Source organism: Rhizobium sp. 01T417, from assembly GCF_056398905.1.
This window is the reverse complement of record NZ_JBFTQH010000039.1, coordinates 1-56,702: the sequence shown is the minus strand read 5'-3', so window position 1 is coordinate 56,702 and position 56,702 is coordinate 1. Positions and strand designations below refer to the sequence as shown.

53 protein-coding genes and 4 pseudogenes are annotated in these 56,702 nt (G+C 58.2%); 26 read left to right on the top strand and 31 right to left on the bottom strand.

All coding sequences use genetic code 11. The features are described 5' to 3' along the window. Positions 1 to 503: 503 nt before the first annotated feature. Positions 504 to 935: a hypothetical protein gene (locus AC1DPR_RS26135; protein ID WP_477817450.1), complete on the top strand. Its 432-nt coding sequence runs from the start codon at positions 504 to 506 to the stop codon at positions 933 to 935. 631 nt (positions 936 to 1,566) lie between these two features. Here the strand turns inward: AC1DPR_RS26135 and AC1DPR_RS26130 are convergent. The 3 genes from AC1DPR_RS26130 to AC1DPR_RS26120 form a co-directional block, all read right to left on the bottom strand. Continuing rightward, a complete protein-coding gene (locus AC1DPR_RS26130; RefSeq protein WP_018859058.1) occupies positions 1,567 to 1,719 on the bottom strand; it encodes a hypothetical protein in 153 nt (50 codons plus the stop codon). Positions 1,720 to 1,773: 54 nt separating this feature from the next. Continuing rightward, positions 1,774 to 2,502, bottom strand: a complete 729-nt coding sequence (locus AC1DPR_RS26125) for a DUF1236 domain-containing protein (RefSeq protein WP_477817449.1) — start codon at positions 2,500 to 2,502, stop codon at positions 1,774 to 1,776. A 116-nt stretch (positions 2,503 to 2,618) separates the two neighbouring features. Continuing rightward, positions 2,619 to 2,906, bottom strand: a complete 288-nt coding sequence (locus AC1DPR_RS26120) for a DUF1236 domain-containing protein (RefSeq protein ID WP_477817448.1) — start codon at positions 2,904 to 2,906, stop codon at positions 2,619 to 2,621. A 443-nt stretch (positions 2,907 to 3,349) separates the two neighbouring features. On the opposite strand from AC1DPR_RS26120, the gene AC1DPR_RS26115 reads away from it, so the two are divergent. Continuing rightward, the gene (locus tag AC1DPR_RS26115; protein WP_477817447.1) at positions 3,350 to 4,237 is read left to right on the top strand and encodes a cation diffusion facilitator family transporter; all 888 of its coding nucleotides are present in this window, start codon (positions 3,350 to 3,352) and stop codon (positions 4,235 to 4,237) included. Positions 4,238 to 4,565: 328 nt separating this feature from the next. Here AC1DPR_RS26115 and AC1DPR_RS26110 read toward each other — a convergent pair whose 3' ends face one another. Further along, entirely contained in the window at positions 4,566 to 5,222 is a 657-nt protein-coding gene (locus AC1DPR_RS26110; RefSeq protein ID WP_477817446.1) for an HAD-IA family hydrolase, read from the bottom strand. Positions 5,223 to 5,571: 349 nt separating this feature from the next. On the opposite strand from AC1DPR_RS26110, the gene AC1DPR_RS26105 reads away from it, so the two are divergent. From AC1DPR_RS26105 to arsH, 6 genes are read left to right on the top strand one after another with little or no spacing between them, the layout of a single operon-like run. Then, complete coding sequence (locus AC1DPR_RS26105; RefSeq protein WP_062370190.1) at positions 5,572 to 5,931, top strand: ArsR/SmtB family transcription factor; 360 nt, start codon at positions 5,572 to 5,574, stop codon at positions 5,929 to 5,931. After that, positions 5,919 to 6,362 (top strand): GNAT family N-acetyltransferase, encoded by a 444-nt coding sequence (locus tag AC1DPR_RS26100; protein WP_477817445.1) that lies wholly within the window; start codon positions 5,919 to 5,921, stop codon positions 6,360 to 6,362. Before AC1DPR_RS26105 ends, AC1DPR_RS26100 begins: the two co-directional genes overlap by 13 nt. A gap of 15 nt (positions 6,363 to 6,377) precedes the next feature. Next, positions 6,378 to 6,905 (top strand): arsenate reductase ArsC, encoded by a 528-nt coding sequence (locus AC1DPR_RS26095; protein ID WP_477817444.1) that lies wholly within the window; start codon positions 6,378 to 6,380, stop codon positions 6,903 to 6,905. Between the two features lies 1 nt (position 6,906). Then, positions 6,907 to 7,965, top strand: coding sequence for an ACR3 family arsenite efflux transporter (gene arsB / locus AC1DPR_RS26090; protein WP_477817443.1), 1,059 nt, complete (start codon positions 6,907 to 6,909; stop codon positions 7,963 to 7,965). Beyond that, positions 7,962 to 8,390, top strand: coding sequence for an arsenate reductase (glutaredoxin) (gene arsC, locus AC1DPR_RS26085; RefSeq protein ID WP_477817442.1), 429 nt, complete (start codon positions 7,962 to 7,964; stop codon positions 8,388 to 8,390). The genes arsB and arsC overlap by 4 nt, the downstream gene beginning before the upstream one ends. Continuing rightward, positions 8,383 to 9,093: an arsenical resistance protein ArsH gene (gene arsH, locus AC1DPR_RS26080; RefSeq protein WP_477817441.1), complete on the top strand. Its 711-nt coding sequence runs from the start codon at positions 8,383 to 8,385 to the stop codon at positions 9,091 to 9,093. The genes arsC and arsH overlap by 8 nt, the downstream gene beginning before the upstream one ends. A gap of 3 nt (positions 9,094 to 9,096) precedes the next feature. On the opposite strand, the gene AC1DPR_RS26075 is transcribed toward arsH, so the two are convergent. The 4 genes from AC1DPR_RS26075 to AC1DPR_RS26060 all read right to left on the bottom strand — a co-directional run bounded on the left by AC1DPR_RS26075 (position 9,097) and on the right by AC1DPR_RS26060 (position 12,461). Continuing rightward, on the bottom strand, positions 9,097 to 9,903 hold the full coding sequence (locus tag AC1DPR_RS26075; protein WP_477817440.1) for a sulfite exporter TauE/SafE family protein: 807 nt from the start codon (positions 9,901 to 9,903) through the stop codon (positions 9,097 to 9,099). 302 nt (positions 9,904 to 10,205) lie between these two features. Next, on the bottom strand, positions 10,206 to 10,682 hold the full coding sequence (locus AC1DPR_RS26070) for a DUF995 domain-containing protein (RefSeq protein ID WP_477817439.1): 477 nt from the start codon (positions 10,680 to 10,682) through the stop codon (positions 10,206 to 10,208). Positions 10,683 to 10,925: 243 nt separating this feature from the next. Next, positions 10,926 to 12,014 (bottom strand): helix-turn-helix transcriptional regulator, encoded by a 1,089-nt coding sequence (locus tag AC1DPR_RS26065; protein WP_477817438.1) that lies wholly within the window; start codon positions 12,012 to 12,014, stop codon positions 10,926 to 10,928. A 123-nt stretch (positions 12,015 to 12,137) separates the two neighbouring features. Further along, a complete protein-coding gene (locus AC1DPR_RS26060; protein WP_477817437.1) occupies positions 12,138 to 12,461 on the bottom strand; it encodes a hypothetical protein in 324 nt (107 codons plus the stop codon). Between AC1DPR_RS26060 and AC1DPR_RS26055 the strand changes: the two genes are divergently transcribed. Continuing rightward, on the top strand, positions 12,461 to 13,402 hold the full coding sequence (locus AC1DPR_RS26055) for an aldo/keto reductase (protein WP_477817436.1): 942 nt from the start codon (positions 12,461 to 12,463) through the stop codon (positions 13,400 to 13,402). The two genes, AC1DPR_RS26060 and AC1DPR_RS26055, sit on opposite strands and share 1 nt — an antisense overlap. Positions 13,403 to 14,322: 920 nt before the next feature. On the opposite strand, the gene AC1DPR_RS26050 is transcribed toward AC1DPR_RS26055, so the two are convergent. From AC1DPR_RS26050 to msrB, 4 genes are all read right to left on the bottom strand, one after another. Further along, complete coding sequence (locus AC1DPR_RS26050) at positions 14,323 to 15,318, bottom strand: hypothetical protein (RefSeq protein WP_245267996.1); 996 nt, start codon at positions 15,316 to 15,318, stop codon at positions 14,323 to 14,325. A gap of 331 nt (positions 15,319 to 15,649) precedes the next feature. After that, entirely contained in the window at positions 15,650 to 15,979 is a 330-nt protein-coding gene (locus AC1DPR_RS26045) for an aminotransferase class V-fold PLP-dependent enzyme (RefSeq protein ID WP_477817508.1), read from the bottom strand. Positions 15,980 to 16,043: 64 nt separating this feature from the next. Next, positions 16,044 to 16,769: a peptide-methionine (S)-S-oxide reductase MsrA gene (msrA, locus tag AC1DPR_RS26040; protein WP_477817435.1), complete on the bottom strand. Its 726-nt coding sequence runs from the start codon at positions 16,767 to 16,769 to the stop codon at positions 16,044 to 16,046. Positions 16,770 to 16,895: 126 nt separating this feature from the next. Further along, entirely contained in the window at positions 16,896 to 17,384 is a 489-nt protein-coding gene (msrB, locus tag AC1DPR_RS26035; RefSeq protein WP_477817434.1) for a peptide-methionine (R)-S-oxide reductase MsrB, read from the bottom strand. Positions 17,385 to 18,013: 629 nt separating this feature from the next. On the opposite strand from msrB, the pseudogene AC1DPR_RS26030 reads away from it, so the two are divergent. From AC1DPR_RS26030 to AC1DPR_RS26020, 3 genes and pseudogenes are all read left to right on the top strand, one after another. Next, positions 18,014 to 18,423: pseudogene (locus AC1DPR_RS26030) on the top strand (VOC family protein). Next, entirely contained in the window at positions 18,420 to 19,181 is a 762-nt protein-coding gene (locus tag AC1DPR_RS26025; protein ID WP_477817433.1) for an alpha/beta hydrolase family protein, read from the top strand. The pseudogene AC1DPR_RS26030 and the gene AC1DPR_RS26025 overlap by 4 nt, the downstream one beginning before the upstream one ends. A gap of 205 nt (positions 19,182 to 19,386) precedes the next feature. Continuing rightward, entirely contained in the window at positions 19,387 to 19,956 is a 570-nt protein-coding gene (locus AC1DPR_RS26020; protein ID WP_477817432.1) for a P-loop NTPase family protein, read from the top strand. Between the two features lie 166 nt (positions 19,957 to 20,122). Here AC1DPR_RS26020 and AC1DPR_RS26015 read toward each other — a convergent pair whose 3' ends face one another. Beyond that, entirely contained in the window at positions 20,123 to 21,031 is a 909-nt protein-coding gene (locus AC1DPR_RS26015; protein ID WP_113582992.1) for a LysR family transcriptional regulator, read from the bottom strand. Between the two features lie 231 nt (positions 21,032 to 21,262). Between AC1DPR_RS26015 and AC1DPR_RS26010 the strand changes: the two genes are divergently transcribed. Continuing rightward, complete coding sequence (locus AC1DPR_RS26010) at positions 21,263 to 21,997, top strand: SDR family NAD(P)-dependent oxidoreductase (protein ID WP_477817431.1); 735 nt, start codon at positions 21,263 to 21,265, stop codon at positions 21,995 to 21,997. A 69-nt stretch (positions 21,998 to 22,066) separates the two neighbouring features. Further along, positions 22,067 to 22,666 (top strand): NADPH-dependent F420 reductase, encoded by a 600-nt coding sequence (locus AC1DPR_RS26005; RefSeq protein ID WP_477817430.1) that lies wholly within the window; start codon positions 22,067 to 22,069, stop codon positions 22,664 to 22,666. A 370-nt stretch (positions 22,667 to 23,036) separates the two neighbouring features. Here AC1DPR_RS26005 and AC1DPR_RS26000 read toward each other — a convergent pair whose 3' ends face one another. Continuing rightward, positions 23,037 to 23,222, bottom strand: coding sequence for a hypothetical protein (locus tag AC1DPR_RS26000; protein ID WP_477817429.1), 186 nt, complete (start codon positions 23,220 to 23,222; stop codon positions 23,037 to 23,039). 504 nt (positions 23,223 to 23,726) lie between these two features. Here AC1DPR_RS26000 and AC1DPR_RS25995 point away from each other — a divergent pair. The 4 genes and pseudogenes from AC1DPR_RS25995 to AC1DPR_RS25980 all read left to right on the top strand — a co-directional run bounded on the left by AC1DPR_RS25995 (position 23,727) and on the right by AC1DPR_RS25980 (position 27,481). After that, positions 23,727 to 25,664, top strand: a complete 1,938-nt coding sequence (locus tag AC1DPR_RS25995; protein ID WP_477817428.1) for a GTP-binding protein — start codon at positions 23,727 to 23,729, stop codon at positions 25,662 to 25,664. 205 nt (positions 25,665 to 25,869) lie between these two features. Further along, positions 25,870 to 26,288, top strand: a pseudogene (locus tag AC1DPR_RS25990) (DUF1269 domain-containing protein). Positions 26,289 to 26,627: 339 nt separating this feature from the next. After that, entirely contained in the window at positions 26,628 to 26,885 is a 258-nt protein-coding gene (locus AC1DPR_RS25985) for a glycine zipper domain-containing protein (protein WP_113471511.1), read from the top strand. A 35-nt stretch (positions 26,886 to 26,920) separates the two neighbouring features. After that, complete coding sequence (locus tag AC1DPR_RS25980) at positions 26,921 to 27,481, top strand: YqhA family protein (RefSeq protein ID WP_113471512.1); 561 nt, start codon at positions 26,921 to 26,923, stop codon at positions 27,479 to 27,481. A 120-nt stretch (positions 27,482 to 27,601) separates the two neighbouring features. On the opposite strand, the gene AC1DPR_RS25975 is transcribed toward AC1DPR_RS25980, so the two are convergent. The 14 genes and pseudogenes from AC1DPR_RS25975 to AC1DPR_RS25910 form a co-directional block, all read right to left on the bottom strand. Next, positions 27,602 to 29,116 (bottom strand): peptide MFS transporter, encoded by a 1,515-nt coding sequence (locus tag AC1DPR_RS25975; protein WP_477817427.1) that lies wholly within the window; start codon positions 29,114 to 29,116, stop codon positions 27,602 to 27,604. Between the two features lie 1,516 nt (positions 29,117 to 30,632). Then, positions 30,633 to 32,468: a peptidase domain-containing ABC transporter gene (locus tag AC1DPR_RS25970; RefSeq protein ID WP_477817507.1), complete on the bottom strand. Its 1,836-nt coding sequence runs from the start codon at positions 32,466 to 32,468 to the stop codon at positions 30,633 to 30,635. Between the two features lie 43 nt (positions 32,469 to 32,511). Beyond that, a pseudogene (locus AC1DPR_RS25965) lies at positions 32,512 to 32,616 on the bottom strand (hypothetical protein); the annotation flags it as partial. Between the two features lie 198 nt (positions 32,617 to 32,814). Then, positions 32,815 to 33,885, bottom strand: a complete 1,071-nt coding sequence (locus AC1DPR_RS25960; RefSeq protein WP_477817426.1) for an HlyD family secretion protein — start codon at positions 33,883 to 33,885, stop codon at positions 32,815 to 32,817. 296 nt (positions 33,886 to 34,181) lie between these two features. Then, positions 34,182 to 34,850, bottom strand: a complete 669-nt coding sequence (locus AC1DPR_RS25955) for a DsbA family protein (RefSeq protein WP_156828732.1) — start codon at positions 34,848 to 34,850, stop codon at positions 34,182 to 34,184. Between the two features lie 408 nt (positions 34,851 to 35,258). Beyond that, positions 35,259 to 35,414: a hypothetical protein gene (locus tag AC1DPR_RS25950; protein ID WP_156828731.1), complete on the bottom strand. Its 156-nt coding sequence runs from the start codon at positions 35,412 to 35,414 to the stop codon at positions 35,259 to 35,261. A gap of 485 nt (positions 35,415 to 35,899) precedes the next feature. After that, positions 35,900 to 36,736: an alpha/beta fold hydrolase gene (locus AC1DPR_RS25945; protein WP_198011806.1), complete on the bottom strand. Its 837-nt coding sequence runs from the start codon at positions 36,734 to 36,736 to the stop codon at positions 35,900 to 35,902. A 305-nt stretch (positions 36,737 to 37,041) separates the two neighbouring features. Further along, positions 37,042 to 38,640 carry an MFS transporter gene (locus tag AC1DPR_RS25940; RefSeq protein WP_477817425.1) on the bottom strand — a complete coding sequence of 533 codons (1,599 nt, stop codon included), beginning with the start codon at positions 38,638 to 38,640 and terminating at the stop codon, positions 37,042 to 37,044. Beyond that, positions 38,637 to 39,077, bottom strand: coding sequence for a DoxX family protein (locus tag AC1DPR_RS25935; protein WP_018856259.1), 441 nt, complete (start codon positions 39,075 to 39,077; stop codon positions 38,637 to 38,639). The genes AC1DPR_RS25940 and AC1DPR_RS25935 overlap by 4 nt, the downstream gene beginning before the upstream one ends. A gap of 198 nt (positions 39,078 to 39,275) precedes the next feature. After that, entirely contained in the window at positions 39,276 to 41,153 is a 1,878-nt protein-coding gene (locus AC1DPR_RS25930; RefSeq protein WP_113161790.1) for an amidohydrolase, read from the bottom strand. A 101-nt stretch (positions 41,154 to 41,254) separates the two neighbouring features. Then, positions 41,255 to 41,542: a XapX domain-containing protein gene (locus tag AC1DPR_RS25925; RefSeq protein WP_113161807.1), complete on the bottom strand. Its 288-nt coding sequence runs from the start codon at positions 41,540 to 41,542 to the stop codon at positions 41,255 to 41,257. Positions 41,543 to 41,628: 86 nt separating this feature from the next. Further along, complete coding sequence (locus AC1DPR_RS25920; RefSeq protein WP_113161789.1) at positions 41,629 to 42,321, bottom strand: hydrolase; 693 nt, start codon at positions 42,319 to 42,321, stop codon at positions 41,629 to 41,631. Positions 42,322 to 42,736: 415 nt separating this feature from the next. After that, positions 42,737 to 43,648: a helix-turn-helix transcriptional regulator gene (locus tag AC1DPR_RS25915; protein ID WP_018856255.1), complete on the bottom strand. Its 912-nt coding sequence runs from the start codon at positions 43,646 to 43,648 to the stop codon at positions 42,737 to 42,739. 210 nt (positions 43,649 to 43,858) lie between these two features. Then, positions 43,859 to 44,791 carry a VOC family protein gene (locus AC1DPR_RS25910; protein WP_113161788.1) on the bottom strand — a complete coding sequence of 311 codons (933 nt, stop codon included), beginning with the start codon at positions 44,789 to 44,791 and terminating at the stop codon, positions 43,859 to 43,861. 114 nt (positions 44,792 to 44,905) lie between these two features. On the opposite strand from AC1DPR_RS25910, the gene AC1DPR_RS25905 reads away from it, so the two are divergent. Next, on the top strand, positions 44,906 to 45,805 hold the full coding sequence (locus tag AC1DPR_RS25905; RefSeq protein WP_018856253.1) for a LysR family transcriptional regulator: 900 nt from the start codon (positions 44,906 to 44,908) through the stop codon (positions 45,803 to 45,805). Positions 45,806 to 45,851: 46 nt separating this feature from the next. On the opposite strand, the pseudogene AC1DPR_RS25900 reads toward AC1DPR_RS25905, so the two are convergent. Next, positions 45,852 to 47,828: pseudogene (locus AC1DPR_RS25900) on the bottom strand (ABC transporter ATP-binding protein/permease). Between the two features lie 279 nt (positions 47,829 to 48,107). Between AC1DPR_RS25900 and AC1DPR_RS25895 the strand changes: the two are divergent. Together AC1DPR_RS25895 and AC1DPR_RS25890 are read left to right on the top strand one after the other, a co-directional pair. After that, entirely contained in the window at positions 48,108 to 49,097 is a 990-nt protein-coding gene (locus AC1DPR_RS25895) for an AraC family transcriptional regulator (protein ID WP_026371665.1), read from the top strand. A gap of 59 nt (positions 49,098 to 49,156) precedes the next feature. After that, positions 49,157 to 50,365 (top strand): MFS transporter, encoded by a 1,209-nt coding sequence (locus AC1DPR_RS25890; RefSeq protein ID WP_018856250.1) that lies wholly within the window; start codon positions 49,157 to 49,159, stop codon positions 50,363 to 50,365. A gap of 206 nt (positions 50,366 to 50,571) precedes the next feature. Here the strand turns inward: AC1DPR_RS25890 and AC1DPR_RS25885 are convergent, their stop codons facing one another. Then, the gene (locus AC1DPR_RS25885; RefSeq protein ID WP_018856249.1) at positions 50,572 to 51,207 is read right to left on the bottom strand and encodes a GntR family transcriptional regulator; all 636 of its coding nucleotides are present in this window, start codon (positions 51,205 to 51,207) and stop codon (positions 50,572 to 50,574) included. A 174-nt stretch (positions 51,208 to 51,381) separates the two neighbouring features. Here AC1DPR_RS25885 and AC1DPR_RS25880 point away from each other — a divergent pair, with 174 nt between their 5' ends. The 5 genes from AC1DPR_RS25880 to AC1DPR_RS25860 are packed head-to-tail and all read left to right on the top strand — an operon-like array spanning position 51,382 to position 55,935. Beyond that, entirely contained in the window at positions 51,382 to 52,806 is a 1,425-nt protein-coding gene (locus tag AC1DPR_RS25880; protein WP_026371664.1) for a M20 family metallopeptidase, read from the top strand. Beyond that, positions 52,803 to 53,522 carry an ABC transporter permease gene (locus AC1DPR_RS25875; protein ID WP_018856247.1) on the top strand — a complete coding sequence of 240 codons (720 nt, stop codon included), beginning with the start codon at positions 52,803 to 52,805 and terminating at the stop codon, positions 53,520 to 53,522. Before AC1DPR_RS25880 ends, AC1DPR_RS25875 begins: the two co-directional genes overlap by 4 nt. Then, the gene (locus tag AC1DPR_RS25870) at positions 53,522 to 54,262 is read left to right on the top strand and encodes an ABC transporter permease (RefSeq protein WP_477817424.1); all 741 of its coding nucleotides are present in this window, start codon (positions 53,522 to 53,524) and stop codon (positions 54,260 to 54,262) included. The genes AC1DPR_RS25875 and AC1DPR_RS25870 overlap by 1 nt, the downstream gene beginning before the upstream one ends. Beyond that, positions 54,259 to 55,041 (top strand): ABC transporter ATP-binding protein, encoded by a 783-nt coding sequence (locus tag AC1DPR_RS25865; protein WP_018856245.1) that lies wholly within the window; start codon positions 54,259 to 54,261, stop codon positions 55,039 to 55,041. Before AC1DPR_RS25870 ends, AC1DPR_RS25865 begins: the two co-directional genes overlap by 4 nt. Positions 55,042 to 55,077: 36 nt before the next feature. Continuing rightward, positions 55,078 to 55,935: a transporter substrate-binding domain-containing protein gene (locus AC1DPR_RS25860; RefSeq protein WP_113471522.1), complete on the top strand. Its 858-nt coding sequence runs from the start codon at positions 55,078 to 55,080 to the stop codon at positions 55,933 to 55,935. Positions 55,936 to 56,081: 146 nt separating this feature from the next. Here the strand turns inward: AC1DPR_RS25860 and AC1DPR_RS25855 are convergent. After that, positions 56,082 to 56,702 (bottom strand): LysR family substrate-binding domain-containing protein (locus AC1DPR_RS25855; protein ID WP_477817423.1); only part of this gene is annotated, 621 nt, incomplete at its 5' end.

The window sequence follows — 56,702 nt, the reverse complement described above, 5'->3', positions numbered from 1 at the left end:
GAGTGGAGGTGGGAGCGCCCCTACGGCCACGTCTGGGGTAGAGGCAGCCTCGACCAGCAGGAACCTGGAACAGCAGCGGAAACCACCAGCCACGACCAGTTAGGACTTGCGCCTGCGCGTTGACGTAGATCTGCATGGCCTCGGTCTTGATCCGCGTGCGCGCTCAGGCGCCTGCCGTGATGCCGGCTACCTGCGCCTGACTGAACGACGGGCAGAAAACGCCAGACGTGCGAGGGCGCAGCGCGGCGAAGAACTTCGCGCGATCCATTGACTTCTCCGACTTTCAATCAGCGATGGCAGCACGTACCGCTATTGGCGTACGTGTCATCTATGGCCGGTTGTGCTCTTATGAGCACGGCCCAAATGCGGCCGACGAGAGCATTGTGCCGACTATAGCCAGGTCGCTGCAACGCGACTGCCTCGGCTCTCTCGAAATGGCTTGGCCGTGAGCAGATACCGGCCCGCAATCAACTCGAGCAACATCAAACTGGAGGGTTATTTGTATGCGTACGTACGAACCATCTGAGTTTATTTCGCAGTTGGCTGCCAACGAGCTCGTTGAGCCATTTGACTTAACGCTTTATGGGCTCGTCAAAGTCGATGAAAAGGACAGCTCTGTTTTGTATTTTTCACCTGCGCGCTCGTGCGAGCAATGGATATCAATTCCCGTTTCCTTGATCTCGTCCGTATCACATATCCGCAATGTGAAATGCAAAGATCACCAGCATCCACTTGCAAAGATTACGCTCGCTGAACCCGACAAAGATAATGCCCAGGCGGTTCTTTTCATGCAGCTATTCGCTCAGGCCAAAGCGTCCGCGCCCACAAGACGAATGGCAAAGTCGAGTGCAATGACTCGCCAGGGGTGCGAAATCCTCGAATTCGACGACGTGCCGTATCTTTGCTGTGACGGAGAATGTTGGATCCTGCTGTAGAACGAGTTGACTGGGGCGCCTCGCGAGGCACGACCATAGATTACATCGGCTAATGGCCTCCGGCGATGCCGGCCTGACACCCCCGGCAACTCGAGCAGGAAATCGGCCACGTTCGGCTGTTCGCGCACGCCTGGACCTTCGCCAACTCAGAATACGCGTACGGCCAAACTCCGTCCCGCCAACGAAGGCTCGCGCCTGCGCTACCCACGCCGAGACCGTTGAGGTGGCGTATGATGCCAATGTTACGTCGACGTTTCGGGACATGGCGCCTTTGAAAGACTGAACAGCAGCGAGGCAATTGGTGACGTAAAAATCGGGTTGGGCGGCAACGGACTGACTGCAAAGGTCGATGCTGTTCTTGACAGGCTAAAGGTCGTCGCCGCGCCGTGAGCCCTCTCACGCCCGCGCCTGTTGCTATGACGGCGGCCCCGCACTCCAACAATTCATTCGCCAACATGCCGTTTGTCATTTTCGTCCGTCAGCAAGAGGATGCGAAACCCCAGATCACTATGATCGAGCCGCAGCCCGTCCTCCGGGCACGGTGCGTGAAGGGCCTCTCGACGCAATAAGAGACCCTGAGCCTAATTTGCGCAGCTGATCTTCAAGCATGACATGAGATTTTCACCGGGCGTCACGATCCTGCTGCGGCTGGCGGCACGAACACTCGCGCCGACATTGTGTGCTGCTCCGTCATCACGAGACCTCCGACGATTGCGGCCATCGCGATGAGTATGATGATCAAGGGAAATGCAATTCCGGAAGGTTTGTCTTCGTTGTAAATCATTCATAATCCTCCAGTGGCCCGACGACGCGAAAAAACGCCGCCGGGAACTGCCTGCTAGACCTCGATGACGTAGACGATCGTGAGCGCGTCTGGATCGACGATGACGATCCGGCCATCCGCAAGGATGAAGAAGCGATAGCCTTGGTACGCCGGTACGATCTTCACAATTCGCGGCGGCAGCCGTTGGAGATGGACCTTCCTGGGAATTCTGGTTCCGACCGACACCATGAAGTCGACCTCCGTCACCGGCGCGACATGAACTTCCTTGATCACCTGGCGGATCTCGGTCTTCTGCTCGACCGTGACGTTCACGTTGGTCTTGGTGCTGGTCGTGTCGCTGTTCGTCGTCGTATTGTTGTTGACGTTGGTCTCGGTCGATTTCTTGTTGGTCGTCGGTCTGTTCTGATCGGTGGACTGCTTGGCGGCATCGCCACTCGTGCCGGACGTCTTGGAATTCTGCGTTGCGTTCCCAGTGCCTGCCGCAGCGTCGCTGCTACCAGGCTTGGCCTTTTCGCCGCTCTTTTGCTGCGAAGACTGGCCCTTACCTTGTGGACATGGGCCCGAAGCATCGGGGATGCAGTCGCCGGTGGCACTGGTGCCGGACTGCGACTGGTCGACCTGGGCGCCTGATTTGGTGTCGGTCGAGCTGGTGCCCGTCTGTGTCTCGGATTGCGATCCCCCTTGGGTTTTAGTGCTGTTCTGGGCCGCCGCAGGTATGGTAGCAAGCGGCGAGACACTGAGGGAAAGGGCCGCCAGGAGCACGGCAAGATGATTGTGTTTCATGGTGTTTTCCACCTCTTGGGCACTACATGGCATCCCGCGTCTTCGACGCGGCGCATGTGTGCCCTTTGTTTGAGGAATGACGACGGTCGCCGTCTGCTGTTCAGACGATGAGGCCGTTACTGAATGAGCTGGATGACTTTTCGCGACGAAGGTTCAACGATCACGCGCTCGTCGTTGACAATCGCATAGGCGTAATCCGGGTCGTCCGGAATCGGCGTTACCACGACGGTTTCCGGAAGGGGTTGGCCAACCACGATCTCTTCTTTGACGACGACCCGCGTTGTCGGCGCCGGAGCCTTCTCTACGAAGGTGATCACCTTCCCCGGTGCCACTGCCGACTGCGCAAAAGCTCCGCTCGAGGCCATGACCACAGCGGATGCAATTCCTACCATTTTGCGATTCATGAGGTTTTCCTCCTTTGACAGCGGACAATCACGCTGGGGGGATCAACCGCCAACAAAGGCCCCTGTTCCAGCTCCCGGACTTCAGTCCTAGACACCGCAGGACCAAGGTCCGAGATGCGGCAAATCCCGATTACTGAGATGAAAAACGGCTCAGCATCAGATCGTGCCAGCAGCCTGGAGCAGATTTCCGCAACGCGCCGAACCCACGTTGCGACTGATTTCCATTTGCAATGGAGTATTTGCAAGTCATTCTTATTACTACATAAAATCAATCTCCAGCTGATTGACATTACGCCGGCCCCTTTCTAAATCCGTCCAATGGACGTCAGTCACCGCCTCGTTCGCGGCCTGGCGTCGGCGCATTTCAAATGCATGACTTGATATGAAGCTTCTGTGGCTTGGATCATTGCATGGTGCGCCGAAATCCAAACAGGGAAAAAACCATGGATCGCTCGCTCAAAATCGCGTTGGGAAGTCTCGCTGTCAGCCTGTCTGTGCTTGCGATCAAATATGCTGCGTATTGGATGACGGGCAGCGTTGCGCTGTTTTCGGACGCACTTGAAAGTATAATCAACGTGGTGACGGCGCTGGCCGTCATCGTTGCCGTAAAGATCGCATCGCGGCCCCCGGATGAGCAGCATCCCTACGGCCACCACAAGGCGGAGTACCTTTCAGCGGTTGTTGTCGGCGCGATGATCGTCGGCGCGGCAGTCGCGATACTTCATGAAGCCTACAACGGGTTCCTCGTACCCAAAGTTATCGAAGCGCCGATGACCGGTATTGCCGTGAGCGGCGTCGCGACGCTAATGAACATCGGTTGGAGCTATGTTCTTATTCGTCAAGGCAGGCTCTATCGGTCAGCATCGCTGGTTGCCGACGGCAAGCATCTCCTTGCCGATGTCGTGACCTCCGTCGGCGTCCTGGTCGGAGTCGTCCTCGTGGTTTTCACGGGTATTGTCGTGTTGGACGCTGGGATCGCCGCCTTGGTTGCCCTGCATGTGTTGTGGAGCGGCTGGGGCGTAATCCGGGAGAGCGCGAGTGGACTGCTCGATGAGGCCGCCCCGGCCGAAGAAATCGCTCTGATAAAATCGACCATCTCTCAAAACGCGACGGATGCCATTGAGGCGCACGCTCTCAGAACGCGGCATGCTGGCGTGGCAACGTTCATCGATTTCCATTTGGTTGTCTCCGCTGAGATGACGGTCGGCATCGCCCACGGCATCTGCGACCGCGTTGAGGCGGCACTCAAGAAAGCAATCGAAGGCGCGATCGTAAACATACATGTCGAGCCGGAGAACAAGGCGAAGCACACGGGTATCGTAGTCATCTGACACTCGACGGGAGGGGCTGTTTCGTAGCGGCACCCTGCCCGGTTGCTTGCGGACACCCTGTCAGGGCCATGGCGGAGGCGCTGGACACGCACCGAACGCCAATTGTCTCACAGCATATGCTGCCGTTCGAAATCTTCACCGCAGCCAATATCTGATCGCTAAACAATCTGCGATCAATACGTTTGGGAGTCCACCGGGCCCGAAGATCGATCACCCGAGGAACGACACACCTTAAGATCGACCCAGATCCCGGGCCAACCTCTGTCTAAGTGATCGCCGGCCGATTTCGGTAACAGCCCATGGTCCGAGCTCCCCGCCGTCATTGCACTCAGCGGTGGGTCCGCTCAACTGCCAGTGACGCTCCCACCACCAGGGCACGCAGACCCAAGTAGTCAGGCACGGCCGGCCGGTTCTGGAGGGTCGCACTGTTGGTGTGGGTAATAACAACAACAGAGGCACCAGCAGCCTCCGCGGCATGTATCCCCGCGTCAGCATCCTCGAAGACCAGGCATCGCGTGGGAGAAACGGAAAGAAGTTCGGCGCCGGCAAGAAACGGGTCGGGCTTCGGTTTTCCTCGACTTACATTCTCAGCGGCAATGATGGCCTTCGGTTGCGGCAAGCCGGCGGCTGCAATACGCCTCAATGCGAGCTCCTTCGGAGCAGAGGTCACCACCGCCCATTTCCCACCTGGAAGCGATGTCAGGAACTCGAGCGCTCCGGGGATTGGAACAACGCCGTCGAGATCCGCGAGCTCGCGTTCTGTGATTTCAGCGGCGGCCCTTTCCGGATCAATTCCCAAAGCCCTCAGGTCAGCCATCGTGTCTTCCACCCGCCGACCATGATAGGGCGGCGTCGGAATTCCGTTGTCCCTTGCCCAGCCTCCCCAGACGCGCTCCGACGCAGCGCTGGAATCGAGGATCGTTCCGTCCATGTCGAACAGGAACGCGTCAAAGGATTGGGTTTCGAGCGGATTATACGATAACATTCTTTCCTCTTCTGCCTGATGAACGAGTAATTGAAAGGAATGTGCCGTTGAGGCGCGGTTCCCATTGACGTGCGCGGACTGGAGTGTTGGGCGTTGCCGTTGCCGTTGCCGTTGCCGTTGCCGGCGCCGCGCTATTCACCGGACGGTGACGCCTGGACCGCATAGTGCTGATCGTCCAAACCGTCAATGACCAAGGCGCTTTAAAGGCCCTAAAACTCAGCGGCAGAACTCGGCAGATCACGCTTGGCGAGACACTTGTTGCGACGCCATTTCGACGATGAACGTATCGGTACGGCGCATATCCGCAGGTAACAGTTGACACTGAATTTACATCCGTTATTCTGGATATATGGAATCAAAAGTGGCAATTGCGGCGCTTGCCGCCCTGGCGCAGACGACAAGGCTAGAAACCTTCCGCTTGCTTGTGAAGTCCGAGCCGGATGGCATTCCGGCCGGGGAACTGGCGCGAATGGTGGATGTCCCCCAGAACACCATGTCCGCCCATCTTGCGACCCTTTCGAGGGCAGGCATCGTCAAGAGCGAGCGACGCAGCAGGTCCATCATCTACCGGGCGGATCTGGAAGGTTTCCGCGAACTCACGCTCTTTCTGCTCAAGGACTGCTGCGGCGGAAACGCCGAGCTGTGCGCTCCGCTGATCGCCGATCTCACACCCTGCTGTTCGCCGGAGACCGGGCCGTGCGTGAACTGAAACTCGATCCGATCAGTGTTTCTGACGAGCTGACGACCGGTCTTGCGGCAGCTGGGCTACCGATCGACGACATCGGCGAACCGGGGCGATCATACTTCCGGCTCGCTGACACCGAGAACCAGATCATTGGCTACTCCGGGATCGAAGCGGCCTCGCACGATGCTGTTCTCCTGCGGTCTATGGTGATCCTACCGGCATTCAGGTCACAGGGATATGGCCGCCGCCTCACGGTAATGACGATCGCGCGAACGCCAAACGGTTCCGCCGTCTATCTCGCGACCACCAACGCTGCACGGTTTTTCGAGCACCTCGGCTTCGCGCCTGTTGGCCGCGATCAACTTCCCCACGCGATCCTTTCCACCCGCCAGCTCTCGGGGCTCTGTCCAGCTTCGGCGACGATCATGAAACTGACCAGGCGGCCTGCGACCTAACCACGGAACACGACCATGACCGACAAGACTTACAACGTGCTCTTCCTGTGCACGGGCAATTCCGCACGCTCAATCCTCGCTGAGTCCATCCTCAACAAGGAAGGCGCTGGACGCTTCAGGGCATTCTCCGCCGGCAGCCAACCCAAGGGAGAGGTGAACCCGCACGCGCTCAAGGAACTGCACGCCCTCGGCTATCCGTCGACGGGCTTTTCGTCAAAAAGCTGGGATGTCTTCGCTAAACCCAGAGCGCCCGAAATGGACTTCATCTTCACCGTCTGCGACAGCGCCGCTGGTGAAGCCTGCCCGGTCTGGATCGGCCACCCGATGACGGCGCACTGGGGCGTCGAAGACCCTGCCGCTGTGGGGGGAAGTGAGGTCGACATCCAGCGCGCCTTCGCGCAGGCTGCGCGCTTCCTCAAGAACCGCATTACCGCCTTCATCAACCTGCCTTTGGCTTCCATCGACCGCATGGCGCTCGAACAGCATGTCCGGCAGATTGGCTCGCTTGAGGGCGCGTCCGTCAAATCCGCAAAGGCCGAATGATATGTCCAAGTTCGAACGATATCTGACCGTCTGGGTCTTCCTCTGCATCGTGGTTGGAATCGCGCTCGGCCATGTCATGCCTGGCGTGTTCCATGGCATCGGCGCGGCCGAAGTCGCTAAGGTGAACATCCCGGTCGCCGTGCTGATCTGGCTGATGGTCATCCCGATGCTGCTGAAGATCGATTTCGGTTCTCTGGCGAAGGTCGGCAGCCATTGGCGCGGGATCGGCGTCACCCTCTTCGTCAACTGGGCCGTCAAGCCATTCTCGATGGCACTTCTCGGCTGGCTGTTCGTCGGATGGCTTTTCCGCCCACTGCTCCCGGCCGACCAGATTGACTCATACATTGCTGGTCTGATCATTCTGGCGGCCGCGCCGTGCACCGCCATGGTGTTCGTGTGGTCGAACCTCACGAAGGGCGAGCCCCACTTTACCCTGTCACAGGTCGCCCTCAATGACGCCATCATGATCGTCGCTTTCGCACCGATCGTCGGACTGCTATTGGGCCTCTCGGCGATCACGGTCCCCTGGGATACTCTGGCGATATCGGTGGTCCTCTATATCCTCATCCCGGTGGCCATCTCCCAGATCGTTCGTAAGCGCCTGACTGCCGATGGCACGACGCGATCCCTGGACAGTTTGCTGGCATGGCTGCAACCCCTTTCGCTTCTCTCCCTCCTTGCCACCTTGGTCCTGCTCTTCGGGTTACAGGGCGAGCAAATCATCGCGCAGCCCGCCGTCATCGGCTTGCTCGCGGTGCCGATTCTGATCCAGGTCTACTTCAACTCCGGACTGGCCTACCTGCTGAACCGGATATCGGGCGAACAGCATTGCGTCGCCGGTCCGTCTGCGCTCATCGGAGCCAGCAATTTCTTCGAGCTTGCGGTCGCGGCCGCCATCAGCCTGTTCGGCTTCCAGTCCGGAGCCGCGCTCGCGACTGTTGTCGGGGTCCTCATCGAGGTCCCCGTGATGTTGTCGGTGGTCTGGATCGTGAACCGCACCAAGGGCTGGTACGAGGCCGCACCCGCCGTATCCCGAAACACCATCACAGAAAGGACATGACCATGGACGTCACGATCTACCACAACCCCGCATGCGGGACGTCGCGGAACACTCTTGAGATGATCCGCAATGCGGGCATCGAGCCGACTGTAATCGAATACCTCAAGACGCCGCCGTCACGAGCCGAACTGGTGAAAATGATCGCAGACGCGGGCCTCACCGTGCGTCAGGCGATCCGTGAGAAGGGAACGCCCTACGAAGAACTTGGTCTCGACAATCCTTCGTTGACCGACGACCAATTGCTCGACGCCATGCTCAAGGACCCGATCCTGATCAACCGTCCGTTCGTGGTCGCGCCGCTCGGCACGAGGTTGAGCCGGCCGTCCGAATCTGTGCTCGATATCCTGCCGGACACCCACAAAGGTGCCTTCACCAAGGAAGACGGCGAGAAGGTTCTCGACAAGAAGGGAAAGCGCGTTGTCTGAGGAATTCCCCGCTCTCGAGGAGCGGCATCTGCGCCAACCTGACCTCGAAGCGCTTCGCCCGCGGTTCTCGACACACAAGCCGCGCATCCTGATCCTCTATGGCTCGCTTAGGGAGGTTTCCTACAGCAGGTTTCTCGCTCACGAGGCGCGCCGTCTGCTGGAGCGACTGGGATGCGAGGTTCGGGTGTTCGATCCCAAGGGCCTCCCCCTGCCAGATGAAGCTCCCGTCAGCCATCCCAAGGTCCAGGAGCTCAGGGAGCTTTCCGAATGGTCCGAAGGCCAGGTATGGGTCAGCCCCGAGCGCCATGGCGCGATGACTGGCGTCATGAAGTCCCAGATCGACTGGATTCCCCTTGCCGTCGGGTCGGTGCGGCCAACGCAGGGAAAGACACTCGCGGTAATGCAGGTATCGGGCGGCTCGCAGTCATTCAATGCCGTCGGCCAGCTTCGCATCCTCGGCCGCTGGATGCGGATGATCACGATCCCCAATCAGTCTTCTGTCGCCAAGGCATATCAGGAGTTTGAAGCCGACGGACGGATGAAGCCGTCGTCCTACTACGACCGTGTTGTCGACGTCTGCGAGGAACTGGTAAAGTTCACCTTGCTTACCCGCGACGCCTCGTCCTACCTCACGGACCGCTACAGCGAGCGGAAGGAAGACGCGGCCAAGCTCGAACTGAGAGTGCAGTTGAAGTCGATCTGACGGCTACCTGTGCCGCCAGACCTTCACGGCGGAGAGAAGCAGGATCACAGCGAGCGCGGGCAAAAGAACCGCGTTCGGAACGATCCCCAGCAGCAAGCCGCCGATGAACGTGCCGACGATCGATCCCGCCGTCATGACCATCACGAACATTTTGTTGCGTCCAAGTACCGAAAAGCTCTGATCACGGCTGTATCGCGTGAAGCCAACGAGCATTGTCGGCAGGCTGACCGAGAGCGACAGCGATCCGGCCAGCTTGATGTCCGCACCGAACAAAAGCACGAGCGTCGGGATCAGCAGTTCGCCGCCCGCTACTCCGAGAAGGGACGCCACGAGACCAATCACGAAGCCTGCAACGACGCCCGCGACTAGCTGGGCACGACCCGTTAGAAGCGGCTCGCCTGCAGCGGCATTGTGACCGACGATCAGGACCAAAGCGATGGCGACCAGAAGCGCGGCGATGATCTTGTAGAGGGTCTCGGACTTGAGGCGCGTCGCCCATCCGGCCCCGAACCATGCGCCCGCCAAGCTTCCGGCCAGCAGATTTACCACGATTGGCCAGTGGGAGCCGATTTCGCTGAACGGTACCGTCGCCGCGCGGAACGGAAGCGCCGACGCCACGACAACTAGGCTCATCGTCTTGTTGAGGATGACCGCCTCAAGGGCCGCGACGTTGAAAACTCCGATCAGAAGAGGAAGCCTGAACTCCGCCCCTCCGAGTCCAATAAGACCGCCAAGTGCGCCGATTACCGCCCCACCAGTGAAGGCAGCAGGTTTGCTGCGGGATGATGGCACATCGGCAGGAGCGACCATTTTCGTTGTATCTCGAGAACAATTACGATGAAAACTCTTATGCTTACAAGCAAGATACCCGCAAGTGGCGTTCGATGAAGCAGGTACCATTGGCCGAGGGCGCAGGCCTCCGGGTGTGGCTACCATGGTGTGATCCTCCTGTTTCCGTCACAAAGAAGCTCATGAGGATTCAATCAGTTCCGGGAGCTGCGCTACCCATTCATGTCGCGAAATGAGGAGACTTAGGACAGTCGCCAGACTCCCTTGTTTTCGGGAGCCCGGCGCGCGCGCCCGAAAAAGACAGGGAGCGAAGGTCAGGCTTGCTACTGCTTCGCCAGCTTTACCTTCAAGGCCTCAATCTTCGGGGTTATCGTGTCGCCGCTGGACAGCTTCGGCGTGAACTTCGTCCAGCTCCCGCCCTTGCTCGGCTCCGCGCGGTAAAGAACCTTCGGCTTCGCGGAATCGCGCGCCCAGAGTTGACATTCGTCGGAATGGTTCGTTCCCCATGCTCCGGCCCACTGATCGGAGACACAAAGCTTCCCGTCCGCTGTCGACCAAGTGCCTGCGGCATGGGATGGTCCGTTTCCCGTATAACCCAGCATCTTGCCGTCGGCGCCAAGGTACCAGGAGATCGGTTCTTTCTCGCCCTTGTGGCCTTTCTCGGTGAAATTATATGTCTTCCCGGAGAACATTTCCTTGATCTCGGCCGCCGGAATTGGCGCGGCGCCTTTGGGCGCGGCCTGAGCGAGGACCATGGTGGGGACGGCAGCAAGCACTGCCAAGGCAATGATCGGTCTCATGATAACCTCCAGTTGTCAGCAGAATCAAAACCGCGATCGACCTGGACCGACAAACGGCGCCATAGGGCGCGCGCAACGGCCAGAGCTCGAACGGGCCAGCTGGGGCATTCCTGTCCAAATCGGTGGCCGGACACCTTCCGGCGAAATCCCTCGTCAACGCCGCAAGGGCACCCCTCCGGCCACCACAGTGCAGGCTATCAAAAGGTGGGTTGGCGCGCATATATCATTTGATAGACGAACGCTTCAGTCGCCGCACTTGGCGAGACCGAAAATCAGCCGAGCGAGCTCAGCCTGCCGCTTCGAACCCGTCTTGTCGAAGACCGCGTGTAGCTGGGTTCGTATCGTCCCCACGGAGACTTCGCGGGTCTTCGCCACTTCGTCGACGCTCTTGCCGAGGCCGATCTCGCGGGCGACGGACGCTTCCGCAGGGGTGAGGTCGTAGAGGCCAGCAAGAATGCCTTCGTCGACCGTTGCCTCCTTCGACAGGGGCGTGATGGCCAGCAGCAGATCGGCTGCATTGAAGATGTCGTTTGCGGCTCCCGCTATTGGAAGCGCGTGGACGACCATTGCAAGCTGATCCTCCTGTGCGGCGATCGGGAAGGAGCCGCCGTATTTGGTGACGCCCGCTTCGAGCAGCGACTCCCGGCGGAAGTCGGCTGTCTTCTGGTCGATGACCAGCCGATGTCGACAGTCGCGTATGGTATTCGGGATCAGGCGTTGGAAACTCTGATTGGCTACGACCAGCCGACCGTTCTTGAGGGCGCCAGCCCAAATGCCGAGCGCTTCCATTGCGTCGATCGTCGACTTGATCTGCTCGAACTTCAGCCGCGACGCCAGGAGAGCGGCGCGAGCGAGGTGTGGCCTTATCTCCGTCAGCGATGCGGTGACCGTGCTCGGGAGCGGGCCTTCCTCGAAACTGCGATGGATCGAGAGCTTGATGATATCTCCGGAAGGTGAAGTTATGCCCGTTCCGGCATGCCAGAAGCATCCATGCGGTCGCATGAAGCCCTGATAGTACTCGCTCGCCATCATTTCCTCGTAGGTCATGATGTCCGTATCCATCAGGAATCGCGGTTCAGAGAATCTGCGGGTTCGCTCCTTGCTCAGGAGATATGGATTCTTTGAGCCCCAGTTCTCTGCGATGTAGACCTTCATCTTCGGAACGGCGGAGTCGTTCCCGATCCAACGAAAATCACCGTCCGGCGAGACGCCCATCAGAACACCGTCGTGGGCATGGCTGCGACGTGCCAGTTGATCGAGCAGTCCGCCACCCTTCCACAGTTCGGGAATGACTGCTGCTTCGTAGATCGATGCGATGAAATCCTGGTCCATCGGCGCCTCCGGTGCGACATTATCACAACGGTCAGCGCCCGGAAGCAACATGGTCGACGAGCAGCTACCTTCGATGGAGGTAGCCTCCCGGCGTGTGTGGGTTCAACGCGCTTGATACGGCCATCAGCTCGCCGAAAAGCGGTCGTTGTCTGTCGTCATGGCCCTCGACCTACAGGCCATCGCCGCCATGCGTCGCCGGATGCGGCGGACGGCACGTAAAGACACCCCTTTGAACGCATTGTACGATCTCGCCTGGACAAGGACGGTCTTCGCCACTGCATCCACTGTCTGCTTCCAGAAATGAAGTGGACGACGTCCAATACGCCTTTCCGGGTTGATGATCGCCTGTTCCTTGACGGCTACTATTTCGGGCTCTACACCCGCTTCAACATTCCAAAGTCTGGGACCAAGGTGGTCAACCAGCGCTATCCTCGAATCAATCGTCAATGAAATTTCGTCAACTTGGCGCCTCGCCGCTCAGACTGTCAGAAATCGGGTATGGCGCCAGCCGCGTTGGCGACCTCGGCAGTGTTCTGGATTGCGAGGCTGTTCTGGAAGCGGTCTGGGATTGCGGGATCCGCTATTTTGACACAGCTCCCGGATACGGGCTGGGGCTTTCCGAACGGCGGCTCGGCGACTTCCTCAGAACGCAGGAACGGTCGTCCTACGTCCTGTCCACCAAGGTCGGCAAGATCCTGACGCCGGTCGGTGGGCGTCCCTCGAATGTGATGCCTTTCGACATCGCGTACGACTACTCCTATGAAGGCGTGATGCGCTCCTTCGAGTTCAGCATGGCCAGGTTGGGATTGTCATCAATCGACATTCTACTGGCTGATGATCTCGAGGCCCCTACCCTTGGTCGCGCGGACTATCGACGGCACCTTGCCAAGTTCCTTGAAAGTGGTGTCAAGGCGCTGGACGAACTAAAGGCGAATGGAGACATTGCCGCCTTCGGCATCGGCGTGAACGATGTCGGCGTATGCCTTGACGTAATGCAGCGGGCCAAGCTCGACTGCATCATGCTCACGGGCCGCTACACGTTGATCGATCGGACCGCCGGAACTCGTCTCTTGGGACTGTGCCAGCGAACACAAACGCCCCTGATCGTTGCAGGGATTCTGAACGGGGGAACGCTTCTTGAGGACAATGAAGAGCGTGACGTCTCGGATCCTCTAGCGCCTTTTGCGAAGACAGCGCAGGAAATTGCCCGGGAGTCAGGCGTCAACTTGGCAAGCGCTGCCTTGCAATTTCCTCTTGCGAATTCATCAGTCGCTTCCGCTTTGCTTGGAACCACCGATGCCCAACGTATCAAGGGCTTGGTGGCGGGGATCAAGGAGCCGATCCCTGATCACGTCTGGTCAAGATTCAATTCTGTGGCCCTCAACTAGGGTGGCCGGCGTCCAACACTCTGGATGCCTGTGGCGATGGCCGCACTCGCGGCCCTCATATATCCGCGACATCCAATTGATTTAATTGCGTTCTTTTACGTTCGTCGCTTGAGATTATCGAATTATCATGACGCTCACCGAGGCTTTTCGCAGCTGGCTGGAACCTTTCTCGCCGCCATCAGTTCTCCAACCGTAGCGATCCCAACACGCTGCAAGGACCAATGCATCGCCCAAATGCTGGTCCACAGTAGGCCCGGCGGGACCCCCTCCCTGCCGGGCTTTCGCTTTCTCATCGCAGGGAACCTAAAGCACGCTCAGCAGTTCTGGGAATGCGATGACCATTCAGCCGGTCAGCGCAAGCTGGAATCCAGTCCCAACTGATGACCAGCCCAATGAAAGGCTCGGCGCGTGATGTGCCGGGCCTTTTCCATTTCAGATGTGTCCCGGGGCGCCGGGATCTTACGCTTTGAGCTCTTCACATCGCGCTTGTATCCTGAAGTCTTCAGCAATTTGGGGCGACACCGATGAAGCGCATGTTTCTTCTGGCCGCTGCGCTGGCTTCAGTTACTGCCCTTCCCGTCAGTCACAGTGCAGTGCCCCAAAAAGAGTTTGCAGGCTATGGTGCCGTGCGATGAGTTCTAGCTGCGGATTGCGTGCCCATCGAAATAGAGATCGTAGGCAAGCATGAAGACATTGCCGACATGCAGCTTTCCCTCCGCGACCACATAGTGGGTGCTGAAGTTTACCGAAGTGGTGGCATTTCCTCGTCGGAGTTCAGCGCTTCACCGTTCAGAATGGTGGCGGGTCGCCGAGTAGGCTAGAGGCCTGGCCAGGTTACTGGCCCCATGCGCTGAAAATATTGGCACAAGGTGCCCGGTTGGCGGTGAGGCATCTCTCGTGGTGAGCGTCCTTTGCATGGTTCACGGCCGCGGGCACTTGCAAATGAGGGTCGAACCGCGTACCGAACATGACGGGTCTTTCACAGGTGTCCACTGCGATAGTTCTGTAGAAAAGGTGGCTTTCAGGAAGTCCTGAATGTCATCCTGAACAGGACTGACGTCGCGTGGAATGCTGAAGCAATTCCTCCCAATTTGACCGGATGTGAAGCCCAGATGGTCAAACGTGGTCCAGCCTCCGGCCTTTTGGAGAAGGGTGTCTCCCTTAAACGCTGGCGAAAGGACGGCGGTTTCAATCTTCCTCAACCTGGCGGGATCCTCGTTGCAAAACCAGTTTGGATTGTCTTCTTGCCAACTCTCCACCGTGCAATTGGCCCCGGCGTATACGCTCGCAACGGTATTGCCTGATGCATCGGCCTCATTCACATCAACTATCTTGAGAAGATCCGGCCAGGTGGCCTCCAAGCCCGTATCGAAAACTCGAACCATCTTGAGCGTCCCGTTGCGAAACTCTCCCTTAAGGTCAATTCCATCGGCAGCCAACTCGTCAACGATGGACAGAAAATCTGGGCGTGAAAGCCCGTTGACTGAAAGGAGGCTTATGTTCTCTTTCACCCCACGGATATGTTCGAACTTTTTGCTCCTGAGCGCCCTTATGATCCGAAGCGTAGATTCTGCACCGCGTCTTTTGACGCCACCGACGGCGACAGCATAGGCACCCGAGGAACGACCGGCGAAATAGTCCCATCCCTCTTGGTTCGCGCCATTCTCCATCAGCAGGTCAATCAAACGATCATCAGCCTGCGTCAGCAAAGCTTCCTTTAAAAAGCTCCGCTTGAACCGCCCGTCAGCATATCCATTTCCGTCAACGTTTCCGCGACGTAAGATCGTGCGAGCGACAAGAAAATCATTCTTCCCGATGGCCGCCATCAAAGCGCGACCATCGTCAGTAACAGGATCTGCGACCGCAACCTTTGGCAATCCGCAATCAAGAAAGAACGCCAAAGCGACTGCGATCAAATGCGGCCATCGTCGCGTGATAGGTCGACGAGCGACAATCATGTCCCACCTTGAACTAGGCTCTTTCCCCGCTGTCGCCTGCTCGCCTGTAGATTGCCTCTATGGAAACTGTCGCGGGATTTGTCGAGGTTCTGGATTGTGCGGACAAATCTACATCAAGGCTACGCCCTAGGAAATGCTACAAAACTTCGTGTTCGTCGGCTTGGCTGTCGCCGGGAGCCTCGCAACCAGTTTCATCCGGGCATCGAGCACTGCGTTCGGCGGCATACTTTTCATGTGTCGAATTCACACGGATGCTCAGCGCGCGGCCTCGCAGCCTAACAGTGGCCGCCTATAAGCGTCGAATATTTCGCACGAACTGAACGAAGCTATCGATTTCTTCTTCCGTATTGTAGTAGTGAGGCGAGGCCCGAACCACAGCAGGCAGACCTCGTACCGTAGCGTCGAGTAATGTACTAGACGGAGCGGAGGCGCTAACGTTGAAGCGGTAATGGGCTGCCAAGGCCATGATGTCCGCCGCAGTGTGGCCAGCAACGGAAAATGTCACGATTGAAGCCGGATTCGGCCCAAGATCATGGACAAGAACCTCTTCGATGTCCCGAAGGCCGTTGCGAAGTTGCTCCGGACGACGCGAAAGACGCCCTTGAAATTCATGGTGGATGCCGTTTTGCCATTACTGACTGCCTCGGGCATCCGCGCTCCGTAAGCTCGCCTAAGCCGCGCCGTCAATTGCCACCGGATGCGACCAGAACCGGATCGCGCCGGAAGTCCTGAGGAAATAGCCGCTTGAGATTCTCGATCTTTGGAAGATCGTTGATCACGATATACGGGTAGGTCGGATTGTTCGTCAGAAAATTCTGATGATAGGCCTCTGCCGGATAGAAGCTCTTGCCTGGCTCGATCTTGGTGACGATCGCAGCATCATAGACGCGGGCATGATTCAACTGGCCGATGTAGGCCTTGGCGACCTTGGACTGCGCGTCGGTCTGCGGGAAGATCGCCGAGCGATACTGGATGCCCGTATCCAGCCCCTGGCGATTGAGTTGCGTTGGGTCGTGCGCTACCGAAAAGTAGATCTGGAGCAGATGGCCGTAGCTGACCTTACTTGGATCAAAGACGATCTCCACGGACTCAGCGTGCCCCGTCGAGCCAGTACTGACCGTCTCGTATTGTGCCGAGGACTGCGGGCCGCCGGCATAGCCCGACGTCGCGCTCGCGACCCCTTTGACATGCTGGAACACGCCCTGGACACCCCAGAAGCAGCCGCCGGCGAAAACCGCGGTTTCGGAGGCGCCGCCGGTCCGCTCGTCTTGGACCGGCGCCGGGATCACCGTTGCTTCCTCAGCGGCCGACACCGTCAACACGAGACCCACGCCGACGCTTGCCAGCGCCACCGCGCCGAAAATGGCGGGACCCAGAGAGCTTCCTACCTTCTTGCCGGAACTGCGCATCTAACGATCTCCTCTAGCCAAAAGTAAACGCGAAAGCTTGGACACCTGGATCCAGGAACCGGATCTCGTTAGCACACCGCCGAGATAGGCAAGGATAAAAAGCAGCATAGGTTTATCTCGTAAGCGTCAGGACGAGGCCGGATGGAAAGTCATGGCGACCCCATTCATGCAGTATCGTAGCCCGGTCGGTTTTGGGCCGTCGTCGAAGACGTGACCGAGATGGCCGCCACAACGGCTGCAGTGAACCTCGGTACGTACCATACCTCCTGAACTGTCCTGGCTAGTCGATACCGCGCCCTCGAGCGGTGCCCAGAAGCTTGGCCAGCCAGTGCCGCTTTCGAACTTCGTGGTCGAGGAGAAGGCGTCCTGATCGCAGCCCGCACAGGCGAAATTGCCCTTGCGGTGTTCGTTCAACAGTGGGCTGGTGAAGGGATACTCGGTCCCCTCCTGCCTCAGCACCGAGTACTGGTCGGCTGTGAGAATCTTTCTCCACTCTGTATCGGAATGTGAGACGGGGAAGGATTGCGCTGCGACTGCCTCTCCGTCATCCCAGCCAAAGCGCGAGGCCACGACACTGAGCCCCGCACTAAGAAACAACAGACGTCTGGTAAACATATTCGCTTCTCCTCACCTAACGTGACACACCAGGTCCGCTTGCTTGGAGCAATATATTCCATTGAATATACTGCTTACCGGAACTACGTGAGAAAGCCCGATTTTGTTACACACATGATGGTGAAAACACCGAAACGTGAAGGATCGCTTAGTCCTTGGCTGCGGATTAGGCAATCGCCGCCAGGAAGCTCGCGAGACTGGAAGTACACAAGGCAGATAGCGTTTGTCGCTTTCACGGCAGAGACGTTTCACGAGACCGGCTGCAGAATGGCTGATGCAATCGACAGGGAAGACGATCGAGCCTGCCTGACCGACCAGGGCCGGGAGAAGCGATAGATTGTCTTCTATTCCGCCGTCATGGAAAAGCACGGAGATGCCCTTGCTTTATCCAATCGCCCGCATTTTGCCCAACATGTTGCGACGCCCGCCAACGTAGAGGACCGCACCTCTCCCCTCCGGAGAGGAGGCGTTAGCTGGTTGGTTCTCCAGAGGTTCGGAGGCGTCTGCGACCAGATCGACCAACCCCAGACACGTGCGGTATCGCAAAACCGCCTATCGTGCGGTAGTTGCAAAAGCCAGGAAAACAAGTATCGCTTTAATCGGGAGTGAAGCGATAAGAGGGAGAGCCGGTGCTGCATCACATTTCATTTGGCGTCGCCGACATCGAAAGATCAGCCGTTTTTTATGACGCCACTTTGAACCCCTTGGCTATGTCCGGGTCTGGGAAGACCTTGCTCCCGGCGATCCAGGCCAGGCAGTAGGCTACGGTCTGCCCGGTGGTGGCGATAAATTTGCGATCAAGCTCCGAGGTGGAGAAGCTCATTGTCCGGGGGCCGGTTTCCACCTTACGTTTGCAGCTCCAAGTCGAAGCGCGGTCACCTTGTTCCATAAGGCCGCTATCGACCACGGCGGCCTCGACAATTGAGCGCCGGGTTTGCGAATGCACTATGGACCCACCTACTTTGCCGCCTTCATTATTGATCCTGATGGGCACCGACTGGAAGCAGTCTGCAAAGAGCCGGAAGTTGGGAATGAATGAAGCTTGAACGGTTTTTCATACCATCCAACCAGGCAGACGCCCGACTGGAAATTGTTGCAGCCAAGCCTCAACATCAGGGACCGAATCCGACGATAGTCTTCAACCATGGCTCAACCGGACGGGGAAACAACAAGGCCCTCTATTCAAGATCGGTTTCTCCGCGTGTCGTGGCAGACTACTTCACTGCGCGGGGGTGGATGGTTCTTTTCCCACAGCGTAGAGGGAGGGGCAAATCAAGTGGAGACTATGGGGAGGGACTGGCTTCAGACGGCTCCGGCTATTCTTGCGATGTCGAAATTGCGATTGCGGGTTTCGAGCGGGCCGTCGATGATGTGGACGCTGTTGTCCGCCATCTGCGCGAACGATCCGATGTGGATCAAGACCAGCTCGTCATCGGGGGCGTCTCCCGTGGTGGCATCCTGTCGATAGCATATGCCGGTATGCGACCGGATACATTTCGCGGCGCTATTAATTTCAACGGTGGCTGGCTTGGCAGAGGTTGCCCGAACCATGAAATCGTCAATCCAAGTCTCTTCGAACTTGGCTCACCTGCCGGAATTCCGACGCTTTGGCTGCACGGCATCCATGATCAATACTATCGGATCGAGCATTGTAGAGGAAATTTCGAACGGTTTCTGTCAGCCGGGGGGCAAGGAAAGTTTGTTGCTGCATCCATGGGTCATGCACTGATGTTCAAGCCAGCCTTATGGAAGGATTATCTCGACGATTACATGGACGGCATTGCTGTGTCGCAATAATCTGATTTTCGCGACACTCCGGTCTTCCATGGAAGCATCCGAGGATTTTCGTCACAAATATTGATTTTGGTGGGGGATTTGTCCGATGTGGTTAGGGCGAATAGCCGACATCGACAGTCGACGGCGTTGCACCAAAGTGGACAATGCTGTCGTCCCGCGAACCGAATTGTCAGCCGTGGAGCATGAGGGCTAGGAGGTCGCTTAGATGCCACAATACGTTTCTTCCCAGGAAGCATCAAACCTTCTCGTCGAGGCCAAGCGCGTATTGGTGATCGGGTGTTCAGGTGGCGGCAAAACGACGTTCTCTGCAAAGATCGCAGCGTGCAGAAACCTCGAATTTCAGTCCCTGGACCGAGACGTGCGATGGCTTCCGGGATGGGTAGAACGTGATCGAGCTGGACAACGAGAAATAATTGATCAGTTGGCTCGGCGCGAACGATGGGTCATGGACGGCAGTGGAGCATCTTCGTTCGATCTCAGACTTCCGCGAACCGAATTGGTCTTATGGGTTCGAGTGCCCAAATACATCGCTCTTTTTGGACTATTCAAGCGTGTCTTTCGATATTACGGGGCAGTTCGCCCGGCAATGGCTGAAGGTTGTCCAGAGCCTTTGCCTGATAGGGATTTTCTCTCTTACATCTGGAATTTCGAAAGGCAATACGCTCCTTTTTTTATCAAACAGATTGACCAACACGGGCCTACAGTTCCTGTGGCCGTGCTCCGCTCTCATCGTGAGATGGACGCAATACTCCAGCCTTTCACTCAGCGGCAATGACGTTTCGGGCCGATTGCTGTCACGGCGTGATACGCCACAAGCGGTCACGCCGAGGCCATTTTGATGCTACGCTGCGCTTTCATAACAGGGGACGCCCTATGCGGACACGACCCTCTGCCCGACTACTGGTTATCGACCAATTCGAATACCAACCGCCTTCCGCGTGTCAGCCCGCGTTCGATGGTGATAATTGACCCGATCCCGCAAGCAGTGATCCGTGCCCGGCAAGCTTGCGAGATACGAACTCGGTGAAGAGCCGCACACGCTTCGTCTTGCGTGTCTCACCTTGCGTGAGAAGCCAGACCGTGCCGTACATGTGCAGGTCAGTCCCTGGCACCCTCGCCAGCGATGGATCGGCATCTCCGACGAAGCAAGGCAGCGTCGTCATCCCCAGACCTTGCCGTACCGCGACGATCTGCGCCTCGGCATCTGTGACCCTAAACGGCACGCCTCCGGTATGTATTCCGACATGGCGAACCCAGTCCGGGATTCCATGAGCACTGATGACGATCCAGCGGATTGGATCCGGCGCGCCAGTTCTCCATGCGGGTAGCAGATCGCGAGAAATGTAGATTCCGCCGAACACATCTGGCCCTTTTAGGCCGTGAAGGTTGGGCGGCAGGGTCTTGCGGTCATAGACGACGCGGATCGCGACGTCGGCGTCTCGGTTTGTCAGGTTCGCCAGGTCGCCGGATGACACTATGTCCATCTCAATGTCAGGATGCAATCGCGCGAAATCGGCGAAGTCCGGCATGAGCAGATGTGTTGCGAGGGTCGGAGCCAATGTCACCCGCAGAAGCCCACGCACGCTTTGGTCGCGGCCGAGGACGCGTGTCTCCAACTGATGCGACGACGCTTCCATCTGCTCCGCGAGTTCGCGCACCTCCTCCCCTGCAGCCGTCACGTGATAGCCGGACGGCAGCTTCTCGAACATCTGCGCACCTAGTTGCTCCTCTAGCTGGGCAATGCGGCGCAGGACGGTCGAATGGTTCACTCCGAGAACCAGGGCGGCCGCCCGGACCGATCCAGAGCGCGCGACGGCGAGAAAATAGCGAACGTCATCCCAGTGGATCATGGTGCAATCCGGCACCGCAGTGGTGCGCCTTCGAGGCCAATCAATGAAGCATACTAGCGTCGCGTTAACGAACTTCAAATCAGCGCGACAAGTTGAGCGGTTCGTTTTCGCACCACCCTTGTGCGCGCTTCCGCACTGAACGCCGGGGGCCGACAACCCCATGTCTGTGTTCTCAGGGATTGGAGGAAAGCACTTCCTTATGCCCGCGGAGCACAACGAAGGATGTATGCCATGAACAGACTAGACGGAAAGACTGCCGTGATCACCGGTGGTGCCACGGGCATTGGCCTCGCGGCCGCGAAACGCTTTGTCGAGGAAGGAGCCTTCGTCTTCATCTTCGGTCGCAGACAGGAAGCACTTGATGAGGCGGTGGCCGACCTAGGAGCCAATGCCCGGGCTGTGAAGGGTTCGGTCTCCGACGAGGCTGACCTCGATCGACTGTACGCGGCAGTGAAGGCCGAGCGCGGGAACCTCGACATCGTGTTTGCCAACGCCGGAACCGGAAGTCCGCTTCCTCTCGGCGAAATCACCGCAAAGCATATCGACGAGACCTTTGAAACCAACGTGAAAGGCACGATCTTCACGGTCCAGAAGGCGCTGCCGCTCATGGGCAAAGGCGGATCAATCGTTCTGACCGGATCAAGCGCAGGCACCACGGGCGCCCCGGCATTCACTGCCTATAGCGCGAGCAAGGCAGCAGTCCGCAATCTTGCGAAAACATGGGCCGAGGATCTGAAGGGCACTGGTATCCGAGTGAACGTGCTCTCTCCCGGGGCGACAGCTACCGAACTCGCTAGGGAAGCTCTGGGAGAGGAAGGCCAGAAGGCATACGGAGCAATGACCCCACTGCAGCGCATGGCCGATCCGGAAGAGATCGCGGCCGCGGCGGCATTCCTCGCATCGTCAGACAGCAGCTTCATGACCGCCAGCGAAGTGGCCGTCGACGGCGGCCTCGCCCAGCTCTGACGCGCGGCCTGCGGCGCCCTCGAAAACGATGGGAGCGCCGCAGGAATATCTTGAACCATGGAGAAGATTATGACCTACGCAATCGTTGGCTTCGGCAAGTTCGGCCAGGCTCTCGCCAGGACGTTCGCTCGACGCGGCATTGAAGTATCAGTTGCGACCACTCGCGATCCGGACAGCTTCGCATCTAAGGCCGCCGCTATAGGGCCCGCGATCAGGCCAGCTACCCTTGCAGACGCCATCAAGGCGGATGTCATCTTTCTGGCAGTCCGTTTCGAGGCCCACTCCGATGTCGCGAAAGCTCTGCCCGACTGGCAGGGGAAGATCATCGTCGACGTTACCAACGCCTATGGCGTCCCGCTCGAGAAGCTGGGAGACCAGGCATCCGCACAGGTCGTCGCAAACGCGTTCGCAGGCGGCAGGGTAGTCAAGGGCTTCAACCATCTGGTCGCGGGTGTTCTTGAGCAAGACCCGGACGTGCACGGCGGCAGGCGGGTCGTTTTCCTGGCGAGCGAGGACGAGGCTGCGGCGACGGAGATTGGCAAGCTTGCCGAAAATCTAGGCTTTGCACCGATCAACCTGGGCGGCCTTTCCGCAGGCGGACTGCTTGTGCAGGCCCGCGGGAATAAGTGGGGTCACCTCATCTTCAAGGACTTGGTCAAGTTCGACTGACCGAGGTTTCGCAAACCCACCAAAAGGAAGGGAGAAATCCAATGAGCATCGAAGAGAACGTTCAGACTCTGAAAGACATCTTTGAGCGATAGGTAGCGGCGACAAGGAGAGATTGCTGGCGCGATCGGCCGAACACATCGAGTGGATCGTTCCCGGGACAGACTGGTCCCTGGCGGGCACCCATCGCGGACACTGGATTGGACGACCTTCTCCAGAAGGCCTCCGAAATCCAGAGCTCGTCTAAGTCGCCTCCGGAGTACGTCGCACAGAAAACCCGGGTTCTCGTGATCGGTGTCGCCGAAGGAAGGTGAAAGCCACGAACAAAGTCGTTTGTGGAGGGCCTCGGCCTCGACAGGTTTCCCGCGGTCGGTCACCACTGGGGTTCGAACGAGGCCGAGGCCCTTGCGATTGCGTTGCCGGAGCCCTTGAAGCCGGATATCAGCATTCCTGAATGCCTGCGGACCAGGGTCATATCGTCGGTGACCTTGGGCGGGACCGAAGCGGACCTAATCCAACGCGAAAGAACACCAAGCTCATACGGCTTCAGATCGAGCATCGACTTCTCGCTACCATCCATTGCGAAGGAGCAATTGTTCAGCGGTTGCGAAATACATCCGACGCGGAGATAATTTGAAGCTCGAACTATTTGTATCAAGGTTAGTGATTTCGTCGAAAAGTTAAGGGTTCAGTATTTTACCTGATACTATTTGTGTTATTTTTCAACCGTTAGACAAATCCCGAAAACTTGAAATCCATAGAAATAGCAAACGCGAAACGTTCCTTGTTGCGCTCGCACTGTTGGTGCGCTCGTGTTCAGACACGAAATTCATGTGCGTGGTCGCGGCGTGGTGCAGTTGGCGGATCGCAACGGAGCCGGCTGCCCTGCTGAAGAGGCCACCATCGAGTTTGGCCCCTCGCTTGACGAAATTCTTTAACGCCATTACAAGTTCTAAGTGTATCTCCGACTTGAGATGCAGATAGTTCTCTATCCTGGAGGCCCCAATGCGCCGAGTGACTTCTCAACAAGTTCAAACCCGAAATCTTGAGAAGTTGATGGATCATGCGCACATTAAATTTGGGCATCCTAGCTCATGTGGATGCAGGCAAAACTAGCCTTACCGAACGCCTCCTTTTCGATACAGGTGCAATCGCCAAACTCGGCAGTGTCGATGGCGGCACCACCCAAACAGACAGCCTCGCCATAGAACGACAACGCGGGATAACCATCGCTACGGCTGTAGTGTCGTTTCGGATCAACGATCTGGACGTCAACCTGATCGACACTCCCGGTCACCCAGATTTCATCGCCGAAGTCGAGCGAATATTGAGGTTGCTCGATGCGGCCATTGTGGTCGTATCGGCCGTCGAAGGTGTACAAGCTCAGACGCGAGTGCTGGTACGCGCCCTGCAGCGACTTGGCATTCCGTTCCTTGTCTTTGTTAACAAGATCGACCGGATGGGAGCGCGTTACCTCGACGTCGTTGCAGACCTCGCCAAGCAATTGGCGGTGCGGCCGATAGCGATGATGGAAGCGAGGGATATCGGAAGCCGCGTTGCGACCGCTAAATCAATCGATGTCAGCCACGACCCGGGTTTTTCGGCCCTTTGCGAGATGCTCACTGTCAATGACGACTGCCTGCTTCGTGACTTCATTGCTGCTCCGGAGCGGTTGACGCCAGCGCGGCTTACCAAAGCCCTGGCAGATCAGGTCGCCAATGGCCTGATTCATCCGGTGTACTGCGGGGTCGCAATGACGGGCACCGGTGTATCGGAATTCCTCTCAGCAATCGAGATACTCTTGCCCAGCAGAACCCCTTCTCCTGACGGCCCGGTAAAGGGAAGCATCTTCAAAATCGAGCGCGGTTGGGGCGGAGAGAAGTTCGCCTACCTTAACCTGACTTCAGGCACGGTAGCCGCGCGTGGACATCTTCAACTGCCAACTGGTAACACTAAGGTAACGAGCATCCAGGTTTTTGGCGAAGGAAACCTGCATAGACACGAATATGCACGCGCCGGTCAAATCGCCAAGATTGGGGGACTAACCGACGCGCGGATCGGGGATGAAGTTGGAGCAGACGGTCGCTCTTATCTCGAAGGGCAATTCGCACGACCGACACTGGAGACCCAGGTCTCACCGCAACGACCGTCGGAAAGCCGCGCTTTATGGGCTGCCCTGCAACACCTGTCGGAACAGGATCCATTGATCAACCTGCACACAAATGAAGATGCGAGTGCGATGTATCTGTCGCTTTATGGCGAGGTTCAGAAGGAAGTCATTCAGTCAACGTTACTTTCAGACTACGGAGTTGACGCGGTGTTTCAGGAAAGTACGGTCATCCTTGTCGAGCGGCCGATTGGGACTGGACGCGGACTTGAAGTCATCTTCAAGGAGGCCAACCCCTTTCTTGCAACGATTGGCCTACGGGTCGAGCCACTCCCGGAAGGGACAGGCAATAGTTTCGCGATGGAAGTGGATGCGGGACAAATGCCCGCTGGGTTTTACCGAGCCATCGAGGAGACGGTATCCGAGACCCTAAAGGCCGGCATCCATGGGTGGCAGGTAATCGACTGTCATGTCGCGCTCACTTCGGTCCGACATCACTCCCCGTCGAGCACTGCCGCTGATTTCCGAGAGCTTACACCACTCGTTTTGGCGGCAGCTCTTACTTCCGCGCAAACGATCATCTGCGAGCCCATAGAGCGTTTTCGGCTTGAGGTCCCCGCAACCGCATTGCCCAACGTGCTGGTCGCACTCGCAAAATCAGGAGCGTCGACCGAGGAAACGCTGATTGAAGGTGGTATCGCCCAATTGCGAGGCATGGTTACCTCCGCTCAGGTCCAGGCTATCCGACGGGTCCTGCCCGGATTATCCGGCGGTGCCGGGGTTTTGGAGAGCGCGTTCGATCATCACAGCCCCATTGCGGTCCCGCCTCGTGCTCGCGCTCGCACGGGCGCAAACCCCTTTGATCGCATCAACTATCTTCGGGCGATCCATTGAGACACTCGCGGGAGCGGCACCGCACGCCCGCTCCCACTTTGATGACAATGTCTCTGGCTCAAGTCGCCAAACGAACGAACACATTCTCGGCTTGAACACGATTAACGTCGACTTGTTCCCTGCGCGCATTTCGTTAGGTTGTATTTTTTCATGAATTGCCACTATGATGACGGCGTCTGCATTTCCGTCGATGGAGGACATAGCCATGTCAACGTTGATTGCGATTGTTTATCCCAACGAAGCCAAGGCCGAGGAAGTGCGCCAGCGCTTGCTCGAGCTGCAGAAGGAATACTTGGTAAAGGTCGGAGACGCTGTCATCGCGACCAAGGCCGAAGACGGCAAGATCAAATTGAACCAGCTGGTCAACACCACGATTGCCGGTGCCGCGTCGGGCAGCTTCTGGGGCTAACTGATGTCGGCATCAACGATGCTTTCATGAAGGATCTTGCAGCCAATCTCCAGCCGGGCAATGGGGCGTTGTTCGTGCTGATCCAAGAGATGACGGCGGATAAGGTCCTCAAGGAGATCTCCGCCTTTGGCGGCGTGGTGCTCAAAACTTCGCTCGATGAAACGAAGGAGCAGGTTTTACGTGACGCATTACAAAAAGCATCTGCGACCAGCTAGACCTCTGGGCGACGGACCGAAGAGTTACCACTCGGCGCGTTACCCTTCTGAAAGCACTCTCAGTTTGATCCTAACCTTCGCTACCTCAGGCGGAGCCTTTGTCGCTTCAGGAAGCGGAGCGGGCTCAGCGGGATTTTGCGACGCGGCGGCCGGAAGGTTCAAACGCAGACGTGGATCAAGGAAACATAAGCGCAAATCTAGGGCTCCAATATCAAAAGCCAGCGCAACGATCGTTGAAGGTGCCAATCCCTGATTAGCCGGCCGGTTAATCCCTTGTTTCTGGATTTTTGATCACCGTGCGTTAGCTTTTGCAGTGCGGTTTTAATTGGAGGTCGGTAAATGCTGAGGAAGATTGCAGTAGTAACTGCGGCAATTGGCGCATTGGCGTCTTGCACACCCACCGAGCGGGGAACCGCAATTGGCGCGGGAACAGGTGCCATTATCGGCGGAGCTGTCACTAATGACGTGGGCGGTGCGGCCGTGGGTGCGGTCGCAGGCGGTGTCGCTGGTGCCTTGATTGGCCGTTCAACCGAGCGACGCGGATACTGCCTTTACCGCGACCGATTTGGTCGCACCTTCGAAGCCCGCTGCCGCTGATCAACTATCAGAGACGCGCCGAAGAACTGGTCGGCGTGGAAAGAAAACTTGGGTTAGCAGCCACTTTACTCCCCGACAGCTTCATTGAAGCAATCAATGATCGACGAGTGGTGATCAAGATGTTTGCGAGGCTATTGGTATTAAGCCGTTATATCATGATCCTGCCAGTGGTCGTGACGTTGCTTGGAGCCATATCGCTGATAATTTACGAAACTGCGGTCATGGCACTAAGTATCCGCGATACAGTGGAGGACATTGCTATCTCGACGCAAGCAGTCAAAATGTTTGCGATCGGAGTGGTCGAGGGCATTGATGTCTTCCTAATCGCCGTAGCCGCCTACATTATCAGTCTCGGCCTTTATACGCTTTTCATTGACGAGAATCTGGATCGCCCCCGATGGCTCATGCTGAAAGATCTCGAAGACCTGAAAGCAAATTTGGTCAGCGTGGTGATTGCCGTGCTTGCCGTACTATTTCTTCGAGAGGCTGTTGGGTGGGATGGGTCGCAGAGAATTGTCTATCTGGGCGTGGCGACAGCCCTTATCATCTTTGCGCTAGCCTTCTACCTTTCCAAGCACAAAGGCTCCCCACCATGATGCGTGGTCGTTCGTCGGCAGGCCGCTTCTACGTCAAGCCGGCCGGCGGCTGGGGACGGAAAATTCTGGCCTGCGCACCATTGCCGGCCTGGCAAATTGCCTGGAGAGCACGAATAGCATCTATTGCGCCGGAGCCGTTTCCTCTATCCGCTCGCTTCCGCCGAGCGCCCATCGGGTGACTGGACGAGCGAGAAGGACGAGAACGATCCCGAAGCCGGCGCTGATCAGGAAGATGCGGGTGAACGCGTCCGGAAGTCCGGCGGCATGCTCGGTGTCCATTCCTGCGGCTAACAATCCCGCCATCAGGTTGCCGAGCGACGCGGCGACGAACCAGAACCCCATGATCTGGCTGGTAAAGCGCTCTGGCGCAAGGCGGGAAAAGGTTGAAAGCCCGACCGGACTGAGCATCAGTTCGCCCACTGTGTGCAGCAGGTAGGTACAGACGAGGAAGAGCCCGGTAACCTTTACGCCCGTTGCCGCTGTGTGCGCCGCCGGTACTAGGATCAGGTAGCCCAGGCCCATCGCGACGAGCGCCAATCCAAATTTTACGAAAACGGGAATGGTCCAGCGTTTCTCGGCGTAGATCCAGAACGCCGCAAAAGCCGGGGTCAGCAGGATGATGAAGAGGGAGTTCAAGTTCTGGAACCATGAGGCAGGCACGGTGAAACTGCCAAGCTGGCGCTGTGTGAGGTCGTTTGCGAAGAGGTTGAGCGAGGAGCCGGCCTGTTCAAAACCGGACCAGAAGAGCGCGGCAGCCACGAAAAGGAGGGCTAGGACGATCATGCGCCGTTTCTCGGTGCCACTAAGGTCCCCTGCCAAATAGATGTTGAGGAAGAAGCCGATGGCCACGGTCACGATGATCAGGCCCATGGCCTGTGCCAACCCTTGCGCGCTGGTCAGATTGATCTGACCGGTTAGCGCTGCTGCGGCTACCAGGACGACGACGAGGCCACCGATGGCACCGGTGAAGAGGTGGTCACGACGGCCGGTCGCCGCGTCGGGGTGATGGTGCACGGCGGGCGCCCCACCCTTGTCGGCAAGGGAGGTGCGGCTCGCCCGCAGGAAGTTGATCAACCCCAAGAACATGGCAGCGGCGGCCGCGCCGAAACCCCAATGCCAGCCCCAGTTCTCGCCGAGGTAGCCCGCAATAAGTCCCCCGAGGATCGCGCCGATGTTGATGCCCATGTAGAAAAACGAGAACCCTGCGTCGCGGCCGCCGATATCGTTCTTGTCGTAGAGTTGGCCGACCATGGTCGAGATGTTTGGCTTGAGAAGCCCGGTGCCAATCGCGATGCAGAGGAGGCCGAGGAAGAACACCATTGCAGCGGAGCCGGAGACCGCGAGCAGGACATGCCCGATCATGATAACGACACCGCCAACGACGATCGCGCGCTTGCAACCCCAGAAGCGGTCGGCGATCCAACCACCTGGTAGCGCCAATATGTAGGCCGACGCGGTATACAGGCCATAGATCGCTGCGGCGTCGGCCGTGGTGAGACCCAGGCCGCTATTCTCGACCCGATCCACGAGGTAAAGGATGAGGATCGCCCGCATGCCGTAGTAGCTGAAGCGTTCCCACATCTCGACGAGAAAAAGCGCAACCAGTCCTGGTGGATACTTGACAGAGGTCGTCATCGGCTCCCCCCAAGTTATACATCTGCGCGAGTATAGCGCCAATCACCGCGGAAAGCGCGCGCTACTGACCGTAACCTCGGCGTCAGCAGCATATTGGATGAGATTGATTGCAGCTTTGAGCGATCGCAAAGGATATCAGGTTAGGTCTATGAGGACAAAGCGTGGCTAAACCGGACTTACGACGGCGCACTGGCGGACTTCGAGTGTGCAACTTTGCTTAGGCGATGGGGCTGGATTGCAAGGGCGGTACATAGAGCCGGCCGGGTGCTTTCTGCGAGGAGGTTTTTTCGTATCAATGCTGCTTGACGCGAATACGGCCCACCTCTGGAAACGAATTTGCTAGATACGCGATTGATACTCGTGGTTGGCGCACCATTATCCTCCGTAGGAAATCTTTCTCGAGCAAACATAGTTGGTGGAAGACACGATCATGTTACGCTCTTTGCTCCTAGTCATCTGCTTGACCATTGCAGGAGCCTCGCTTTTAGCGTGCGCTCCTCTTACCGAGCCCATCGATGTTAACAGCAATGCCGCGCTCAGCACGAAGTCAGCAAATAGGAACCCAGGCCCTAGGCGCGTCAAAAGCAAGACTGACTGCAAGGCAAAGCCCAATTACGCAGGGATGCTCCGCACACTCTGCTATTGACCACTTAGAGCCCCTTTCAACGGAGTTGGGTGGCTAAGCCGCGGGAACACTGGCATAGTCGTCAACGGGTGCGTTTCTGTTTGAAGCTTCTTCACTCGCAAAAACAAGCTATCCTATTGAGGTTGCGTGGGTATTCGAAACAAATGACGTCAATCCTGATCCCGTCGCCATAGGGAACGCTGCCGCCGATGACGACGTCGCAGAGATTGATCCAGATGCGTAACATGATACCTCTGTTCCCCCCGGGCAGGGCAGCGTTTGCGTCCGCCATTTCCCGCGGCGACTCGCTTGCTCCCGATGGGGCATTGACCGCGCTTGCGAACTCTAGGAGGACCCGTCTCCCATCATTTTGACAACGTGGCCGCGGTGCGCTCGCACGATAGGCTCGACAATGGTTGTTCGGCACACCTTCAACAATGTCAGCGTCGTGGCCTCAATCTCGCTCCAACCGAGAGTAACCAACGACGTCCGCGTCGAGGATTGCTGCAAGGGGGACTTATGCCAGCCCACAAGACTAAGGCCCAATGGGATGTTCGCTGAGAGCGAAGCGCTCCGCCTTGAAATGCCGGCGAAGTTCACGATGGGTGACTTCGGTATTGGCGGATAATCCGGTCTTCCATCTAACGTCGAACACGAGAAGTTGCTGCTCGTCGTGACGCGTGCGGCTTGAGACGAAGCGGACTCGCAATCAAGGGTATCGAGCACGCGTCGCAGTTCCTCGGCTTCAAGCGATGACCAATCCGCGAAGATTTCGACGCGAGTACGTTGCCGCCTTGAATCGATTCGTCAAAGGCCCGCATTGGTGACAGAAAGAAAAAGGCAACTGCAGTACCGACAAGGCCACTACCCAACTGTCCGCCGCCGCAAAAATCAAGCAAGGGAAATCTGTCGATCCGCCATATCGATTGTTGATTGCCGGTGCGCGACGATGACCCGAGTAATCCTCAAGGCCCCGACTGCGTTGTTTATCGTCGCTTCATTCTTGGAATCTAGATGACTGGTTGCTTCATCGAGAAAGAGGATCGAAGGCCGCCGGTACAAAGCCCGCGCCAGAAACAATCGTTGTATTTGGCCGCGCGACAAAGCACTCCCCATATCCCCCACGAGTGTCTCGAAGCCCATGGGCATCTTAAGGATGTCTTCGTCAATGGCTGCGATTCTGGCACACTCCTCAACCCATTTGTCATCGAACTGCGGATCAAACACAGCAATGTTCTCTGCAATTGACCCCGCAAACAACCGGTCCTCCTGCAACACGCAGGCTATCTGACTCCGGTAGTAACTTAGACCCATCTGCCGGATATCTTGCCCGCCGAGGCTGACGGTTCCGCTCGTCGGCGTAATCAACCCAGCCATGATTCTCAGGACCGTTGTCTTTCCGGAACCGGACGCACCGGTTGTCGCCAAACTCTCTCCTGGTGAAACAGAGAGGCTCAACCCGTTTAAGACGAAGGGTTCGCTGTCGCCGTAGCGGAAACATATGTCTGTCGCGCACAATGCTCCAAGCCTCACTGGATTCACGAGAGTGGCAAAGTCACGGCGGGTCATTTCTTCTGGTTCAGCCAGGGCAATGTCGGCTACACGCTCCGTGTGGAGGTTCAACATTCGCAGTTTTACCACAAACCCAATTAAGCTTTGAGATCGCACGATGAACATCCCTTTGTATGAAATGAACGCGATTAGCATGCCGGTCGTCATATTGCCGCCGATCACCGCTCTGGCACCCATCCAGAGCGTCACGATGCCTTCCACACCTGCCACAAAGGTCGCAACTGTTCCAAAAAGTAGATCCAACTTCTTGATCCGGAGTCCAGCATTGATGGTGTCAACAAGCAGGTTGAGCCAGGCGTTTTGGCGGCGCTCGCAAATACCCAACGCCTTGATGCTTGCAATGCCGCGTATCGTCTCCATGAAGTGTGTGTCTTCTTTGGCGTTATGGACGATTGCCGCCTCATTCGCCTCCCTGTAGGGGACGTATGCGAGAAGTCGAAGGATCAGATCGAGACCGAGGCTAACGAGCGCGACAGCTGCAAGCTGACCGCCGAAGAGTACCATCATCGCCGCTGAAGCGAAGATGACGATGACGTCAAGCATGGTGACAACGAGTTCGGCGGTTAGTGTCGTTTGAATTGGGGTGAGCGACCCAAACCGCGAAACGATATCCCCTATGTGCCGCTTTTCGAAGAAATCCAACGGCAGTCGCAACAAATGATCGAAAAGGCCAATTTGCCAATGAACACTCAGCGATGTACCTAGCATCAAGCTGGCCCATGACTGGGCAACGCTGACCATCGTTTGGAGGAAGAGGAACAATCCGAGCCCAATGGCAATAAGGCTGAGGAGGTCGAGGTCGCCCGCTACGATCGCCTGATCCACAATGATCTGCGTCCCTATTGGTATTATCAGCCCTAAGATTTCCAGAGCGAGGGACAGGATCACAATTTGAACAAGTGCTCGCTTCAGTCCGACTATACGACCAAACAGACAAATAAGAGGGAGCCGCTGACGCTTGCTTTGCCTTTCAAAATTGCTCCCGGGCCAGGCTTCTAGGGCAACTCCAGTGAAGCTGCTTGAAAATTCGCTTAGCGGCACACGTCTGCGGCCGCGGGCAGGATCGCCGATCGTAGCGTGGTTTGTTGCAACACGCTCGAGCACCACGAAATGCCGGAGATTCCAATGCAATACGTCGCAGATTGCGCAATTCATGTAGGTCAAGCCGAAGCGCCCGAGTTGTCAGTCCTAACGACGAAGCAATTCGAACCATATTGTCTAGCGTGATGCCCTTCAAGGAAGCGCTGAATCGCCGGCGAAGGCTTGCAAGATCAACCTCGTATCCGTGATGTCTGGCCACCATTGCCAGGCATGCCAGACCACATTCCGCGACCTCCGTTTGCAGGATGACAGGGATCGTCCGTCCGAAACCGAAGGACAAGCGACGCAATACGCTCATTTCGTTCGGTCTTCGAAAACGTCGGCGGCACGGCCGTGCAAGCTGTACAAGGGCTCTAAAACCCATTTCCACAAGGGCCAACGGTCAAGAAGAATATCGGTTTCAACCTGCATCCCCGCCTGAATGGGTTGGGCTTGGCCGTAAGCCGTTAACGAATTGCGTCTTCGGTACGACGGTCACACGATATGAACCGGCCGTGGACGGGTCTCCGGCAAGCGCCAACTCCGCATCGCCCGGCTGAATGGTCACCTGCGATACCTTTGTCACCGATCCCTTATACTGGCCGAACCTCTGATAGGGAAAGGCAGCGTAGCGAAGCAACACTTGGGCCCCCACTTTCACAAAGCCGATCGCACTGCTGGGAACGGAAAAATGGATCTCCTGCTCTGATCCGGACGGCAAGAGGAACAGAAGCGGTGCGCCCGCGAGCACAAACTGTCCACGTTGGGCGAGTATAGCTGTGACTACACCTTCGCGTGGCGCGTTCACGAAAACGCGTCGCCTCGCCTCGCCCTGCGCGACTTGAACCTCGATGTCGGACAATCGACATTTCAGATCGCTAATGAGTGACGCGGTGCGCGCTGGCCTGCTTGCCAGTCTAGCGTGGACTTCAATCAGTCGCTGATCCAACTGCGTACGCTGCCGTTGCAACGTGGCCAGGCTGGCTCTGGTTTGCATGAAATCCTGTTGGCGAGTTTCGAATTCCCTTTGAACTGTAATGCCCTGCCCCGCCAAAAGACGATGCTTCATCATCGGGGTTCGCAGGACATCCACATAATCGGAGGTGCCATTAATCTGGTTTCCGACCACTTCCACTTCGCGAACCAAAGCTTGTTCTTGATCTTGGAGCTCTCTTTTTTCGATCTCATCGAGATCGTTGCGACGGTGTATCTCTGCAAGAATTTCCTGGCGCTGAATCTCCAGTTGTAACAGCACTATCGCCTCTGTTTCCCCCAAACTGGTCGAGCTATCAAACCCGAGCGTAGAAAGCGTCGCACCCTGACGCACGGCGACACCTTCCGCAACCCCGATGTTTATCACGCTACCAGCCTGCGGAGCGACGACTCGCACAACGCCGGCGCTCGGCGTCACAATGCCCACAACACGGACTCTGCGCGTGTATTCGCCAAAGATTATGAAAAGCGCCACCAGGCAGATAGCTATCGTTACCATGCCCGCCACCATCAAGATCGGAAGGGACTGCAATAATTTCGGCCTACCCAACCAGTTGACGCGYTGTGCGGCGATGACTTCGGGGCGAAGAAAAGAGGACGCAGTTATTTGCGATAAAAGATGACCCGAGTTTTCTGGCGGCGAGTTGACCATCGTCGACGTCATTTTAGAATAGCGACGCGCAACCTGTCGCACATGAACTCAACAGAATAGCCCGTTGGCGAAGCACTCCAAAAGGGCAATGACAATGCAATGACCGCTCTCGTCGTACCTCGCACTAGGAGCGTAGTTTGAATTTACGGACGCACGAGTACGCCTTCTAGGTATTTCGACATCTCATCGACGGAAAAGGCACCGGAATAGCGCTTTGCGTTGATAAAGAACGTGGGCGTCCCATGCACGTCAAAAAGTTGCTCAGCTTTCTTTCGCCCGTCAATGATTTGATCCAACAAGGTCTGGTTTGATAGGCATTTGAGAAACGCAACTTCAGACAATCCTGCAAGTCTTGAAATGCGCAAAAGAGCTGCCTTAGCATTTGCGCCCCGAGCCCATTCATTCTGCTGCTCGAAAAGCACATCAAGCAACGGCTGCCTAGCTTTCGCCGGAACGCATCGCCCCAACATGGCGGCGCCAGCTGATGCCGTATCGAGCGGAAAGTCCCGCATAACGAAATTTGCCTTACCGGTGTCGATAAATCTCTCCCGCAGCGCTGGAAAAACCTGGGTGGCGAACGCTGCACAGTGTGGACAACCCATCGACGCATACTCAACTATGGACACGGGCGCATTCGCGTTGCCGATGATTACATCGTCAATGGGCTCGTTGCTTACTAGAACCGCCTGTCGCGTGAATTCGCTGGATTGTGGCGCTCGTGAAAGCAACCAAAGCCAAGCGCCACCTGCCAAGAGTATAACGAATGACAAGAGAATTAGGCGCCGAACGCTCATGATTGATTGTTTATACAACTAACACCTCGTTTTCGGCACCTAAGTCTCTGCGGCAATGCGGTCCGCTACGAGGTCGGCGCACCCCCTGGCGCGCAACGATCCTTTCCGTTAGAGCCTGTGGAAGGACGCCCATTCAGGCCCTTGCCATCAGATCCAAATACTCCGCCGGTTGGGGACCTGCTGGAACCCTTCGAAGTCGACTTCCCAGGGTTGCCACTTCCACCACCCCTGCCCCCGCTGATGAGACTTAGTTCGTGACTGTTCAGTTCGCGCATTCGATCTACCTCCTAGCGTTAAGCATTTCAGACAGGCAACACTACTTATAAGGGCTTATCTTGGGGACGCTATCCGTAGATGTACCTAGGAAATATCATCGGCTTTGCCTTTATCGATTTCCAACGGACAAATGTCATATGCCCATTAGGGTTAGCCACCAGATTCCGGACGCCCCACCCGCTCGACGTCTCCCAGATCGACAATGCCTCCACGGACATTCATTTCCTGGAGGTGGTCGACGGAGCGGTTGTGGTCGTCGGCCGTTCGTATTTGGCCGTCGTCACCCGATATGGCGACACTGGCCATCGACTTCTGCCTCACGTGGAAAAGCCATCGGTCTTGTCGGTCGCGCTTTGTCTTACCCAGGCCATCCGCGAAAAATGGCTTGCGGCGCGAAATCTCAGTCACGCCTGGCCAATGTTCGGCCGGCCGCGTCTGTTCGCGGATCTGGAGCGCTGCGTGCCGTTGGCCATTGTCAATCACAACCTTCAGGAAAACCCCTGCTGAAGGTGCCGTTCATCGAATGGCAATACAACACTGCGGCTCCGACTACTTGCGGCGACGAACCCAGCGGGTGCTGTTGTCGTTTCTGCCGGGTACGGCAATTGTCGCCATAAGGGATCAGCATGTTTGCCTTGCACTAGTCGTTTCACAGCCCTACCGGCTTCGCAAAGCTGGAGGTCAGATACAATCCCCGCGAGTCGTAGGTGGATTTAACAGATCGCCCAAAATGCCAAGCCACGGGCGTCCCGGGATGCGGCGATTTCTCGCCGCACCCAACGCATCTGGCTTTAAGCTTTGATGAAGGCCAGCAGATCGGCGTTCAGGACATCGGCGTTAACCGTCAGCATCCCGTGCGAAAAGCCTGGATAGGTTTTGAGCGAACCGTTTTTCAAAAGCTTGGTCGACTTGAGTGCCGAATCCGCGATCGGCACAATCTGATCGTCCTCACCGTGTAGGACAAGCGTCGGCACGGTGATTTCCTTCAGGTCTTCCGTTTGATCGGTTTCGGAGAACGCTTTGATGCCATCATAGTGGGCCTTGGCGCCGCCCATCATGCCCTGACGCCACCAATTCTGTATCACGCCTTCCTGGATCTTCGCACCGTCGCGGTTGAAGCCATAGAATGGGCCGGCCGGAACATCGCGGAAGAACTGCGCGCGGTTTGCGGCAAGTGCCGAACGGAAGCCGTCGAAAACTTCGATCGGCAGGCCCTCGGGGTTCGAGGCCGTCTTGACCATGAGCGGTGGAACGGCGGAGACGAGAACCGCCTTGGCGACCCTGCCGGCCTTTTGACCATGCTTGGCGACATAGCGAGCGACTTCACCGCCGCCTGTCGAGTGACCGATATGCACGACATTCTTTAGGTTCAGGTGCTCGACGACGGCAAACGCATCGGAGGCGTAATGGTCCATGTCGTGACCTTCGGAGACCTGGGCCGAACGGCCGTGACCGCGGCGGTCATGGGCGACGACGCGATATCCATTGGCGAGGAAGTACAACATCTGTGCGTCCCAATCGTCGGACGACAGCGGCCAGCCGTGGTGGAACATGATCGGCTGTGCGTCCTTCGGACCCCAGTCCTTGTAGAAGATCTCAACGCCGTCCTTGGTGGTTACAGTGCTCATGCTTTTGCTTCCTTCAGTGGAGTGCTTCGTGGATGCAGCGTTGGCTGCAACGCTGAAAGAGGTTGGAATTGCAAGGGACGCGGCGGCGGCAGCTCCAGTGATGAGGGCAGCGCGGCGTGTAAGCGGGAAGAGGTTATCGGTCATTTCGGCTCCGGGTTTCCGTCGGGTGTGGTGCGCGCGACGGGTGTCTGATGGACGGATATTGTCGAAGAACAGAGCCATCAACAATTGCATCAATAATTCAGATTTAATTGCGCATATTGAAATTATCGGCGGGCAACTACTCCCGCCACCCATGAGGAGAATCAGGCAGCCCCCGGACGGTTGATCGTCAGGAAATGTCGGACGACTGGTCTTTCCGAGCCTGAATGATACGTCAGAACCTTGCTCTGCAGGTCAGCATCCGCTTGCGACACACGCTTGTGCTGGCGCAGATGCTCGGCCCAGGACTCCACCATGAACCATTCGACAATCTTTTGAGGATTGGCGGAATCCTCGGTGATGCCCCAGCCGTAGGCTCCATCGCGGCGACGTTCCTCGGAGAGTTCGTCGATTGCGCGAAGGAAGGCAGTGCGGTGATGTTTTTCCACCTGGTACTCCATGAGGATCAGGACTGGGCCACGGTCATGGGCGACCGGTTCTGCGACCAGCGGTTCTGGCCAATGGTTTGAGGCCATGAGATCAGCATCGCCGGCCGGCAGTTTGATGCGATGCATGATGATACCAGCGACCAACAGGCCTGCAGCGCCGATCAGCAGTGTACCGGGTACGCCGGCAACTTCACCGACTGTGCCCCAGCCGATGCTGCCGGCCGTCATTGCGCCGTTGAAGACGGTCAGATAGACGGCAAGGCCACGGCCTCGCACCCAGTTGGGCAGGATTGCCTGGGCCGCGCCGTTAAGAGTCGTCAGCGCGGTGATCCATGCGCCCCCGAGGAAAAGCAGGACGATGATGGCGACCCATTGCGGCGGGGCGAGCGAGAGCGCTGCCATAACGAGAGCCGTAATGACTGCGGCGCCGAGAAGCAGTCGATCGGAGTCGAAGCGTTCACGCAACTTCGGCATGACGAGCGCACCGCCGATGGCACCAGCACCGACCGCACCAAGCAGAATTCCGTAGAAGCCGGCATCTCCGCGAAGCAATTGCCTGGCGACGAGCGGCAGTAGTGCCCAGACGGCGCTGGCGAAGGCGAAGAAGATTGCCGCGCGCAGAAGCACGACATGCAGCGGACGGCTGGCTCTGGTATAACGAAGACCGGCACGGAATGCGCCAAGGAAGCCCTCGGCGAGCGCGTCATCGGCATTCTTTGCTCGTGGCCACCAGACCAGGGCAGCGATGACAACGAAATAGCTTGCGACATCGGCGCCATAAGTAATGCCGGCCCCAAAAGCTGCCAGAAGCAGGCCACCGGCAGCAGGTCCTATCGAGCGGGCAATGTTAATGCCGAGCGAATTGAGGGCGACGGCGCTCTTTACATCCTCCCGCTTTACCAGTTCCGGCACGATCGCCTGCCAGGTGGGGCCCATCAGCGCAGCACCAATGCCGCCGAGGAAGGTAAGTCCGATCAGAGCACTGACAGAAAGCATTCCGGTGTGTGCCAGAACCATCAGCGTGATGCTGACTGAGGCGAGCAGGAATTGCACGGCGATCAGGAACTTGCGGCGGTCGAGGATGTCGGTCAGCACGCCGGCCGGGATGGCGAGAAGGAAGATCGGCAATGTGCCGGCCGCCTGAACCAGCGCCACGGCAGCAGGCGAGGCCGAGAGGTCCGTCATCAGCCAGGAACTTGCGACATCGCGCATGAAACTGCCTGTGTTGCCGAGCACCGTGGCTGTCCAAAGAACTGCGAAGACAGGTTGAGCGAGTGGGGCGAAACTGCCCCCTGAGGATCTTGCGGGGCTCATTTGCCCGCTCCTTTGGTGAGATCAACGGCGGCGACGAGAACGAAGGCGCCGGTCAGGCCCAGATGTTCGAAAAAGGCATTCGTTGCCATCATCCGCTCCATGCCAGGGGCGAGTTCCCAGAAACGCAGCGCCACGAGGGTTGCGAGAAGCGTAAACCCGGACAATGCCAACGCCCCTGCCCAACGCAGCAGGCCCGAGACCACCATTGCGGAAGCGGTGAGCTCAAAGAGGATCACAGCCACGGCAAAGAAAGGAGCCGGATGCAGGCCGAAATGGTCCATCTCGGCGATCGCGCCATTGAAATCTGCGATCTTGAAAAGCGGTCCCTGGATATAGGCCGCGCAAAGCGCCAGAAGCGCAACCGTGCGCGTGGTGGGAGCGGTGACGACTGCTGCGAGCGCGCTCCCCTCTTTTTTGAATGATGCTTGGTCAGTCATGTCTGCTCCTTTGAATGTGGCCGGTCGTAAAAAACGGCGCTCTTTATGGCTGTTGGAGCGATATTGGCTGGAATTATTGCCGCCAACAATTGCATCAATAATTTCGTATTAATTGCGAAATTTGCAATTAAGTCGGAGATGGAAACGGGGCAGCGGTGATACGCTGCCCGCGCTAGACGTCTATGGTCGTGATGGGTCTCAGACGGCCCAGCAGGAGCAACCAAGCGCGCCAAAGAAGCCCTTCAGGTCGGCGATCGGCAGTTTCGAAGTCCAAGCGCCGGCATGGTCATGGCCGTGGACACCGCAGTCGTTGGCGCAGCCGCAGGAAGCGATCGCGGTGCGGCGCAGCGAGTGGCGACCAGCGCCTTCCGGTTCGCCCCAGGCGGCATAACCACCAAACTTTCTGACCGGCGACCAGTCGGGCATGGCCGGAGGCACGTCGCTTTCGTCGAGCGCCTTGAAATCGCCGGCGCCATAGACGACCTTGCCGCCGACCATGGTGAGATCCGATGTCAGGTAGGAGATCTCGTCTTCGGCGCAGGAGAAGAAGTCCTTGTCCGGCACCACGAGATCGGCGAACTGACCCTTCTCGATACGGCCCTTCTTGCCTTCCTCATTCGAGAACCAGGTCACCTTTTCCGTCCACATCCTGAGGGCCGTTTCGCGGTCGAGGCAGTTCGCACGTGGATAAAGCTGCATGCCGCCCACAGTCTTGCCGGTCACCATCCAGGCAAGCGAAACCCAGGGGTTGTAGGAGGCGACGCGCGTGGCGTCAGTGCCGGCCGAGACGTTGACGCCTTTGTCGAGCATGCGGCGGATCGGCGGGGTGGCTTCAGCGACGCCGTGGCCATAGCGCTCCACGAAATATTCACCCTGAAAGGCCATGCGATGCTGGGTGGCGATGCCGCCGCCAAGTGCCGCGATGCGGTCGATGGAGCGCTCCGAGATCGTTTCGGCATGGTCGAAGAACCAGTTCAGGCCCTCGAGCGGAATATCCTTGTCGACCTTCTCGAAGACGTCGAGCGCGCGCGAGATGGTTTCGTCATAAGTGGCGTGCAGACGCCAAGGCCAGCGGTTCTGAGCCAGCACCCGAACGACCTCTTCGAGCTCGCCTTCCATTTCCGGTGCCATCTCTGGTCGCGGCTGGCGAAAATCCTCAAAATCGGCTGCCGAGAAGACCAGCATCTCGCCGGCGCCGTTGTGGCGGAAATAATCATTGCCCTGCTTGTATTTGACCGAGGACGTCCATTTGAGGAAGTCCTCCTTTTCCTGCTTGGGCTTCTGGGTAAAGAGGTTGTAGGCGAGGCGGACAGTGAGCTGGTTTTCGTCCGACAGTTTCTGGATGACTTCGTAGTCATCGGGATAGTTCTGGAAACCGCCGCCAGCATCGATGACGCCGGTGATGCCGAGCCGGTTCAGTTCGCGCATGAAGTGGCGGGTGGAATTGACCTGGTAGTCGAAGGGCAGTTTCGGGCCCTTGGCCAACGTCGCATAGAGAATGCCGGCATTCGGCTTGGCCAGAAGCATGCCGGTGGGGTTGCCATTGGCGTCGCGGGTAATCTCGCCGCCAGGCGGGTTCGGTGTGTCCTTGGTGTAGCCGACAGCACGAAGGGCTGCACCATTCAGCAGTGCCCGGTCATAAAGATGCAGCAGAAAGACAGGCGTGTCGGGCGCAACCGCATTGATCTCCTCGATCGTTGGCAGGCGCTTTTCGACGAACTGGTGTTCGGTAAAGCCGCCGACAACGCGCACCCATTGCGGGGCGGGTGTCACGGCCACCTGGCGCTTCAGCATGTCCATGGCATCGGCAAGCGAGCGAACGCCATCCCAGCGCAGTTCCATGTTGAAGTTCAGGCCGCCACGCACGACGTGGGTGTGGTTATCGATCAGGCCCGGCAGGACACGCTTGCCCTTGAGGTCGACGATCCTGGTGTCGGGGCCGGCGAAAGCCATGATTTCGGCATCGGTGCCAACCTCCAGAAAGGTACCGTCCTTGATCGCGACGGCAGTGGCATTCGGTTTCGAACGGTCGAGCGTGGTGATCAAACCGTGGTGGAGGATGAGGTCGGCGAACATGAGATATGCTCCTGGCTTCACTATTAAGATTGATTTCAACGCTTTGCGCCGGGGCAACTGGGCATCGGCCCCATCGCAAGCGAATCTCCTCTCTTGCGGCGTCAGCTATCAGACTTCGTCTGAGCTTGGCGAGACACGACAATGTCATTGCGGGCGTCGCCTTTCGGCATATGGCCGAACATGTGCGGCTTGATCTGGTTGATCCACGACACTGCCGCGGGCTCCTTGGCGATCAGCGTTCTTGCGAAGGGAATGAGCTGTTCGCCAACCAGAATGCCAAGCAGGCCGACCAGCGCGACCACCGGGGGAGCCGGAGAGCGAACATTGAGCAGGCTGTAGACAATGCCGACCAGAAGACCGGCGCCCAGGGAAAGAAGATAGAGTTTCATCGCAGCGTCCTCGACGATGGAGGCACCGCTTCGGCAAGACATGCTTTCATGCTGCCGAAGCGGGCCGAATTGGTTGGATGGCGGACTTACTTGGCCGGGTTCGGGCCGATGCGCTTGCCGTGGGTGACCCGTTCGTCTACGTCGTGGACCATCGTGTAGGCATAGTCGATGCCCATGCCGTAGGCGCCGGAATGCTCCTTGGCCAGCGAGGTCACCCCGTCATAGGTCTCGCGGTGAGCCCAGTCACGCTGCCATTCGAGCAAGACCTGCTGCCAGGTCACCGGAACCACGCCGGCCTGGACCATTCGGTCCATCGCGTATTTGTGGGCCTCGGAAGACGTGCCGCCGGAGGCGTCGGCCACCATGTAGATCTCGTAGTCGGGCATGTCGTGCATCGCAGATAGCGCGAAGGTGGTGTTGCAGACTTCTGTCCACAGGCCGGAAACGACGATCTTCTTGCGTCCTTCGGCGGCGTTCTTGGCCAACGCATCGCGAACGTTCTGGTCATCCCAGGAGTTCATAGAGGTACGTTCGAGGATGTCGTTTTCAGGGAAGACGGCGAGGAGTTCAGGGAAGGTGTGGCCGGAAAAGGACAGCGTCTCGACGGTGGTGATGGTCGTCGGGATGTTGAAGATCTTGGCAGCCTTGGCGAGGCCGACAACATTGTTCTTCAGTACCTGGCGATCCATCGACTGGACGCCGAACGCCATCTGCGGCTGCTGGTCGATGAAGATGAGCTGGCTGTTCTTCGGGGTCAGGACTTCGAGCTTCTTGGACATTTCAGGTTCCTCTTCCGTCTGCTTGAACCGCTGATGCGGCGGGTTGAACTGTGAAGCACTTTTCTGGTCGGGCGCGGGGTGGCCTTCAGAGTGCTCGTGGGTGGCCGGAGCCGCTTAATCGGTGTTAGCCGCCAATCTCATTTAGTTCGTCTCGGCTGCTGAAATGAAACCTAGATCGGTTTGGTGGGTGGCGGAATGGCAATATTAATTCCGATTGAATTGCTCCAAATGCAATAATCTACGCGATGAAAGCCCTTTCCAGATTGCGGGCGCTCACCGGAAGAACTCTAGTTTTAATGGGGTGACAAATCGCTCAATTGTCGAGGCGGGTCTTGTCCAAAAGTCAGGTCGATTGGACGAAATGCGCTTGCGCTCGATCAAAACCTGGAAATCGCCGCGGCCCCAGGCGTGGTCCTCAGCAACTGCGCCGCCAGCTTCCAGGCGTCGTGCCGACAAGATTGGTGAAAACACGCGTGAAATGGCTCTGGTCGGCAAAGCCGCATGATATTGCGACTTCCGAAAGCGGGATATCGGGCGTGCGCAAGAGTTCTCGGGCACGCGAAACCCGTTCGTTGAGAAGCCACTGGTAAGGCGTCATGCCCGTCGTCTCGCGGAAGGCTTGAATGAAGTAGCCGCGCGAAAGGTTGCATGCCCTGGCGACGTCGAGGACAGATATCTCCCCATCGAGGTTGTCGAGGAGAAGGCTCTTGGCCCGCGTCTCCTGAACGCGCGACAGCCTTCTGGAGCGGAGCGCCAAGGGGGTCGATCCCTTGCCATAGCGCTGCACGAGGTAGCTGCCGATCGCGGTCGCCATCTGGTCGACAAATAATTGCGGCGCTTCTTCGGGGCTTTCCAGCGCGGGTATCAGCACGCGGGCAAGGTTGGAAAGCACGACGTCCTTCGACGCCGTTTCCGCAGTGAGCGAATTCACTCCGCCTAGCTCGGCCTCCTCTGCTATCCGTTCGAGCGAAGTCGGTGAAATTTGAAGGAGCAGAAAGTCGAAAGCGCCGCCAAGGTCAGCCTTGTAATGATCGGACAGGTCTCGGATGTAGATTGCGTCCCGATCGAAGGAATGATCGGTCGCGTGGTGCTCATGGAAGATACGCCGGGTATGCCTTCCGGTGGTGGATACGCCCACGACAAAACCGCGATTGCTGGCCGCGGCCTCGACCTGCTGCAGATGGCCCTCGCGACTGCCCTTGCGGAAGAAGACGATATCGGCCCCCACAATCGACTGGTCCTTGTAGAGCTTGTCGAACGGGCAGCCAAAACTGTCCGTTGGCTTTAACTGGGCGGGTTTGATGTGATCGATAGAGATGAGTCCCAAGTCAGCAACCTTCCGTTCGAAGCATTCGGCACGGCATCTCGATGCCGCGACTCACGACGGGATCGCCTGTTGAGCCGAAAGTTCGTTTACGGGCGCCCCCTGGCCTCTTCAAGACAGGTTTGCGGCAATCCGCAGAACACAAAATCGTGAAGCGCCGCAGGAGGTTAGTCCTGCGGCGCTTGGAATTTTCAGTGTCTGCCAAGGGCTCCGTCAGGCAGCCAGCGGCTGGAGATTGGCTTCAATCCTATCGCGGAACGGCTCGTAGCGGGTCGGCAATTTCAGCACTTCGCCGAGATGCGCGGTGTCCTCATCACGATTAAAGCCAGGTTCATTGGTGGCAATCTCGAACAAGACCCCACCCGGCGTACGAAAATAGATGGCCCAGAAGTAGTCGCGGTCGATGACAGGGGTTACCTGATAGCCCGTATCCATAAGCGCCTTGCGCACCTCGATCTGCTTTTGGCGATTTTCGACGGCAAACGCTATATGATGGACCGATCCGGCGCCCTGGCGGGCAAAGGGCGTTTCTGGCAAGGCGGCGAGATCGATTGTGTCGGCACCATTGCCGTCCGGCATGATAAAGCGGGTAACATCCCCTTCCTTGCCCGTGCGCTCGTAGCCCATGAAGCTCAGCAGTTCTTCCGTCGCAGCCGTGTCACGCAAGTTGAGGCGAGCCCCGGAAAAACCTCGGATCGCAGCCTCGTGCGAGACATCGCCGCCAGTCCAGGCCGGTCTGGCATCATCGGCAGTCTCGATGAGCGCAAATCCGTCGCCGTCCGGGCCGTTGAAGCGCAGACGCCTGGCGCCGAAGACCGTGTCTTCCTGCAGGCCGCCAACATTCTGTGCGGCAAGGCGCTCACGCCAGAAGGCAAGCGAGCCCTTCGGTACGGAGAACTGGGTTTCGCCAACTTCGCCGACACCGGCCCTGCCGCGCATCATGTGCTCGAAGGGGAAGTAAGTCATGACTGTTCCGGCCGAACCGTTCTCATCGCCATAATAGAGGTGGTAAACACTCGGGTCGTCGAAATTCACGGTCTGCTTGACGCGGCGAAGGCCGAGCGTGTCGGTGAAGAATTGGTTGTTCTGGCGGGCATCCGACGCCATCGATGTGACGTGATGCAGTCCAGTGATATCCTTGATCATGTTCCTGGCCTTTCTCTCGGGCGTCTGTTTGATGTCCAAGATGTATGTCAGTTGATCAATCCACGGAATTGCAATATTCCTTTCGATTGAATTGCTATTTTTGAAATAATCGAGATGAACGACTATAAAGCCCTGAAAACATTCCTCTTGGCGGCCGAGAAGCGAAACTTCGCCCAGGTCGCACGCGAACTCGACATGACCCCCGCGGCGGTGACGCGAGCGATTGCCGCACTGGAGGCCGATCTCGGCCTCCAACTTTTCGTGCGCACCACGCGGCAGGTGTCGCTGACGACTGACGGTGCTGTGTTTGCCGCCCAGATACAGCCGGCGATGGCGATGCTGGAAGATGCGCGCAAGGAGGTGATGAATGCTCACAAGGCCGATGAAGGGCGGTTGCGGATCAGCGCGCCGACCTGGTTCGGCAAAGCTGTGCTGCCGCCGATACTGTCGGGCTTCAGGGAGCGTTATCCAAGGATAAGCTTCGAGATTTCGCTGTCGGACGGGCTCGTGAATATCGTCGATGACGACTATGACCTGGCAATCCGCATATCCTCCCAACCGTCCGACAAGTTCACCATCTGGCGAAAGATTCGCGTCGTTCCTCGTATTCTGGTGGCAGCGCCGGGAAGCCGGTACGTGACCATGCAGCACCCGGGCGAGCTGACGCCAGACGATTGCCTTGCCTATAGCGGCGAGAGCCGAAGAGAGACCTGGGTGCTTTCGGACGGCGGATCGAGCATGACGATTTCGGCGGGGCGCTCCTTCTGTGCCAATAATGGTGAAGTGCTGGCCGACATGGCTGCCGATGGGACCGGTGTCGCGATGCTGCCCGGATTTAATATTGCCGAGCATCTGCGAAGCGGCCGCCTTGTGCACGTGTTCCAGGGCTGGGCGCCGCCCGACCTGTGGCTAACGCTCTACTACCCGCCCTATCAGGCGCTGCCACCGCGCATTGCTACTTTTTCCAAATTCTTCGAGGAGCAAGTGGCCTCGCAAATGACGCTGCTCGGCTAGTATCGAATTTGGAGTTTCAAGGTATGATTGACGACGGGGGAGGCTCTTAGGAGCGCTGACATGGAGTCATTGAACGTGACTCGGCTTCATACACTGCTCTTGAGGAGAGGCGCTCTGATGGATCCGGCGCGAGCTCTCGGTTGTGCTTCTCCAATAGACGCAAAAAGCTCTTGCGCTTTTTCTTTCCCTGAAGAAGGTCGATGTCGCTGACCAGCTTCGCACCGCCATCGCGCCGTTCCAAGGTTATCTTGCGGCTATGGAAGGCCTCCAGTTCGGCGCGGTGCGCAACGCTGACGATGGTGGCGTTCGGCAACTCGTCGATCAGCATCTCCATCATCTTGTCCTGGCTCTTCGCGTCGAGTGCCGAGGTCGCTTCATCCAGAACGATGATGTCGGGATCGTGCAGCAGAAGTCGCGCGAACGCGAGCCGTTGCTTTTCCCCGCCCGACAGCGTCTGGTCCCATGGTGCCTCCTCCCCGATCTTGTCGTTCAGATAGTCGAGTCCTGATTTTTCCAGCGCACCCTTGATTTCGTCGAGCGTCCAGTCCTCGGCGCCACGCGGATAGGCGACCGCCCTGCGGAGCGTCCCGGATGGGATGTATGGCCGTTGCGGCAGCATGAAAAGCTGTCGGTCGGCATGGAAATTGACACTGCCGTGCCCCCACGGCCAGAGCCCGGCTATCGCCCTCACCAGCGTGCTCTTTCCCGATCCCGACTCTCCAGCAACGAGCACCCGTTCGCCTGGCTCGATGGTCACCTGTGTCTCCTTGACGACGGCAGTGCCGTCGTCGAGCGATACGGCCAGATCATTCAGGCTGAGCACCACCTTACCTTCGGTTTCTCCGCGCTTGATGCGCCCCAAGGCTTCGCTCTGTTCGGCACGTTCAAGCCCGTCAAGAGACGTCATCAGCGATGCGATTCGCCGTGCACAGGCGTTCCAATCCGCAAGGCGCGGGTAGTTGTCGACCAGCCATCCAAACGCGCTCTGCACGATGGCGAAGGCGGACGCCGCCTGCATGACTTCGCCAAGCGTCATGCTGCCATCCAGAAATTTCGGAGCGCAAAGCAGAACCGGTACGACCGGCGCAAACAGGCTCGATCCCTGCGACACGAGGGTCGTGCGCATATGCTGGCGTGCAAGAAGCGCCCATTGGCCGAGCACCTTGATGAACGTCCTGTCGAGGTCGTTTCGCTCCTCCTCCTCGCCTCCGAGCAGTGCAATACTCTCCCCATTCTCCCTTACGTGCGTCAGAGTATAGCGAAACTCAGCCTCCGCCTGGTTCTTTGCCTCGGAGACCTGAACAAAGTTGCGGCCGATGAGGGCCATCGAACTGGAGGTTAACCCGGCGTAGATCACCGCAGTAACGACGAGGAAACCGGGAATGGTGATAGTCGAACCTGCAACAGTGAGGGTCAGCGCCCCACCGATCGTCCAGAGCACCATGATGAAGGTCGAGGCTGACAGAAATGCAGCGATGACGCCCGCGACGAAATCGACGGGAGCTTCAGTAGCGATCCGTAGATCCTCCGCAATACGCGCCTCCGGATTGCTGTGGTCGCCGCCGATGAGGTTCAATTGATAGTAGCGGCCATTTGCGAGCCACCGCCCGATCACCGATGTCGTAAGCCACGAGCGCCAACGGCGTTGGATCATCATACGGACGGCAACCTACGCCGTGACGAGGCCAACACTTCCAATCACGAGCGGCAGGAAGACTCCGCTTAGAAAATAGACGGCGCTTGCGTTGCGCTGTTCTATCGCGTCGAAGATGGAGCGATTCCACATGTTTATGCCGTACTGGAAGCCAACGTTACCACCAATGAGGATCAACAACCCGATCGAGCACGGCCAGGCCAGCTTGTCGCCGCGGCGTCCCCAATAACACCTCGCGCTGATCCAGAAGCGCTTGAGCAGATATTTCTTCCGCGCCCTTTCGACCTCCTCGGGCGTCCACTTGGGGTCTGGCTCAACAATCTCCGGCGGCGGCTCAACCTCGGTGTTGGTTGGCTCGTCTGCGCGGATGTCGCCATTGGAGGGATTGGTCCGATCGACCGATTTCGAATTCACATTTCTGTCCACCCTCACGCGATAACGGACTGAGAACAGAAAGGTTTCTTTGGCCTTCAATCCATGTGGCTGGATAAAGCCGCTTTCATTTATGATCGCGGCGCTTGGATTTAGCCGCGATCCTGCAGGGTCCGCGTATATTTGAAATCAGGAACAGGAACCGTGCAGGAAAACCAATTGGGCCGCGTGGCCACACTGCTTGAATGCTGGACGCTCGAGACCTAGATTGGCTAAATGCTTGACCATTCGTCTCAACCGTTGTCGCCATCAAACATTCCCATGGATGCGCTAAGCGAAGTCCTGCAAGACTTTCGCTTGAGCGGGGTCAACTATGGCCGCTGCGAACTCAGACATCCGTGGAGCATCGCCTTTCCACAAAAACAACTGCTTCGTTTTCATTTTGTCAGCCAGGGTCCGTGCTGGATCCACACGGAAACCCAAGGATGGCAGGAGTTGAACGATGGCGATCTGGTCCTTCTGCCGCAAGGCATCGAACATCGATTGGCCAGCGCACCAGATGTTGAGGGCGACTCGCTTAAAGGCTGTCAGATAACGAAGGTTGGAAGCAACGTTTGCGAAGTGGTCCGCGAAGGAACGGGTGCGACGAGCACCCTCTTCTGCGGCTCCATGGCTTTGGGTGCGCATGCGCTTAACCCCTTGATCGCTCTGATGCCGCCGATCATCAAGGGCTGCGATGTGGCCGGCAATGACGCTGTCGTTGGCCCCCTGCTGGCAGCTATGTCGGCGGAGGCGACGCAGCCCCAAATGGGGAGTGCGACCGTCTTGTCGCGAATGGCGGACTTGCTCGCAGCGAGGCTTATTCGCTGCTGGGTCAATTGCAGCGGAGCATCGACGACGGGCTGGCTCGCCGCCATCCGCGATCCTCACATCGGTCGTGTGTTGGCAGCCATGCATCGAGACCCCGGCCATAACTGGACCCTTGAAAGCCTCGCCGGCGTGGCAGGCCAGTCGCGCTCGATCTTTGCCGAGCGCTTCAGCGCTATTTTGGGAGAGGGCGCAGCACACTATCTCGCCCGTCTGCGCATGCAGCTTGCGCGCGAGTTGTTGGGGCAAAGCGGTTTGTCCGTTGCCGAGGTTGCTTCCCGCTTAGGCTATGAGTCTGAGGCATCTTTCGCTCGCGCCTTCAAGCGTATCACGAGGGTCTCACCGGGCGTTGTGCGCCGCACCAATTCCGGACGAATTGACATGGATTTCGGATTTTAAGGTACATATCATCCCGAACAGTTCGTTTATGACATCTCCAACCTAAGGAGATGCACGGGATGACGGACACAACATCGCAACTTGACGTAGCAGCAATTGGCCTGGATACCGCCGAGCCATCCACGTGGAGCGCGGCAACCTGGTTTGCCGTACTTTCGATGGCGGCCACCAGCTTTGCGCTGGTATCGGCTGAGTTCCTGCCGGCGGGTCTGTTGACGCCATTGGCGCACGATCTCGGAATCACCGAAGGAACAGCTGGCCAAGTCGTCACCGCCACCGCTTCGGTCGGTGCGGTCACCGCTCTTTTGAGCAATGTGCTCATCGGCAGATTGAACCGCAAGACGGTGCTGGTCAGTCTCAGTGCATTGGCGATCGGCTCCAATATACTTGCAGCGTTAGCGACCGATTTTTGGCTGTTGTTGTTGGGCCGGGCTGGATTGGGCATCGCACTTAGCGGTTTCTGGGCCCTCTCAGTTGCCGTCGTGGCGAGGCTGGTCGGCGCCAATGCGACGGGCCGGGGCATGGCTATCGTCACCCTCGGCGTGTCGCTCGCGACAATAGCTGCACCATCGTTGGGTGCCTTGATCAGCGACTGGCTGGGATGGCGCACCGCCATGGCCATGACAGCGGGGCTTGCCGCGCTTGCAATGCTTCTTCAGGCACTTAGCTTGCCAACACTGCCTGCAAGTACGAGCAACAGTCTCGCTGATGTTTTCAGGCTGACACGGCGGCGTGGAATTCAACTGGGCATGCTTGCTATCCTTTTGCTCATGACGGGCCATTTTGCTGGTTCGGTTTACGTGCGTCCCTTCCTTGAACAGGTGACGCTCCTTGAAACCAGGTCGATCGCCCTGGCGCTGCTTGGGTTTGGCATTGCCTCCGTCATTGGTAATGTCGCTGGTGGCAGAATGGCCGACGCCAGTATCCGCCTGGCGCTCGCTGTCACGGCAGCGTTAATGGCGTTTGCTGCACTTTCTTTGGTACTCTGGGGCGCTCATAGCGGTATTGCGTTCGCCCTCGTCACGCTTTGGGGCTTCGCCTTCGGCATGGCGCCGGTGGTGCTGCCCACCAATCTTTCCCGCGGGGCACCCGACGCTCTGGAGGCGGCAGGCAGCCTGATGGTCGTCTCGTTTCAGATCGCCATCAGTATCGGCGCGGTTTTCGGCGGCTATATCGTCGACCACTATGGCGCTGTTGGACCCTTGACCCTTACCGCGGTCCTCGCTGCGTCGACGGTCGCCTTGGTGTCGACGCAGCCCCGCAGTTGATCCTTACTTCCGCGTTGAGAAGCAAGGCAATCGGACCGAAGTTGCTGTGAGAGAGTGGCGCTCTTGCCTCGCTCTGGATATGAGGCCGCCCGGCGATCGTCGGAGGCCTTTGTGGTTGCAGCGCCGAACGAGCGAATTCATACAAGGAATGCAGAGGGGGCAGCAGGATAGCATCGTCAACTTGGGGCTTGTCGGGTGCCCTACCCTCAGTTTTGACGAATGTGCTGCCGCATGAGATCCTTCAGCCGTTCGGTCTCACCGGCAGCGATCGCATCAACCATCAAGTGGTGCTCCCGGCCCGACTGTTCGACGCGGGCACGTGTGCGCCATTGGGAGACCGGCGCGGACGAGGTTCTCTGGCGGATCTCGGTGATGAGATCGACGAGTTCGAGATTGCCGCCGAGCACCAGCAGCTGGCGGTGAAAGGCAAGATTTGCCTCATAGAGCTCCAGCATCGTGCCGTTCAGCGCCATTTGATCGAAGTGCTCGGCAAGCTTCCTGAGAGTGCTGACATCCTCTGTCGAGCCGTTCTGGATGATTGTTCCAGCCATGGCCGTTTCGAGAATGACGCGAATTTCGCTGACCTCCCGCGCCCGGCGGCCGTCCGGCTCATAGACGTGATAGCCGCGGTTCTGCACGTGCTCGACTAGCCGTTTCTGCGCCAGGCGATCGAGCGCACGGCGCACTTCGGGGCGGGTACAATTGTATCGACGTTCGAGGTCAATCTGCTTCAACCACGTCCCAGCAGGCAGAATGCCAGCCAGGATGTCCTGCAGGATGAAGTCTGTCACGTCGCGCGTGCCGGGCGCTTCCGCCTTTTCTTCCATCACGACATCTGCCATGCGATCTCCCCGTTTTTCATCACCGATAGCACGCCAATCGCGGATTCTGTAGGCGTAAGAACCGCTTGAGGTTGTCCAAAATTTATTCATGCACACGGATTGCACAAATAAAATTTGTACCATAAATTGGCGCCAATTTTGGATACTATGCGAAATGAAGCCGGTTTGAAAGCCATGAAAAACACCGAAGCCGTGTGGGACATCGTCGAAGCAAAGCGTGAAGCCTTTTTTGCGCTCAGCGACCGCGTCTGGGATATGCCGGAAACGAACTATGAGGAATATCGCTCTGCCGAAGAGCATGCGCGGCAGCTCGAAACCGAAGGTTTTCGCGTCGAGCGCGGCATCGCCGGCCTGCCGACAGCCGTCATGGGCGAAGCTGGCGAAGATGGGCCGGTGATTGCCATCCTCGGCGAGTTCGACGCGCTTCCCGGCCTCAGCCAGGTCGCTGGATTGGCTGAAAAACGCGAGGCGCTCGCGAACGGCAATGGCCATGGCTGCGGCCACAATATGCTCGGCGCCGGTTCCATGCTTGCGGCTGCCGCCGTCAAGGACTTCCTCGAAACAAATGGCGTCAAGGGCCGTATCCGCTACTATGGCTGCCCTGCCGAAGAGGGCGGCTCCTCCAAGGGCTTCATGGTCCGCGCCGGCGTCTTCGATGATGTCGACATCGCCATTTGCTGGCACCCGGCTGCCTTTGCTGGAGTGAACAATCCGGTATCGCTCGCCTGCAACGAGATCAATTTCCACTTTAGCGGCCGCGCCTCGCACGCTTCGGCCACGCCGCATCTCGGCCGCAGTGCCCTTGATGCCGTGGAACTGATGAATGTCGGCGTCAACTATATGCGCGAGCACATGCCGTCGACGGCACGCATCCACTATGCCGTGACCGACACAGGCGGCTCGGCACCGAACGTGGTACAGGCCAAGGCGACGGTGCGTTACCTTATTCGTGCCCGCAACCTGCCCGAGCTCCTGTCGCTTGTCGCCCGCGTCAAGAAGGTGGCCGAGGGTGCAGCCTTGATGACCGAGACCTCGGTGCGTAGCGAAGTGATCAGCGGTGACGCCAACCTCGTCGGCAATGTGCCGCTCGAGGAATTGATGTTTGCAAATCTCCAGCGTCTCGGACCGCCGGTCTTCGACGATGCCGATCGCGACACCGCGCGCAAGTTCCAGGCGACGATGAGTGCCGAGGACATCGCCTCCTCCTATGCCCGTTTCGGCCTGAAGCCGAAAAAGGACCAGCCGCTCTGCGAGGAGATCTTCCCTCTCTATGCCGGCGACAGCACGATCGTCGGTTCCACCGATGTCGGCAGCGTCAGCTGGGTCGTCCCGACGGTGCAGATGCGCGGCGCCACCTATGCGATCGGCACGCCCGGCCACTCCTGGCAGCTCGTCGCGCAAGGCAAGCTTCCAGCTGCTCACAAGGGAACGGAGCATGCCGCGAAGGTCATGGCGAGCACCGCCATCGCGCTGATTTCAAATCCGGCGCTGATTAAGGCGGCCAAGGCGGACCTTCAGGCTCGCCTCGATGGGTCGCCGTTTGTCAATCCGATCCCCGAGGACGTCGAGCCACCGCTTCCCGAAAGGCAGGCATCATGAACCAGCCCGGGATCCTCGAGCTCGTAAGCTTCGGCGGTGACGGTTGGGGCAAGGCGCTGCTTGCCGGCGCGTGGATGACTGTTCTGATTGCCCTTGCCGGCTACTCGATCGGCGCAGTCATCGGTTCGTTTGGCGCCTGGGCGAAAATATCAGGCGGACGGGGCATTCGCATCGCCGCCGATACCTACACGACCGTCCTGCGTGGCATTCCGGATCTTCTCGTCATCTATCTCTTCTATTTCGGTGGCAGCGCGGCCGTCACCGCCATCGGCCGACTGTTCGGAGCGGAGGGCTTCCTCGGCTTCCCCGGTTTCCTCGCTGGTTCGCTTGCGGTCGGCGTCACTTCGGGCGCGCAGTTCACCGAAGTTTTCCGCGGTGCCTTCAGGGCCGTGCATCACGGCGAGATCGAGGCGGCGATTGCCTGCGGCATGGGCAGGACCCTGCGCTTCCGGCGGATCATCGCACCGCTCACCCTTCGCCATGCGCTTCCGGGGCTTGGTAATGTGTGGCAGGTTGTGCTGAAGGAGTCAGCCCTGGTATCGATCACAGGCGTCGCCGAGCTCCTGCGCCAGACGCAGGTGGCCGCCGGATCGACTGGCCTGCCCTTCGATTTCTACGTCATCGCGGGCGCGATCTACCTGATCATCTCGACAGGCTCAGGTCTCTTCCTACGCGGTGCCGAAAGGCACTTCTCGCGCGGCGTGAGGAGGGGCTAATGGACTGGTCGTTTCTCTTCGAGACATTCGTCAGCCTGGTCTCGGCAATGCCGCTGACGCTCGAGCTTGCCGCAACCTCGATCGTGCTTGGGGCGATGCTGGCGCTTGCGATCGCGCTTTGCCGTCTCTCCGGCATTGCGCCGCTTGAATGGTTCGCGCGCAGTTATGTCTTCGTCTTCCGTGGCACGCCGCTGCTCGTACAGATCTTCCTGATCTACTACGGCCTCGGCCAGTTTCCGGCCGTGCGCCACAGCATTTTCTGGCCGTTTCTACGCGACGCCTACTGGTGTGCGGTATTGGCGCTGACGATGAACACTGCGGCCTATGCAAGCGAAATTATCCGTGGTGGTCTGCTCTCGGTTCCGTTCGGCCAGATTGAGGCAGCGCGAGCCTGCGGCATGCCGCGGCTCATGCAGTTCCGTCGCATCGTGCTGCCGCTGGCGATCCGCCAGGCCTTGCCGGGCTACAGCAACGAGATGATCGCAATGGTCAAGGCAACCTCGCTTGCCTCGATCATCACACTGATGGAAGTGACCGGTGTTGCGGCGCGCATCATCTCGGAGTCCTATCGGGCGATCGAGGTCTTCATCGTCGCCGGCGTGATCTATCTTGCGATCAACTTCCTGCTGACGCGCCTTGTCCATCTCGTCGAATACTGGCTGAGCCCGCACCTGCGCCAGCCCGTTCCCCACCACCCGGCAGTCCCGGCTGCTCCCGCACTTGAAGGAGACGCCCGATGACAGTGGCGAACGCCTCCCCTTCCCCAATCGCGCTCAGCGTCAAGAACTTGCACAAGAGCTTCGGTCCCGTCGAGGTGCTGAAAGGCATTTCGCTCGATGCACACGAAGGTGATGTGGTCTCTATCCTCGGCTCGTCCGGCTCCGGAAAGTCTACCTTCCTGCGGTGCATCAACCTGCTTGAGACGCCAAACTCCGGCGAAGTGACCGTTGCCGGCGAGACGATCCGAATGGTGCCCGATGCCAGGAACGGCAGCCGTCCGGCCGACCGCAGCCAGGTCGATCGCATCCGCTCTCAGCTCGGCATGGTGTTCCAAAGCTTCAATCTCTGGACCCATAAGACCGTACTCGAGAATGTCATCGAGGCGCCGGTTCATGTGCTCGGTCGGTCTCGGGCGGAATGCGTCGAGGAAGCCGAAGCGCTGCTTGCCAAGGTCGGCATTGCTGAGAAGCGCAATTTTTATCCGGCCCACCTTTCTGGCGGCCAGCAGCAGCGGGCCGCAATCGCACGGGCGCTCGCCATGCGGCCGAAAGTCATGCTCTTCGACGAGCCGACTTCCGCGCTCGATCCCGAGCTCGTCGGCGAGGTTCTGCGCGTCATGCGTGCGCTCGCCGAGGAAGGCCGCACGATGCTGGTCGTCACCCACGAGATGGGCTTTGCCCGCGACGTCTCAAGCCGTGTCGTCTTCCTGCATCAGGGCCGCGTCGAGGAAGACGGCAAGCCGCAGGAGGTGTTCGCCAGTTCGCGCTCGGACCGTTTCCGTCAGTTCATCAGCAAGTAAATCTCTCAACCCAAACCAACAAAAGGGGAGCAAAACATGACAATTCTTTCGAGGGCACTTTTGACAGCAGCCGCAACGGCACTTGTTGCCACCGCCGGTGTTGCACACGCCGAAGAGAAGAAGTGGACGACCGTGACGATCGCCACCGAAGGCGCCTTCAAGCCCTATAATTTCACGAAGCCCGACGGTTCGCTCGACGGCTACGAAATCGAGCTGACAAAGTACCTCTGCGACCATATGAAGGTCGAGTGCAAGATCGTCGTGCAGAACTTCGACGGCATGATCCCGGCGCTCAATGCCGGCAAGTTCGACGCCATTATTTCCGGCATGTCGGCAACCGCCAAGCGCGAGGAAGTCATCGCCTTCAGCAATTCGTACGGTTCCACCGGCCAGGCGTTCGCGACCGCCAAGGAAGGCGAGCTCGCAAACCTGCCAGAAAAGGGCGAGGTCTTCTCGCTTGCCAGCGACGAGGCCGGGGCTGCCGCCGAAATCGAAAAGATCAAGCCTGCCCTGCAGGGCAAGATCATCGGCGTTCAGACCGCTTCGACCGCGGCGACCTTCGTCGACAAGTATTTGAAGGGCGTCGTCGAGGTTCGCGAATACAAGACGACGGAAGAACATGATCTCGACCTCAAGGCCGGCCGCGTCGATCTGGTGATGGCGTCCATGGCCTATTTGACGACGGCCTCGGCAAAGCCGGGCAACGAGGAAATGACGACTACCGGACCGCGCTTCCAAGGCGGCTTCCTCGGTCGCGGCAGCTCTGTTGGCCTGCGCAAGTCCGACACCGAGCTGAAGGCTATGTTCAACGACGCCATCGAGGCCGCCAAGGCCGACGGCACGATCAAGACGCTTTCAGAAAAGTGGTTCGGCTTCGACGTTACGCCGAAGTGAGTGGAAGCGTTCACAACGATGGGCCCGGCGGGACTCCCTGCCGGGTCGCGACAGCGGAGTTAAAACTCAGCGTCACGGCAGGGGTTGAAACGCGGACCGACTGCCCCACGACCGCATATTCTGTTTCTAGCCGAACTCGCAATCAGTCATTGTCCTTGCAACCGATCGGCGGCCTGCCCTCGCCTTGCCAGCGACCGTGCAATGTCGACGATGTCGTCACGGCCAGCGGTTGGATCTTCTTTGCTCCAGGCGATACCAAGCCCGATCCTAAAGTCGATCCCGCTTACCTTCTTCAACTCAAAGCCGCGATTGGGAAGATCAAGCGTCCATTCCGGCGCAAAGCCGATGCCAAGCCCGGCAGAGACCAGCGACACCAGCGCATAGGTGTCATCGCAGCTGAAGGCAATGTTGGCGGTGAGCTCGTATTCCGCGAACTTCTCATTGAAGTATCGTTCCGTAAAAGACAGGTTCTGCCGGTTAAAGGCGATGATCTTCTGGGTGCGCAGATCATCGATGCTGATCTCGTCCCTGGCGGCCAGCGGATTGGCATGGCCGACCGCCAGGTAGTAGCGCTCATGCGCAAGCGAGACGAAGCGCAAGGAGCCGATGTTTTCCACCGGCCGAATGAAGCCTAGATTGAGCTGGCCGGTCTCCAGGCCGCGGATGATCTCGCCGGTATTGCCAGAGGCGATGTGGATGCGGACATCGGGATACTTGCGGGCGATCTTGGCAAGGAAGGTTGGCAGCATGCCCATGGTGGCCGGGTA

Bases quoted from the DNA above. Each gene is read 5' to 3' on its own strand.
- AC1DPR_RS26135 (WP_477817450.1), top strand. From the start codon at position 504: ATGCGTACGTACGAACCATCTGAGTTTATTTCGCAGTTGGCTGCCAAC.
- AC1DPR_RS26130 (WP_018859058.1), bottom strand. From the start codon at position 1,719: ATGATTTACAACGAAGACAAACCTTCCGGAATTGCATTTCCCTTGATC.
- AC1DPR_RS26125 (WP_477817449.1), bottom strand. From the start codon at position 2,502: ATGAAACACAATCATCTTGCCGTGCTCCTGGCGGCCCTTTCCCTCAGT.
- AC1DPR_RS26120 (WP_477817448.1), bottom strand. From the start codon at position 2,906: ATGAATCGCAAAATGGTAGGAATTGCATCCGCTGTGGTCATGGCCTCG.
- AC1DPR_RS26115 (WP_477817447.1), top strand. From the start codon at position 3,350: ATGGATCGCTCGCTCAAAATCGCGTTGGGAAGTCTCGCTGTCAGCCTG.
- AC1DPR_RS26110 (WP_477817446.1), bottom strand. From the start codon at position 5,222: ATGTTATCGTATAATCCGCTCGAAACCCAATCCTTTGACGCGTTCCTG.
- AC1DPR_RS26105 (WP_062370190.1), top strand. From the start codon at position 5,572: ATGGAATCAAAAGTGGCAATTGCGGCGCTTGCCGCCCTGGCGCAGACG.
- AC1DPR_RS26095 (WP_477817444.1), top strand. From the start codon at position 6,378: ATGACCGACAAGACTTACAACGTGCTCTTCCTGTGCACGGGCAATTCC.
- arsB (WP_477817443.1), top strand. From the start codon at position 6,907: ATGTCCAAGTTCGAACGATATCTGACCGTCTGGGTCTTCCTCTGCATC.
- arsC (WP_477817442.1), top strand. From the start codon at position 7,962: ATGACCATGGACGTCACGATCTACCACAACCCCGCATGCGGGACGTCG.
- AC1DPR_RS26075 (WP_477817440.1), bottom strand. From the start codon at position 9,903: ATGGTCGCTCCTGCCGATGTGCCATCATCCCGCAGCAAACCTGCTGCC.
- AC1DPR_RS26070 (WP_477817439.1), bottom strand. From the start codon at position 10,682: ATGAGACCGATCATTGCCTTGGCAGTGCTTGCTGCCGTCCCCACCATG.
- AC1DPR_RS26065 (WP_477817438.1), bottom strand. From the start codon at position 12,014: ATGGACCAGGATTTCATCGCATCGATCTACGAAGCAGCAGTCATTCCC.
- AC1DPR_RS26055 (WP_477817436.1), top strand. From the start codon at position 12,461: ATGAAATTTCGTCAACTTGGCGCCTCGCCGCTCAGACTGTCAGAAATC.
- msrA (WP_477817435.1), bottom strand. From the start codon at position 16,769: ATGCGCAGTTCCGGCAAGAAGGTAGGAAGCTCTCTGGGTCCCGCCATT.
- msrB (WP_477817434.1), bottom strand. From the start codon at position 17,384: ATGTTTACCAGACGTCTGTTGTTTCTTAGTGCGGGGCTCAGTGTCGTG.
- AC1DPR_RS26025 (WP_477817433.1), top strand. From the start codon at position 18,420: ATGAAGCTTGAACGGTTTTTCATACCATCCAACCAGGCAGACGCCCGA.
- AC1DPR_RS26020 (WP_477817432.1), top strand. From the start codon at position 19,387: ATGCCACAATACGTTTCTTCCCAGGAAGCATCAAACCTTCTCGTCGAG.
- AC1DPR_RS26015 (WP_113582992.1), bottom strand. From the start codon at position 21,031: ATGATCCACTGGGATGACGTTCGCTATTTTCTCGCCGTCGCGCGCTCT.
- AC1DPR_RS26010 (WP_477817431.1), top strand. From the start codon at position 21,263: ATGAACAGACTAGACGGAAAGACTGCCGTGATCACCGGTGGTGCCACG.
- AC1DPR_RS26005 (WP_477817430.1), top strand. From the start codon at position 22,067: ATGACCTACGCAATCGTTGGCTTCGGCAAGTTCGGCCAGGCTCTCGCC.
- AC1DPR_RS26000 (WP_477817429.1), bottom strand. From the start codon at position 23,222: ATGCTCGATCTGAAGCCGTATGAGCTTGGTGTTCTTTCGCGTTGGATT.
- AC1DPR_RS25995 (WP_477817428.1), top strand. From the start codon at position 23,727: ATGCGCACATTAAATTTGGGCATCCTAGCTCATGTGGATGCAGGCAAA.
- AC1DPR_RS25985 (WP_113471511.1), top strand. From the start codon at position 26,628: ATGCTGAGGAAGATTGCAGTAGTAACTGCGGCAATTGGCGCATTGGCG.
- AC1DPR_RS25975 (WP_477817427.1), bottom strand. From the start codon at position 29,116: ATGACGACCTCTGTCAAGTATCCACCAGGACTGGTTGCGCTTTTTCTC.
- AC1DPR_RS25970 (WP_477817507.1), bottom strand. From the start codon at position 32,468: ATGAATTGCGCAATCTGCGACGTATTGCATTGGAATCTCCGGCATTTC.
- AC1DPR_RS25960 (WP_477817426.1), bottom strand. From the start codon at position 33,885: ATGGTAACGATAGCTATCTGCCTGGTGGCGCTTTTCATAATCTTTGGC.
- AC1DPR_RS25950 (WP_156828731.1), bottom strand. From the start codon at position 35,414: ATGGCCAGTGTCGCCATATCGGGTGACGACGGCCAAATACGAACGGCC.
- AC1DPR_RS25945 (WP_198011806.1), bottom strand. From the start codon at position 36,736: ATGAGCACTGTAACCACCAAGGACGGCGTTGAGATCTTCTACAAGGAC.
- AC1DPR_RS25940 (WP_477817425.1), bottom strand. From the start codon at position 38,640: ATGAGCCCCGCAAGATCCTCAGGGGGCAGTTTCGCCCCACTCGCTCAA.
- AC1DPR_RS25935 (WP_018856259.1), bottom strand. From the start codon at position 39,077: ATGACTGACCAAGCATCATTCAAAAAAGAGGGGAGCGCGCTCGCAGCA.
- AC1DPR_RS25930 (WP_113161790.1), bottom strand. From the start codon at position 41,153: ATGTTCGCCGACCTCATCCTCCACCACGGTTTGATCACCACGCTCGAC.
- AC1DPR_RS25925 (WP_113161807.1), bottom strand. From the start codon at position 41,542: ATGAAACTCTATCTTCTTTCCCTGGGCGCCGGTCTTCTGGTCGGCATT.
- AC1DPR_RS25920 (WP_113161789.1), bottom strand. From the start codon at position 42,321: ATGTCCAAGAAGCTCGAAGTCCTGACCCCGAAGAACAGCCAGCTCATC.
- AC1DPR_RS25910 (WP_113161788.1), bottom strand. From the start codon at position 44,791: ATGATCAAGGATATCACTGGACTGCATCACGTCACATCGATGGCGTCG.
- AC1DPR_RS25905 (WP_018856253.1), top strand. From the start codon at position 44,906: ATGAACGACTATAAAGCCCTGAAAACATTCCTCTTGGCGGCCGAGAAG.
- AC1DPR_RS25895 (WP_026371665.1), top strand. From the start codon at position 48,108: ATGCTTGACCATTCGTCTCAACCGTTGTCGCCATCAAACATTCCCATG.
- AC1DPR_RS25890 (WP_018856250.1), top strand. From the start codon at position 49,157: ATGACGGACACAACATCGCAACTTGACGTAGCAGCAATTGGCCTGGAT.
- AC1DPR_RS25885 (WP_018856249.1), bottom strand. From the start codon at position 51,207: ATGGCAGATGTCGTGATGGAAGAAAAGGCGGAAGCGCCCGGCACGCGC.
- AC1DPR_RS25880 (WP_026371664.1), top strand. From the start codon at position 51,382: ATGAAAAACACCGAAGCCGTGTGGGACATCGTCGAAGCAAAGCGTGAA.
- AC1DPR_RS25875 (WP_018856247.1), top strand. From the start codon at position 52,803: ATGAACCAGCCCGGGATCCTCGAGCTCGTAAGCTTCGGCGGTGACGGT.
- AC1DPR_RS25870 (WP_477817424.1), top strand. From the start codon at position 53,522: ATGGACTGGTCGTTTCTCTTCGAGACATTCGTCAGCCTGGTCTCGGCA.
- AC1DPR_RS25865 (WP_018856245.1), top strand. From the start codon at position 54,259: ATGACAGTGGCGAACGCCTCCCCTTCCCCAATCGCGCTCAGCGTCAAG.
- AC1DPR_RS25860 (WP_113471522.1), top strand. From the start codon at position 55,078: ATGACAATTCTTTCGAGGGCACTTTTGACAGCAGCCGCAACGGCACTT.